This window comes from Tardiphaga sp. GW821-FHT12E02 (assembly GCF_058807155.1).
The window spans coordinates 2,335,957-2,393,627 of the sequence record NZ_JBXAQK010000001.1; the positions used below are offsets into that span (position 1 = coordinate 2,335,957).

Sequence of the window (57,671 nt, forward strand, 5' to 3'; positions counted from 1 at the left end):
TGATGACTGGTGCAGCAAGATCGCCGATCGTCTCGATCAGGCCGGCAAACGCGTGGTGCGCATCTCGGTCGAACATCCACTCGCAGACGGACTCACGGTCGATGGCAGCAAGATCGTTGAGAATGCCGGCGGCGCGCAGAGTGTGGTCGCCGATCTCGCCGATATCGGCTCGCTGCGCGGCCTGCACAATGCGCAGAACGCCGCCGCGGCGTCCGCCGCCGTGCGCGCGCTCGGCGTCAGCCTCGATGTGCTGCAAAAGGGACTGCGCTCGTTTCCCGGTCTCGCCCATCGCATGGAGCAGGTCGGGCACCTCGGCACCACGCTGTTCGTCAATGACAGCAAGGGCACCAATGCCGATGCTGCCGCGAAGGCGCTGTCGTCCTTCACCGACATCTTCTGGATTGCAGGGGGCAAGGCGAAGGAGGGCGGCATCGCCCCGCTCACCGAATTCTTCCCGCGCGTGAAGAAAGCCTATCTGATCGGTGAAGCCGCCAATGACTTTTCGCGCACGCTGGATGGAAAGGTGCCTTACGACATCAGCGTGACGCTCGATGCAGCTGTCGCTAATGCCGCGCGCGATGCGGCTGAAGCCGGGCTCGCAGCGCCCGTCGTGCTGCTGTCACCGGCCTGCGCGTCTTTCGACCAGTTCCGCAATTTCGAGATCCGCGGTGACCGGTTCCGGGAGCTGGTGCTTGCGCTGGATGGGGTGCGTAGGATGGGTTGAGCGACGGCGCGAAGCGCCGGAGCGATAACCCATCGGCCGAGCCCGCCGCATCGACTGAATGATGGGTTTTCGCTTCGCTCAACCCATCCTACGGAATCGCGTTTGATCGCATTTTTCACGATCCCTTAACCCTCTGGCAACCGTAATGCCGCATCGATAGGGGCTTATCGATCCGCAGGACGCGCCCATGATCACTCGCGAACAACGCACCCCGCTCAGCGAATGGTGGTGGACCGTGGACCGCCTCCTGCTGGCGGCGATCGTCGCGCTGATGCTGGCCGGCGTGATCCTGTCGCTCGCGGCGTCGCCCCCGGTCGCGACCCGCATCGGCCTTGATCCGTTTCACTTCTTCAATCGCCACATCCTGTTCCTGGTCCCGTCGATCATCGTGCTGATCGGCGTCTCCTTCATGTCGCCGCGGCAGATCCGGCGCTCGGCGCTGATCGTGTTTGCGTTGTCGGTCGTGTTGATCCTCGCAACGCTGGCGATCGGGCCGGAGGTGAAGGGCGCAAAACGCTGGATCACCATTCTCGGCATCAACATTCAGGCGTCGGAAGCGGCAAAGCCTTCGTTCATCGTTGTCGCTGCATGGCTGTTCTCTGAGTCGATCCGCAAGCCCGGCATGCCCGCGACATCCATGGCGGTGGTGATGCTCATGATGCTGGTGTCGCTGCTCGTTCTACAGCCGGACTTCGGCCAGACGATGCTGGTCCTGATGGCCTGGGGCTCGCTGTTCTTCATCGCCGGCATGCGCATGGTGTGGGTGGCCGGTCTCGCCGGCGCGGCCGCGGGCGGCTTGTTCCTCGCTTACTTCATGGTCCCGCACGTGGCCGGTCGTATCAAGCGCTTCATGGATCCGGCGTCCGGCGATACGTTCCAGGTCGATACCGCGATGGAGGCTTTTTCCAATGGCGGCTGGTATGGTCTTGGGCCGGGCGAGGGCATCGCCAAGCGCAGCCTGCCGGACAGCCACACCGACTTCGTCTTCGCCGTAGGCGCCGAGGAGTTTGGCATTCTGTTGTGTCTCGCATTGCTCGCCCTGTTCGCGTTCATCGTGATCCGCGCGCTGTCGCGGGCCTATGCGACGGAAGACCTGTTCTCACGCTTCGCAGCCTCCGGCCTCGCAATCCTGTTCGGCGTGCAGGCAGCCATCAACATGGCCGTGAACCTGCATCTCATCCCGGCCAAGGGCATGACGCTGCCGTTCATTTCCTATGGCGGCTCCTCCATGATTTCGCTCGCTTACAGTGTCGGCATGCTGCTCGCGCTCACGCGCATGCGGCCGCGCACTGAGGTCGAAGCCATCGATGCGCATGTCGCGCGCACTTACGCGTGATGAGCACCGCACCTCTCATCCTGCTCGCTGCAGGTGGCACCGGTGGTCATCTGTTTCCGGCTGAAGCGCTCGGTGTCGCGTTGATGAAACGCGGGCTGCGCGTCCGCCTCGTCACCGACGCGCGTGCTCTGAAATATAGCGGGTTATTTTCGCGCGACATGATCGATGTGGTGCCGAGCGAGACAGTGCGCTCGCGCAATCCGCTGTCGCTGGCGCGCACCGGCGTGATGCTGGCGGCCGGTACGGCCATGGCCGTGAATCTGATGCTGCGCCAGAAACCGGCAGCGGTGATCGGCTTCGGTGGCTATCCGACACTGCCGCCGCTCTTTGCTGCGCGCCTGTTCGGGATCCCCAGCATCATTCACGATTCCAACGCGGTGATGGGGCGGGCCAATCGTCTGCTGTCGAAAAAGGTCGATGCCATCGCGACCTCGCTGCCGGGTGTGCTCGATCGCGTGCCCGAACTCGCGAAGAAGACGACGACCACGGGCACGCCGATGCGCCCGGCGATCCTCGCCGCGGCGGCTGTGCCCTACAGCGCGCCAGATCTCACCGCGCCATTCCGCATGCTCGTCGTCGGCGGCAGCCAGGGCGCGCGCATCATGGCGGATATCATACCGCCGGCCATCGAAAAGCTCGAACCGTCGCTCTGGAGCCGTCTGATCCTCACGCAGCAGGTGCGTGAAGAAGACATGCCGCGCGTGCGCGCGATCTATGATCAGTTCAAGATCAAGACCGAGCTTGCGCCGTTCTTCTCCGATCTGCCGGCCAGGCTTGCGTCGAGCCATCTCGTCATCTCGCGGTCCGGCGCCGGCACTGTCGCCGAACTCGGTGCGATCGGCCGTCCGTCGATTCTGGTCCCGCTACCCGGCGCCATCGATCAGGACCAGCACGCCAATGCTGGCGTGCTGGCAGACGCTGGCGGCGCCATCCGCATTCCACAAAGCGAGTTTACACCGCTGCGTCTGGCGTCCGAAATCTCCGCACTCGCAGGCGAGCCCGCGCGTCTGAATGAGATGGCACGTGATGCGCAGAAGGTCGGCAGGCTCGATGCTGCGGATCGGCTGGCGGATCTGGTGATGCAGGTCGCGAAGATTTAGTGACAAAGCTAAATCCTCACATTCTCCGCCATGTAATCCAGAAAAGCCCGTACGCGTGCCGGCAACTGTCCACCATGTCCGACGAACACCGCATGGATCGGCTCGATATCGCCGGGATTGAAGTCGTCAAGCACGGGCACGAGGCGACCTGCGACGATGTCCGCTTCCACATGAAAGCGCGCCAGCCGTCCGAGGCCCATGCCGGCCAGGGCGATCTGGTGCATGGCTTCGCCATCGCTGACCAGCGCATTGCCTGATGGCAGCACGGTAATCGTCTCGCCGCTCGCCAGTTTGAACGGCCAGCCGCTCTTCCATTTGCCGAAGCTGAAATCCAGCAGATTGTGTCCGGCCAGATCGTCCGGCGTGTTCGGCGTGCCGCGCTCGGCGAGATAGCTGGGGGAGGCGACGATGACCATCCGGCTCTCACCCAGCTTGCGCGCCAGCAAGCGCGACTCGCGCATCAGCCCGACGCGGATCGCCACATCGGCGCGTTGCTCCAGCAGGTCGACCACCAGGTCCGTCAGCGTCACATCGACCTTGATGTCGGGATAGCGCTTCGCGAAATCCGGCAGCAGCGGCAGCAAGTGATGCAGCCCGAACGGCACGCTCGTGTTGATGCGCAGCAGGCCCGTCGGCGTCGCCCCCACCGCGGCTTCGCGCTCGGCGGCGGTGATCTCGTCGAGGATTTGCACCGCGCGCTCGTAGAAGGCTGTGCCTTCCGGCGTCAGTTGCAGTTTTCGCGTCGAGCGGTTGATCAGCCGCACGCCAAGCCTGGCCTCCAGCCGCGCCACCAGCTTGCTCACGGCCGATGGCGTCATCTGGAAGGCGCGGGCGGCCATGGAGAAACCGCCAAGTTCGACCACCCGCGTGAACACGTCCATTTCGCCGGAGCGGTTGATGTCGAGGCGCGACATGATTTTCAAAGCCTTTGTGATTTCAATTCACAAATCTTGTTCCGAATGGATGTCTATCTCATCTATACCGGGCGGTCCATATCCGAGGGCATCAACCTCACGTACGGACTTTGTCATGCCCCTCGCACTTTACGCGCTTACCGCCGGCGCTTTCGGAATCGGCGTCACCGAATTCGTCATCATGGGCATCCTGATCGAGGTCGGACGTGACCTCGGCGTGTCCATCCCGGCTGCCGGCCTTCTGATCTCCGGCTATGCGCTCGGCGTCGTGGTCGGCGCGCCGATCATGACCGTCGCCACCGGCCGTTGGCCGCGCAAGACGGTTCTCCTGGTGCTGATGGGCATCTTCACCATCGGCAATCTCGCTTGCGCCGTGGCGCCGGATTACTGGAGCCTGATGGCAGCACGCGTGCTGACGGCTTTTGCTCATGGCACCTTCTTCGGCGTCGGCTCTGTTGTCGCCACCACGCTGGTGCCGGCCAACAAGAAGGCGTCCGCGATCGCCGTGATGTTCACCGGCCTCACCGTCGCGAACATTCTCGGCGTGCCGTTCGGCACATGGCTCGGCCAGCATTTCGGCTGGCGCGCGACCTTCTATGCCGTGACGCTGGTGGGCCTGCTCGCCCTTGCAATCATCGCTGTGTTCGTGCCGAAGGATCGCGAGAAGCCCGCTCCGTCGAACCTGAAGCAGGATCTGGCCGTATTGGCGCGGCCGCAGGTGTTGATGGGCCTGTTGACCACGGTCCTGAGCTGGGTCGGCGTGTTTGCCGTGTTCACCTACATCGCGCCGATCCTGACGCGATTGGCTGGCTTTTCGGACGCCGCTGTGTCGCCGATCCTGCTCGTCTTTGGTGGCGGTCTGGTGATCGGCAATCTGGTCGGCGGCCGCCTGGCGGATCGCTGGTTGCTGCCGACGGTGCTCGGCAGCCTGCTGGCATTGACCGTGGTGCTCGCGCTGATGAGCTTCGCCACCCACAATCAGATCGCCATCGTGGCCTTCGTCGCACTGCTCGGAGCCGTCGGCTTTGCCACCGTGCCACCGCTGCAGATGTGGGTGCTGGACAAGGCCCATGGCGCCGGCCAAAGCTTGGCATCGAGCTTCAACATCGCCGCCTTCAACCTCGGCAACGCCATCGGTGCCTGGCTTGGCGGCGCGGTGATCGACTACGGTGGGCTTGCCTCGGTGCCTTGGGTCGCGGCGCTGGTGCCGCTTGCGGCGTTCGGTGTGGCGCTCTGCGCAATCCGCTTCGACCGGATGCGGGCGCCGGTTCCGGCCGCGGCGGAGTAGGGCGATTCGGCAGAACCTGCCGCATTTGCAAGCCAAATATCGTTCACTTTCGTCATGGCCGGGCTTGTCCTGGCCATCCACGTCTGTTTGAAGGAGTCATGTGCCCGGTGCTGCGTCGGGCGTGACGAACGACAGAGATTGCCCCATGAGACTGCCGCGCGAGATCGGACCCATTCATTTTGTCGGCATCGGCGGCATCGGCATGAGCGGCATCGCCGAAGTGCTGTGCAATCTCGGCTACACCGTGCAGGGCTCGGACGCGTCGGAAAACGCCAATGTGAATCGTTTGCGCGAGAAGGGCATCACGATCCATGTCGGCCACACCGCGGAGAACGTCGCCGGCGCCGATGTGCTGGTCGTCTCGACCGCGATCAAGCGCGACAATCCCGAATTGATGGCCGCGCGCGCGCAGCGTATTCCCGTCGTCCGTCGCGCTGAAATGCTTGCCGAACTGATGCGCCTGAAAAGCTGCGTTGCCATCGGCGGCACCCATGGCAAGACCACCACGACATCGATGGTCGCGGCATTGCTCGATGCCGGTGAATTCGATCCCACCGTCATCAATGGCGGCATCATCAACGCCTATGGCACCAATGCACGCCTCGGTGCCGGTGAGTGGATGGTGGTCGAAGCCGACGAGAGCGACGGCACCTTCCTGAAGCTCCCCACCGATGTCGCCATCGTCACCAATGTCGATCCCGAACATCTCGATCACTTCAAGACGTTTGACGCTGTGCAGGACGCCTTCCGCAATTTCGTCGAGAACGTCCCGTTCTACGGTTTTGCGGTGATGTGCATTGATCATCCCGTGGTGCAGACCATCGTCGGCAAGATCGAGGATCGCCGCATCATTACTTACGGGCAGAACCCGCAGGCCGATGCGCGCTTGGTTGATCTCAAGCCAGCGAATGGTGGCTCGTCCTTCAAGGTCGCGTTCCGTGATCGCAAGGCCGGAACTACCCATGAGATCGACAATCTCCTGCTGCCGATGCCCGGCCGTCACAACGCGCTCAATGCAACGGCGGCCATCGCCGTCGCACATGAGCTCGGCATTTCCGATGCGCAGATCCGCAAGGCGATCTCGTCCTTCGGCGGCGTCAAGCGCCGCTTCACCAAGACCGGCGAATGGAATGGCGTCACCATCATCGACGATTACGGTCACCATCCCGTCGAGATCGCGGCCGTGCTGCGCGCTGCGCGCGAAAGCACCGCAGGCAAGGTCATCGCCGTGGTGCAGCCGCATCGCTATACGCGCCTACAGTCGCTGTTCGAGGAATTCTGCACCTGCTTCAACGATGCCGATACGGTCATCGTCGCTGAAGTCTATGCCGCCGGCGAAGCGCCGATCGCCGGCATCGACCGGGATAATTTTGTCCTCGGCTTGCGCGCGCACGGCCATCGCGAAGTGATCCCGCTGGCGGAATCGGCCGCGCTTGCTGGCCTCGTTGCGGGTGTGGCGAAGAGCGGCGATACTGTCGTGTGCCTCGGCGCCGGCAACATCACGCAATGGGCTTATGCGCTGCCCGCTGAATTGAAGGCGCTCGGATAACATCGTGAGCGGTTTTCCCGACATCACCCCCGATCTCAAAGCCGCGATGCCCGAGCTGCGCGGGCGTCTGCTCGCGAATGAGTCGCTCGCGCCGCTGACATGGTTTCGCGTCGGCGGTCCCGCGCAGGTGCTGTTCACGCCGGCGGAGGAAGACGATCTCGGTTACTTCCTGTCGAAGCTGCCGTCCGACATTCCCGTTACCGTCGTTGGCGTTGGCTCTAACTTGATCGTGCGGGACGGCGGCATCGAAGGCGTTGTTATTCGGCTCAGCCCGCGTGGTTTCGGTCAGGTCGCGGTGGATGGCGATATTGTCACCGCAGGGACCGCAGCTCTCGACAAGCGCGTCGCGGAAACGGCCGCCGCTGCGAATATTGGCGGTCTCGAATTCTATTTCGGCATTCCCGGTTCGATCGGCGGCGCACTGCGCATGAATGCGGGCGCCAATGGCGGCGAGACCAAGGATGTGCTGATCGAAGCTGTTGGCATCGGCCGGGATGGCCAGAAGCATGTGTTCGACAATGCCGGCATGCAGTTCGTCTATCGCAATTGCGGTGTCGATCCGTCGATCATCTTCACCTCAGCAAAGTTTCGCGGGCCGATCACCGATCCCGCCGCAATCCGTATCCGCATGAATGAAGTGCAGGCGCATCGCGAGATGGCGCAGCCGATCCGTGAGAAGACCGGCGGCTCGACGTTCAAGAATCCGCCCGGTCATTCCGCCTGGAAGCTGGTCGATGCTGCAGGTTGCCGCGGACTGCGCGTCGGTGGCGCGCAGGTGTCGGAGATGCACTGCAATTTCCTGATCAACACCGGCGACGCCACGGCGCATGACATCGAGACGCTGGGTGATACCGTGCGCGCCCGCGTGCTGGCGCAGTCCGGCATCGATCTGCATTGGGAGATCAAGCGGATCGGTGTGGCGCTTTAATCCGTTGGCTTCGGTGGCTGCGGCAGGGCCGCACCCGGTCCGAGTTCCGGCAGAGTGAGCAGATGCTGCAGCGGCGCCTTCGAGACGCGGAATGCGCCTTCATACGGATGTTCCTGCAATGCGATCAGGCCCAGCGCCACGATGGCGGCGCTGCCGAATACCGTGAGCGCCGTCAGCATCGCGCGTGGCCGGTCCATATGCACCAAAGCGAGACCGACCTGGGTGAGCAGGCCGAGGATCAATACCGAAACCCATTTCAGGTCATTGGTCTGGTCCGCAGCGATGCTGAGCCGCTCGCTGCGCGCGGTGCCGGCGCGGATCACGGCGCTGAGCAGTGCCACCTGCACGGGCGTTCCGGACTCGCGTCCGACGCTGAGATCGCTGACCTCGCGCAGCACGTCATCATAGGCCACCTCGGTGCGCGGTGACGGCTCGTCACGGATCATCGCCGGCCACTCATCGGTCAATACCGAATTGACATAGACCTTCAGCGCCTTTCGGATGTCGGTCATGTCCGATACCGCGGCTATGCTCAGTGCGTAGACATTGCGGATTTCGCTCGCCTCGGCCTGCATGGCGCGCACCGCGTGGCGGCCGCGCTCGCCGACATCATTCGCCAGAAAGCCGGTGAGCAGGCCGAACAGGATGGCGACCGACGAGAAGAACGGCGCCACGATGCCGTTGAGCTTCTGGATCTGTTTACGCAGCGGGGAGCCGAAGCAGAGAAAGACCAGGACAAGCGCCGCGCCGTAATACAACACGCACAGGGTGGCGAAGATGCCGAAAGTGTTCAGGTCGAGCCAGGCTCTGGTCATCGCATCTCGTCCATTGATTCCGGGCGCGCAGTTGCACCATATCCGCTGCGCTCTCGCGCATCGACGTCGTACAAGGCATTATATGACTCGCGCCCAGCCGTGCCATTGCCTTGCCGCTATGGTTACGATGCGGTGATTCGCATGGAGATCCGACAATGACTGCCTCGATCGCCCCAAACCTGATCACCATCGTGTTCGGGGGGCTGAACAAGGAGCGGCTGGTATCTGTCGCTTCGGCGCAGGCACTTCATTCGGCGCTGCCGGAAGCGGCTTTGTGGTTCTGGGACGCCGACGATCAGGTCTACGAGACCTCGGGCGCAACGCTGTTGGGCCATGAGCGTCCGTTCGAAAATCCGTTCAGAGCCGACGGCAAGTCGCTCGGTTCGCTGCCGCAGGCGCTCGATATCGCAAAGGGCGAGAAACGCGTGCTGGTGCTCGGCATGCATGGTGGCGCTGCCGAGAATGGCGAAGTGCAGGCCATGTGCGAAGTCCGCGGCGTTGCCTTCACCGGCTCCGGTTCTGCATCGTCCAACCTGGCCTTCGACAAGGTGGCAGCCAAGCGTTTTGCCGCGATTTCCGGCGTTCCGATCGCCGCCGGCATCGCGCTCGGCGACATGGAAGCGGCGCTTGATACGTACGGCAAGCTGATCGCCAAGCCGGCGCGCGATGGCTCCAGCTATGGCTTGATGTTCGTGAATGCCAAGCAGGATCTGGTCGCCGTCCGCAATGCCGCGAAGACGGAAGACTACGTGATCGAGCCATTCGTCGCCGGCATCGAGGCGACCTGTGCGGTGCTGGAGCAGGGCGATGGTTCGGTGATCGCGCTGCCGCCCATCGAGATCGTCCCGGCCGGCGGTGGCTTCGACTACGAGGCGAAATATCTCGCCAAGTCCACGCAGGAAATCTGCCCTGGCCGTTTCACGCAGGAGGTCACAGCGCAGTTGCAGGATTTCGCTGTCCGCGCCCACAAGGCGATGTCCTGCACCGGCTATTCGCGCTCGGATTTCATCGTGTCGGCCAATGGCCTGGTTTATCTTGAAACCAACACGCTCCCGGGCCTGACCAAGGCGTCGCTCTACCCCAAGGCGCTGAATGCGCAGGGGATCGGGTTTGTGGAGTTTTTGAACGGACAGATTGAGTTGGGGCTCAAACGCTCGGTGCGGTGAAGAAACTGCGACCCAACGCCGCCCGTCTGCGCTCGCCACGGTTCCTTAACACCCGGCTGCAACACTCCCGCTAAAGTCTTCAGAATCCGGGGTAAAATGCCCCCTGAATCCTTCCCCTTTACGTTTTGTTTACCAGGACAGCCGAAGGTTAACGCTGGCGGCGCATGTTGCGCTTGGCTGCCGAGGCGTGAGCTGTGCGGGTGTTCCGTATCGTCGCGTAACGATGGAAATGCTGTCTTTTCAGACACTTGGTCCGTTCCGGTCTGCCGAGAGGTCATCAGCGCTTTTGACCCGCGAAAATGCGGGCACAACTTGTGACGAGCTCGTGGAATGGATGGTGGAGGACGCCTCTCTCGGTCGGTCGGATCGCTGAGGCCCCAAGCTGACCTCAAGATGGCGGCCCGGGGGGCAGGCATCCTGCTGCGTGAGCGGCTGGCGCCGCTCGAGCGTTCCGTCTCGGCCCTGAAGAACCGCAAGGCACCCGAGCGCGAGCCGAGCACCAGCAAACTCGTCATCTTCATCGAGCGCTATGTCCCGCGCCGCGTCGGTATCGCAGCGACGCTGCTGATGCTTGCCGGCAGCGTCGGTTTCGGCGTCGTCAAAGGCGAACATGTCGACGAAGTGGTCGAGGCCTTCAAGGACACCCGCAATGCTGCGGCCAATGCGGCCGGGTTCCGCATTTCCTCGGTCATCCTCAACGGCCGCAAGCAGCTGACCCAGGACGAGATCCTAGCCATCGGCGGCATCAATGGCCGATCGTCGCTGCTGTTCGTCGATGCCGCTGCCGTGCGCGACAAGCTCAAGGCCAATCCGTGGATTGCCGACGCCAATGTGCTGAAGCTGTATCCGGATCGCCTGCAGATCGATGTCACCGAGCGCACCGCTTTCGCGCTTTGGCAGGAAGAGGGCAAGCTGGCCGTTATCGCCGATGATGGCGCCGTGCTCGAAAACTACGTGCCGAGCCGCTTCGTCAAACTGCCGCTGGTGGTGGGCAAGGGCGCGGACGCCGCGGCCAAGGATTTCATCGCGCTGCTCGATCGTTATCCGCAAGTCCGCGCCGTCACCAAGGCTGCGATCTATGTGGGCGAGCGCCGCTGGAATCTGCGCCTCAACGATAATCTCGATATTCGCCTGCCCGAAAACGATGTCGGCAATGCGCTGGCGATGCTGAGCAAGCTCGACCGCGATGATCGCCTGTTTTCGCGCGACATCGTCGCCATCGACATGCGCTTGCCGGATCGCCTGACCGTGCGTCTGTCGGAAGAGGCCGCGAAGGCTCGCGAAGAGCAGTTCAAGGCGCAAGATAAAGCCAAGAAGAAAGCAGGCGCAGCATGAGCGGGCTGGATCGCAACCAGGCGCCGAAGACGCGCCAGATGGCGGCCAACCGCACCGCGTTGGTGGCGTCGCTCGACGTCGGCACCAGCAAGATCGCGTGCATGATCGCGCGTCTGCGTCCGTGTGCGCCGAACGAGGCGCTGCGTGGGCGTACCCATGCGGTCGAGCTGATCGGCTACAGCCAGATCCAGTCGCGCGGCGTGAAGTCCGGTGCGGTGGTCGATATGGGCGAAGCCGAGCAATCGGTGCGCCAGGCCGTCGGACTCGCCGAGCGCATGGCCAAGGTCCGCGTCGAATCCGTTTTGCTGTCGGTCTCCGCCGGTCGCCTGCAGGGCCAGCTCATCGAAGCCTCCGCCGATATCAAGGGTGGTGCCGTCACCGCTGCCGATATGGCGCGCGTCACCTCCACAGGCATGCGTCATGCGACGCCGCCGGGCCGCACCGTGCTGCACGCGCTGCCGGTGAGCTATTCGCTCGATGGCGTGAAGGGCATTCGCGATCCCAAGGGCATGGTCGCGTCGCAATTCGGCGTCGATATGAATGTCATCACCGCGGACGCTACCGTCGCGCGCAATCTGATGCTCGTGGTCGAGCGCTGCCATCTTAATGTCGAAGCGATGGCGGCAGCGCCTTATGTCGCCGGACTCTCCGTGCTCACCGATGACGAGACCGATCTCGGTGCCGCCGTCGTCGAGATGGGGGCGGGGACCACGACGATTGCTACTTATTCAGGTGGCCGCATCGTTCACGCCTCCGGATTTGCGGTAGGCGGGCAACACATCACCATGGATCTCGCGCGCGGACTCGGCTGCTGCATTGCGGATGCCGAGCGAATCAAGACGTTATATGGCACCGTGCTGACAGGTGGCTCCGACGCGCGTGAAATGATGAACGTGCCGACGGCAGGCGATAACGACCGCGATTATCCGCAGGCCGTGTCACGCGCCACGATTGCAAACATTGTGCGCCAGCGTGCCGAGGAGATTTTCGAAATGATCCGGGATCGGCTTGCGGATTCGCCTTTCGCTGCAGAACCGCGCGCACGCGTGGTGCTGTCGGGCGGCGCCTCCCAGCTCACCGGCCTGGTCGAACTCGGCTCGCAGATTCTTGGTCGCTCGGTGCGCGTCGCGCGCCCGCTCGGCTTCGGCCGCCTGCCCAACGAGGCGAAGAGTGCATCCTTCGCCGTGCCGTCGGGCCTGCTGGTGTATCCGCAATTCGCCCACCTCGAACATGTCGAGCCGCGCCATACGCGGCAACTCAAGACCGGCACCGACGGCGGCGGATACTTCGGAAAGGTCGGCCGATGGCTACGCGAGGGCTTCTGATGAGATTTTTCCAGACAACGCACATTCCGTCATCGACGCCACCGGCTTCAAGCCACCGGCAAGACCACACAATTCGCGCTTAATACGAGAGGCAAACTCATGACCATCAATCTCAACGTTCCTGATATCAGCGAGCTGAAGCCCCGTATTACCGTGTTCGGTGTCGGTGGCGCCGGCGGCAACGCCGTCAACAACATGATCACCGCCGGTCTGCAGGGCGTCGACTTCGTCGTCGCCAATACGGACGCGCAGGCGCTGACCATGTCGAAGGCGCAGCGCATCGTGCAGATGGGCACCCAGGTGACCCAGGGTCTCGGCGCCGGTTCGCAGCCGGATGTCGGCGCTGCCGCCGCCCAGGAAGTGATCGACGAACTGCGTGATCACCTCACGGGCGCCAACATGGTGTTCGTCACCGCCGGCATGGGCGGCGGCACCGGCACCGGTGCCGCTCCGGTCATCGCCAAGGCCGCCCGCGACATGGGTATCCTGACCGTCGGCGTCATCACCAAGCCGTTCCACTTTGAAGGTCAGCGCCGCATGCGCACCGCCGAAGCTGGTATCAACGAGCTGCACAAGGTGGTCGATACCCTTCTGATCATCCCGAACCAGAACCTGTTCCGGGTTGCCAACGAGAAGACCACGTTTGCCGACGCCTTCGCGATGGCCGACCAGGTGCTCTACTCGGGCGTCGCCTGCATCACCGACCTGATGGTGAAGGAAGGCCTCATCAATCTCGACTTCGCCGACGTGCGCGCAGTCATGAAGGAGATGGGCAAGGCGATGATGGGCACCGGCGAAGCCACCGGTGAGAAGCGCGCATTGACCGCCGCTGAAGCCGCCATTGCCAACCCGCTGATCGACGATTCGTCCATGAAGGGCGCGAAGGGCCTCCTGATCTCGATCACCGGCGGCAAGGACCTGACCCTGTTCGAAGTCGACGAAGCCGCAACCCGCATCCGCGAGGAAGTAGATTCGGACGCCAACATCATCGTCGGCGCCACCTTCGACGAGAGCCTCGACGGCGTGATCCGCGTCTCTGTTGTCGCGACCGGCATCGAGCAGGCCCAGCTGGCCCGCGCGCCGGCCCCGGTGTCGGCTCCGGCCGCAGCCGTCGCCGCGCAGCCGGACACCCGTCTCGCTGATCTGACTGCCCGCCTGCGCGCCGACAACCAGCGCATCGCCGCTGCTGCTGCCGCCAAGGGTGCTCCGGCGCCTGCCGCCGCGCCCGCTCCGCGCGCGCCGTCCAACAATCACGAACGCGCCGCTCTCGCCGCCATCGCTGCTGCCGTTGCGCCAGAAGCGCAGAGCAACACCTATGGCGACGTGACCGTTCGCCCGATTGCGCAGAAGCCGTCGCTGTTCCCGGAAGCTCCGCGCCAGGAAGCCCCGATGGAAGCGCCGCTTCCGGAGCAGTTCATTCCGCCAGCGGCTCATCTGGCTCCGGTTCGCGCCCCGCGCATGCCGAAGTTCGAGGAACTGCCGATGCCGGCCCAGGCCGAGATCCGCCAGGCGCGCGGTGAAGCCGATGAGGAACCGCAGAAGCAGCGCCTGTCGCTGCTGCAGCGCCTCGCCAATGTCGGCCTCGGCCGTCGCGACGAGGAATCGGAAGCTCCGGTGTCCGGCCGTTCGCAGGCTCCCGCCATGGCCCCGATGCCGCCGCTGCCGGAACGCAAGCCGCAGCGTTCGGTTGCCCAGCAGATGGGCAATGAGCCGCCGGTGTCCGAATATGCTCGCCGTCCGGCCCCGCAGGGTCTCGACCTCCATGGTCGTCCGGCACCTGTGGCTCCCGCGCCACAAGGCGATGATCATCTCGATATCCCGGCTTTCCTGCGCCGCCAGTCGAACTGATCGCCTGTAACAATTGCCATCAAGATTAAGCCCCGGTCATGTGACCGGGGCTTTTTCGTGGGCATGCTGCTAAAGGCGTCATGATTCATTAATCTATTGATTTTATTTACTTAATTTCAGTGTGCGTCGCCGCTCTCGCATCTTGTCGGTGCGGAAACCGCCAGAAACCTTGGTTAACAACCGGCCGGATTACGGCAGAGGTTGGGTAACAATCGGTTAGAAAGCGTGAGTTGGCGCACTTTGTGGCAAGGGTTAATGTGACTGCGACTCGGGGGCTCGGATAGCCGCAAGGTTGGTTCGAGTGAGTCCCTCTCATGACGAGAGGTCTATTTGGGTGGGTAACATATGACTTTCAGCCGACAGACCACGCTTGGAGCGCAGGCCACCGTCACTGGTGTCGGCGTCCATTCCGGAAAACCTGTCAGCCTGACCCTTGGACCTGCTCCCGTCGATGCCGGTTATATCTTCGTCCGCACCGGGCTTGAAGGTCCGGATCGTGAAGTTCAGGCCACCGCCAAATCCGTCATCGCCACTGAATTTGCCACCGTGCTCGGCGATCGTGAAGGCCCCATCGTTTCCACCGCCGAACATGTCCTTGCAGCCCTTCGCGGCATGGGCATCGATAATGCCACCATCGAGGTCGACGGCCCGGAAGTGCCGATCATGGATGGTTCGGCCGCCGCTTTCGTTGCCGCCATCGATCAGGCTGGCGTAGTGGAGCAGGGCGCCCGCCGCCGCTTCATCCAGGTGCTGAAACCGGTGCAGGTTGCCATCGGCGATAGTTTCGGTGAATTCCGCCCCCATGCGTCCGGCTTTCGTGCCGAAATCGAAATCAACTTCAACAATCCCGCCATCGGCCGTCAGAGCTATGTGCTCGACCTCAATCCCGAATCCTTCCGCCGTGACGTCGCCCGCGCCCGTACCTTTGGCTGCATGAACGACGTGGCCCGCCTCTGGAGCGCCGGTTTCGCGCTCGGCGCCTCCTTCGAAAACTCTGTCGTGTTCGACGACACCAAGCTCCTCAACACCGAAGGCCTCCGCTACGCCGACGAATGCGCCCGTCACAAGGTCCTGGACGCGATCGGCGATCTCGCACTGGCCGGCCTGCCGATTCTCGGTGCCTATCGCTCGGTGCGCGGCGGCCACAAGCTCAACAACGAAGTCCTCAAGGCGCTGATGGCCGATCGTTCGGCCTGGAAGATCGTCGAGGCCGATGCGGTGTCCGTTCAGGCACCCGCCCGCCGCGGCCGTGCCACGGCTGACGTCACCTCGGGCGTGCTCGGCGGCCTGAGCCCGGCTTTCGGGCCGGACGTGTCCTGATCCGGTACGCCGTTTTGGACGCGTTCCAGCGTCCGACACCCTCAGTAACCATAACTACCTGTCTCCACACCTCTTTCGCCACAATCCCGGCGAAATGCGTCCGTATCCGGTTGGTTAACGAACGGCCTTCAGATAAACAGGCGCGCGGTCGGGGATCATGACCACGGGCTTGTTTCGGCTGGTTCGTATCGGGGCGCGGTTGGCGCGCAGAGCACCGCATTCAGGGCGTCGTTGAGGCGCCCGCACACAGACGTCAGGCAAGAATAGATGTCGGCACAGCGTTTCGCGCTTTCCTTTCGTGATGAACTCCAGCGCCTGAAGCGTCCGCTTCGGCTTGCTGTCGGCCTGATCGTGCTGGCCGTGCCGCTGGCCGGCTGTGGCACCGGCGCGCTGTGGGAGAAGTTCAGCAAGAAGGATGACCAGTTCGTCGATGAGCCCGCCGACAAGCTCTATAATGAGGGTCTGTACCTCATGAACCAGAGCAAGGATCCCAAGGCGGCCTCGAAGAAGTTCGAGGAAGTCGATCGCCAGCATCCGTATTCGGAATGGGCGCGCAAATCGCTGCTGATGTCTGCTTACGCCGCCTATCAGACCGGCGACTACGACACCTGCATCGGCTCGGCCACGCGCTATGTGACGCTGCATCCCGGCAGCCCTGATGCTGCCTATGCGCAATATCTGATCGCCGCCTCGCATTACGACCAGATCCCGGACATCTCGCGCGATCAGGGCCGTACTGAAAAGGCCATGGCTGCGCTCGAGGAGGTCGTCCGCAAATATCCGACCTCTGAATACGCCACCTCCGCCAAGCAGAAGCTGGAAGGCGCGCGCGACCAGATCGCCGGCAAGGAAATGGATATCGGCCGCTACTACATGAAGAAGCGCGACTACACCGCCGCCATCAACCGCTTCAAGACCGTGGTCACCCAGTACCAGACCACCCGCCATGTCGAGGAGGCGCTGATGCGCCTGACCGAGGCCTATATGACTGTCGGCGTGGTCGGCGAGGCGCAGACGGCCGCCGCCGTGCTTGGCCACAATTTTCCTGACAGCCGCTGGTACAAAGACGCCTACAATATTGTAAAGTCGGGCGGTCTCGAACCGAGCGAGAACAAGGGCTCCTATATTTCAAGGGCCTTCAAGCGAATCGGCCTCGGCTAGGAATCGTCCTCCCATGCTCGCTCGTCTGTCGATCCGTGACATCGTCCTGATCGAGCGGCTCGATATCGAATTCGCACGAGGTCTCGCGGTGCTCACCGGCGAGACCGGCGCCGGCAAATCGATTCTCCTCGACGCCTTCGCTCTGGCCCTCGGCGGTCGCGGCGATGCGGGCCTGGTCCGCCATGGCGCGGAGCAGGGGCAGGTGACTGCCGCTTTCGATCTTGCCCCAGACCATCCCGCCCTCAGCCTGCTCAAGGACAACGGTTTCGACGACGACACCGGCGAGATGATTCTCCGCCGCGTGCAGTTCGGCGATGGCCGCACCCGCGCTTACATCAACGACCAGACCGTCAGCGTGCAGACGCTGAAAACGATCGGTGCCGCCCTGGTCGAAATTCACGGCCAGCATGACGACCGGGCGCTTGTGGACGCCGCCAGCCATCGCCGGCTGCTTGACGCCTTCGCCGGGCTGGACAAGGACGTCGTCGCGCTGGAAGCGCTGTGGGATGCCCGCAAGGCTGCCTATACGGCTCTTGAGACGCATCGCGCCAATATGGAGCGCGCCGCCCGCGACGCCGATTATCTCCGCCATTCCGCCGATGAGCTGAAGAAGCTCAATCCGAAGGACGGCGAGGAGACCGCGCTCGCCGAGCGCCGCACCGGCATGATGCAGGGCGAGAAGATCGCCTCCGATCTGCGCGAGGCGCAGGAGGCCGTTTCCGGCCCGCATTCGCCGATCTCCGCATTGGCCGCCGCCGTGCGCCGACTGGAGCGCCGGGCCGGCTCGTCGCCGACGCTGGTCGAGCCTGCGGTAAAGGCCATCGACGTCGCCATCAATGCGCTGGAGGAGGCTGACCAGCATCTCAGCGCAGCCCTCATCGCCGCCGATTTCGATCCCGCCGAGCTGGAGCGCATCGAGGAGCGCTTGTTCGCGCTGCGCGCTGCCGCCCGCAAATTCTCGACGCCGGTGGATGGCCTGGCCGCGCTGGCTGCAAAATTCTACGCCGATGTCGCCACCATTGATGCCGGCGCCGGCCAGTTGCAGAAGCTGGAAAAGGCGGCGATCGAAACCGACGCGAAATATGCTGCCGCTGCTGCCAAGCTTTCGGCTGCACGGATCAAGTCGGCCGAGAAGCTGAACAAGGCCGTCATCGCCGAGCTCGCGCCACTCAAGCTGGAGCGCGCCAAATTCATCACCCAGGTCGATACCGACGCGGCCACGCCCGGCCCGCAGGGTATCGACCGTGTCGAATTCTGGGTGCAGACCAATCCCGGCACGCGACCGGGTCCGATGATGAAAGTCGCCTCCGGCGGCGAACTCTCGCGCTTCCTGCTGGCGCTGAAAGTGGTGCTGTCCGACAAGGGGTCGGCGCCCACGCTGGTGTTCGATGAAATCGATACCGGTGTCGGTGGCGCGGTGGCTGATGCCATCGGTGCGCGGTTGGGCCGTCTGGCTGGCAAGGTGCAGGTGATGGCGGTGACGCACGCACCACAGGTGGCCGCACGCGCCGACCAGCACCTGCTGATCTCCAAGGCCGCCCTTGATAAGGGCAAGCGCGTGGCGACCAATGTGAACACGCTCGCCGACGACCACCGCCGCGAGGAAATCGCGCGCATGCTGGCGGGGGCTGAGATTACCGCGGAAGCAAGGGCTGCGGCGGACCGGCTGCTGAAGGGCGCGGCGTAACCCCACGGTGTCATTCCGGGGCGCGCCGAAGGCGCGAACCCGGAACCTCGGAATGTTGCACTCTGTTGCCGCGGGCTACGATGCTGAGATTCCGAGTTCGCGCTGCGCGCGCCCCCGGAATGACTGTCTGTGTCGAAATCCCATTGTGTTTCGCACCATCCTGCCAAACACTTCAGCCCATGTCGTATTACGTCTACATGCTCGCCTCGAAGAAGAATGGTGTGCTGTATATCGGCATCACCAATGATCTCATTCGGCGTGTCTACGAACATAAGACGAATGCGGTGAAAAGCTTCACCTCGCGCTACAACGTGCATCTGCTGGTCTGGTTCGAGATCTACGATGATCCGCTGATCGCCATCACACGTGAGAAGGAATTGAAGAAATGGCGACGCGACTGGAAGGTCGCGCTGATCGAGGCGAACAATCCCGAATGGCATGATTTGTATGCCTCGATCCTGTAAGAGCAAAACATCATGAGATTCCGGGTTCGCGCTGCGCGCGCCCCGGAATGACGAAAGCGGTGCGCATGGCCAAATCCCCCAAAACCCCCACTGACATCTCCACGCTCACCAAGCCGAAAGCCAAGATCGAGCTGATGCGGCTGTCGCTGGAGATGGAGGCGCATAACAAGCGCTACTATCAGGACGATGCGCCAACAATCTCTGACGCCGACTATGATGCGCTGCGTCGCCGCGTCGAAGACATCGAAGCGAAGTTTCCCGAGCTCGTGGCAACGGATTCGCCAACCCAGACCGTGGGGGCCGCTCCCGCGCGCGGCTTCGCCAAAATCCAGCACGCTGTTCCAATGCTCTCGCTCGGCAATGCCTTCAGCGACGACGACGTCACCGAATTCGTGGAGCGCATTCAACGCTTCCTCAAGCTGGACGAAATCCCCGCGCTCGTCGCCGAGCCAAAGATCGACGGCCTCTCGCTGTCGCTGCGCTACGAGAATGGCGAGCTGATTCATGCCGCCACCCGCGGCGATGGCTTTACCGGCGAGGATGTCACCGCCAATGTCCGCACGATCAAGGACATTCCGAACACGCTGAAAGGTAAGCACATCCCCGCCGCCTGCGAGTTGCGTGGCGAGGTCTATATGCTCAAGAGCGATTTCCTCGCGCTCAACAGGAAGCAGGAAGAAGCCGGCGACACCGTCTTCGCCAATCCGCGCAATTCCGCCGCCGGCTCGTTGCGCCAGAAGGACGTGGCGATCACCGCGTCGCGGCCGCTGAAATTCTTCGCCTATGCCTGGGGCGAGATGTCGGACTATCCGATGCCCGAACCGACCCAGCACGCGATGATCGCCTGGCTGGACAAGGCCGGCTTCACCGTCAATCCCGAGATCACACTGTGCAAGAGCGTCGATGGCGCGCTCGCCTTCTATCGCCGTATCGGCGAGATCCGGGCGACACTCGGCTATGACATCGACGGGGTCGTCTACAAGGTCGATCGCATCGATTGGCAGGCGCGCCTCGGCTTTGCCGGCCGCGCGCCGCGCTGGGCCATCGCGCATAAATTCGCGGCCGAACAGGCGACCACCGTGCTCGAAAAGATCGACATCCAGGTCGGCCGCACCGGCGCACTGACTCCGGTGGCACGGCTGACGCCGATCACGGTCGGTGGCGTCGTGGTCTCGAATGCGACGCTGCACAATGCGGATTATATTGCCGGCATCGGCAATGACGGCCAGCAGCTGCGCGATGGCATCGACATTCGCGAGGGCGACACGGTGATCGTCCAGCGTGCTGGTGACGTCATCCCGCAGGTCGTGAATGTCATCCTTGAGAAGCGCCCGACAACCGCGAAGCGGTATGCATTCCCTGACAAATGTCCGGTCTGCGGCAGCCATGCGATCCGCGAGAACGACGAAGTCGTCACGCGTTGTACGGGTGCGCTGGTGTGTCCGGCGCAGGCCGTCGAGAAGCTCAAGCATTTCGTGTCGCGGCTTGCTTTCGATATCGACGGCCTCGGCGACAAGCAGATCCAGGAATTTTATGACGAGGGCATCATCATGCATCCCGTCGACATCTTCACGCTGGCAAAACGCGACGAGCGCAACAGCAAGAAGCTGCGCGACCGCGAAGGCTATGGCGAGGTCTCGGTGCGCAATCTGTTCGCCGCCATCGACGAGCGACGAAAGATCGAGCTCAATCGCCTGATCTTTGCGCTCGGCATTCGCCATATCGGCGAAGGCAATGCCAAGCTGCTGGCACGACATTACGGCTCCTTCACCGTGTTTCGCGAGGCGATGCTGGCTGCGGCGGCCGGACAAAGCGAGGAGGGCAATACGTCGGAGGCGTATCAGGATCTGAACAATATCGGCGGGGTCGGCGAGATCGTGGCCGATGCCGTGGTCGAGTTCTTCGCCGAGAAACGCAACGTCAAGGCGCTCGACGAATTGCTCGATGAGATCGAGGTACTCGATGTCGCGCAGGCCAAGACCGACACGCCGGTGGCTGGAAAGACAGTGGTGTTCACGGGATCGCTGACGAAATTTACGCGCGACGAAGCGAAGGCTTCGGCTGAGCGTTTGGGCGCGAAGGTCGCGGGTTCGGTGTCGAAGAAAACCGACTACGTCGTCGCAGGTGAAGATGCCGGCTCGAAGCTTGCCAAGGCGCGCGATCTGGGTGTGGCGGTGCTGACCGAGGACGAGTGGCTGGCGTTGATTGGCGGATGATGCCATTGACCTCCCTCCCCGGAGCGAAGCGAATGGGGAGGGTCCGCCGATAGGCGGGGGCGGGGTCTATCCCCACGTGACATCGGAGCTTGCTGAAGCACCCCACCCGTCTCGAAGCGCGCTGAACGCTCTCTTCGATCCACCCTCCCCACGGCGCCGCTACGCGGCTTGGGGGAGGGAGAAGGCGCCTACATCAATCCGCTCTCTTCGCTCTCCGCCTTCTCCATCATCTTCTCGGTCACCACCACGTTCCGTCGCGGCACCAGAAAGATCATCGCTGCCGCGCAGCCGCAGGACAGCACGACCAGTGAAAGATTGAGCGCCACGGGCGTCGCAAAATGTCCGCCGAGCCAGGCGCCACCCTGCGAGCACAGCGAGCCAAAACCCATCTGCATGAAGCCCATCATGCCCGACGCAGCCCCCGCGGCCTGCGGCCGGATGCTGAGCGCGCCGGCAGCGCCGTTCGACATCACGAAGGCGTTGCCGAACATCACGATCATATGGGTGAGGAACAGCCAGGACGGGTTCTGGTTCAGCCCGGTCAGTCCCCACACCACATTGAGCAGGGCGCCGGCGAATTGCAGCGCAAGGCCGAACCAGATCAACTGCTCGATGGTCCGCCGTGGCGCGAAACGCACGCAGGCGAGATTGCCGAGCAGATAAGCGAGGCCCGAGGTCGCAAACCAGGCGCCATACTCAGCCGACGTGCGGCCCATCTGGTTGACGACCACATAGGGGCCGCCGCCGGCGAAAGTGAAGATGATCCACGATGCCATTACATAGCAGAACAGATAGCCGATAAAGGCGCGGCTGCCGAACAGGACTTTCGAGTCGGCGATGAACCCGCCGCCGCCCGCATCGCTGGTTGCGCGCTTGCGCGTCTCCGGCAGCAGCAACGCGATCGCCAGCGTCACGACGAGCGAAGCGGCGGTGACCGTGTAGAAGATCGCGCGCCAGCCGAAGCCGGTCTCGATCAGGCCGCCGGCCAGAGGTGAGAGCATCTGCGCGATCATCATCACGGCGATGACGAGGCTGATCATCGGTCCGACCCGCTCGCGCGGATAGAGGTCGCGGATGATGGCGCGGCTCATCACCATCCCCGTGGCGCCGCCGAGCGCCTGGAAGAAGCGGGCGGCGATCAATTGCGGCAGCGTGGTCGCAAAACTCGATCCGATGCCGGCGATCACCATCAGGCTGAGCCCGGCGAGCAGCACCGGCTTGCGGCCGAAGCGATCGGACAGCGGCCCCATGATCAGCTGCGAGAAGGCGAGCCCGACCATATAGAGCGATACCGTCATCTGCGCGATGGAGATGTCGGCCTCGAAGGTGCGGGCGAGCTCGGGCAGTGCCGGCACCAGCATATAGAGCGAGATCGGCGCGATGCCGGTCATCACGACCAGCAGGAGCAGCATCACGCGGGAGCGGGTGAGGTCGATGGATTTGAGTTCAGTCATCATTGACCGTCATTGCGAGGAGCGTAGCGACGAAGCGATCCAGTTGTTCCCTTGCGTGGCCTTCTGGATTGCTTCGTCGCCTTCGGGTCTTCGCAATGACGTGGGATGGGCCGACGGATCATTCGGAGACGACCAGCGGCTCGGTCGCCGCATGCAACCAGTTCCGCGTCTCGGCGTCGTCGATCAATGGTGTGATCTCGCGGCGGACGCGGGCGTGGTAGTCATTGATCCAGGTGAGTTCGCGCTTGCTGATGCGATGGGCGTTGATCAGCCGGCGATCGATCGGCGCCAATGTCAGCGTCTGGAATTCGTTCATCGGCTGCTCGGCGCCGTCGATCTTTGCTTCCACCACCAATTCGAGGTTCTCGATGCGGATGCCGAAGGCGTCGGTCTTGTAGTAGCCGGGTTCGTTGGAGAGGATCATGCCGCGCTTCAGCGGCGTGGTACCGAGCTTGGAGATGCGCGCCGGCCCTTCATGCACCGACAGATAGGAGCCGACGCCGTGGCCCGTGCCATGGGCGAAATCGAGCCCGGCATGCCAAAGGAACTGGCGCGCGAAAGAGTCGATCTGCGCGCCGGTCGTGCCGTCCGGAAACACGGCGCGCGCGATGGCGATGTGTCCGCGCAGCACGCGGGTGAAACGGTCGCGCATTTCGTCGGTGGGCTCGCCGATGGCGATGGTGCGGGTCACGTCGGTGGTGCCGTCTTCATATTGTGCGCCGGAATCGATCAGCAGCAGATCGCCCGGCGCGATGCGGCGGTTGCTCTTGCGGGTGACGCGGTAATGCACGATGGCGCCATTCGGTCCGGTGCCGGCGATGGTCGGGAACGACACATCCTTCAGCGCCCCCGTATTGCGGCGGAAGGTCTCCAGTGCTTCCACGGTGTCGATCTCGGTCAGGCCACCCTTTGGGGCCTCGCGATCGATCCAGGCAAGAAACTTTGCCAGCGCCACGGCATCGCGACGATGCGCGGTCATGGTGCCCTTGATCTCGACCGGGTTCTTCATCGCCTTGAGCATGGCAATGGGGTCGCTGCCACGCACCGGCCTGCCGCCGGCCGTCGTGATCAACTGGCTCAGCGCATCGGCCGCCGTCGCGCTGTCGAGTGCGATCGATGCGCCGGTTGCGGCGAGGTCGCGCAGCGCGGTCATCAGGGCATCCGGCTCCTGCACATCGGCCGAGGCTTCGAGATGATTGCGTGAACTGTTAGACAGCTTGCGATGGTCGATGAAGACCAGTGGCCGCCCATCCTTCGGCACCAGCGCATAGGACAGCGGCAACGGCGTGTGCGACACGTCGGCGCCGCGGATATTGAAGGTCCAGGCCACCGCATGGGAGTCGGACAGCACGATGGCGTCGACGCCAAGCCGCGTGATCTCGGCGCGAATGCGCGCGAGCTTGTCGACCTCGCTTTCGCCGGCATATTCCATCGGATGGATTGTCACCGCCCCGAGCGGCGCAGTGGGCCGCTCATGCCAGACGGCATCGACCGGGTTGGTCTCGACGGCCACGAGCTCCGCGCCGGCCTTGGCGCAGGCGGCCTTCAGGCGCTCCGCTGCTGCTGTTGTGTGCAGCCACGGATCAAATCCGAGGCGGTCGTCCGCTTTCAGATGATCCGTGAGCCAGCTTTCCGGCGGTGGCTCGACCAGCGACTGGACGCTCCAGGCGCTGGTATCGACCTGTTTGGGTGCCTGCACCGTGTAGCGGCCATCAACAAATATCGCGGCGTCCTGCAACAGCACCACGGCCATGCCGGCCGAGCCGGTGAAACCGGTAAGCCAGGCCAGCCGCTCATCCGCTGGCGGCACATATTCGTTCTGCTGTTGGTCTGCGCGGGGAATCACGAAGCCGGTCAGCTTCCTGCGCAACAATTCCTCACGAAACGCAGCCAACCGCGCCGCCAGCGCGACGCCGCCCTCGGGCTCTTCAAAGGTCTGGAAATGGGCTTCAAACATGGTGCCGATATCCTATTGGTGCGTTCTGGCGCCGGCAATCGAGGAGCAGGGTTGCGAAAAGCTGGCACAGGTTATGCTTGAATTTCGGCAACGGTTACAAATGCGGAACCATCCGGTGCCGCGATTTGTTGCCCTTGCGGAGACCGTTAGGTCTTTGTGTTCAACTCAACGAAGAGGGAAGACACCATGCCCGCTTTTACGTTCGAGAAGATTTCCCCGCCGCGCCAATCCGCACAGTCGCAGCCTCAGTCGCGAGGTGTCGCCACGCCGCAGCCCAGAGAAAACGTTATCCAGGTTCTTGGTCGTTTCGTCATCGCGCGCGTCCGCGAGGAACAACCGTCGTCGGATCAACAGTCTTCGAACTGATCATCCCGCCCGCTGCATCAGCAGGCTGCTCCAGCCTTCGATGATTTGCTGCTTCAGCAGCACCAGCCCGCGTGCACGATAGGCCACGATCACGCTCGTCGCCTGATGCGGCAGAAGACCCGACAGGATGATCATGCCATTGCTCGCCATGTGCCGCTCCATATCGGTGGCCATGGCGCGCAATGGATTGGCGAGAATGTTGGCCAGGATCAGATCGAACGGAGCATGCTTGGCAATCGTCGGCGATGAGAAGCCGGTCGCGCAGACCGTCTCGACGAGATTGCCGACGCCGTTCAGTTTCATATTTTCATGCGCCACCTTCACGGACATCGCATCGATATCCGTGGCAAGCACATGCTTCTTGGTGGCCTTGGCCGCCGCGATGGCCAGCACGCCGGTGCCGGTGCCGAGATCGAGAATGCGCTTCGGCGCCTTCGAGCGCAGCACGTAATCGAGATAGATCAGGCAGCCGCGCGTGGTGCCGTGATGGCCGGTGCCGAAAGCCAGCGCGGCTTCGATCTCGATGCCGAGCTGGTTGTCGCGCACCTTGTCGCGATCATGGCTGCCATGGACGATGAAACGTCCGGCGCGCACCGGCACGAGGCCTTCGAGGCTTTCCTTCACCCAGTCCTTGGCCTCGATCGTATCGAACACGATGCTGCCGGCCACCGTGTCGTCGGACGCGAGGGAAACCAGATTGCGGATGGAGGCTTCGTCCGGCGGATCGGCGAAATGCACGGTGACGTCCCAGCGGCCCTGCGGATTCTCGAAGGCCGCGATCGCTGCTTCGCCTTCCTCAAAACTCTCGGTGAGCAGATCGACGATGCGCTTGGCGCTGAATTCATCGCCGACGGCGAAGGTGGCGCGGCTGGTGCCTTGTGGGGTCATCGCGGATCCGTCGTGAACAGGACATGCAAGGGTTTATCCGCGTTTCGTACAGGGTTTATCCCGTCGATGATACCCGGCTGATGCACCGGAATTGCGCCGCTTTATACCGGAGCCGTGCACCGTTTATCCCGGACTTGCCGACAGGCTTTTCCCGTCAAAAATCACAGACTGTGCACGGACTTATCCACAGTCTGCGCACAGGCTTATCCAAACAGCGCCCGGTGATCCCGCAGCACCGTCTTCGCCGCATTATGGCCGGGCGCGCCGGTCACGCCGCCGCCGGGATGGGCCCCGGAACCGCAGTGATAGAGCCCCTTCAGCGGCCCGCGATAATCGGCATGGCCCAGCATCGGCCGCGCCGAGAACAGCTGGTTCAGGCTGAGCGCCCCGTGAAAAATATCCCCGCCGATCAGGCCGAAATCACGCTCGAGATCGAGCGGTGACAGCGTCTGCCGGCCGATCACGCTGGCTTTGAAGCCGGGGGCGTAGTCATCCACCGTCTTGATCATCAGATCGGCCACCGTGTCGCGGTGATCGTCCCATGACATGCCGTTCGGCAGTTCGGGCGCCACATGCTGGCAGAACAGGCTGGCGACGTGCTGGCCCGGAGGCGCAAGGCTGTCATCGAGGGTGGAAGGGATCAGCACCTCGACGATCGGCTGCTTGCTCCAGCCGTCCTGTTTGGCGTCCAGCCAGGCGCGCTCCATGTAGCTGAGGCTGGGAGCGATGATGATGCCGGCAGTGAGATGATCGCCAGTGCCGGGTAGCGCGGTGAATGAGGGCAGGGCACTCAGCGCTACATTCATGCGAAAAGTGCCGGAGCCACCGCGCCAGTTGGCCATGCGTTCGCGAAACGGCTTTGGCAGTGCATCCGCCGGCGTCAGCCGCGTATACAGAAGCTTCGGGTTGACGTTGGAGATGACATATTTCGCGCGAATGGTCTCGCCATTCTCTAGCACCACGCCGACAGCGCGATCGCGCTCCACAAGCACTTCGCGCACGCCATTGCCGAGTGTGATGTCGACGCCATGGCTGCGCGCGGCGGCGGCCATCGCCTGGGTAATCGCACCCATGCCGCCGATTGCGTGGCCCCAGACGCCCTTCTTGCCATTCACCTCGCCAAAGGCGTGATGCAGCATCACATAGGCGGAGCCGGCCGCATAAGGGCTCGCATAATTGCCGACCACTGCATCGAAGCCGAACAGCGCCTTGACCAGGTCATGTTCGAACACGTCGTCGAGCATCTCGCCGGCAGAGCAGGTAAAGAGGTCGAGCAGGATACGCTGCTGCTCGATGCTGAGTTCGTTCAGGATCTTCGCGGTGCCGAGCGCATTGATCGCTTCGGAAATGGTGCCGAGCCCGAAGCCCTGCACCACATTCGGCGGTGCACGCAGCACGAAGGCGCGCAGCACGTCGGCGATCACCTCGAGCTGTTGCGAGAAGGCGCCGATCCGTTCGGCGTCATGGGCGCTGAGCCTTGCCACGGACGCTTGGGTGCGGCCTTCGCCTGTCAGCAGATAGGAGCCATCGGGCGCGGGCAGAAAATTCTGTGCCTTGCGCTCCACGATCTTCAGCCCGTGCTGATGCAATTTGAGGTCGGCAATGATCTGCGGATTGAGCAGGCTGACAGTGTAGGACGCCACGGAGTTGCGGAAGCCGGGGTGAAACTCCTCGGTCACCGCGGCACCACCGACCACGCTGCGGCGATCGACCATTTTCACGCGCAGTCCCGCCATCGCGAGATAGGCCGCGCAAGTCAGGCCGTTATGGCCGGCGCCAATGATCACAACGTCGTGGTCTGACATGTCCGGTTCAACACCATCTGATAGAGCGCCCTTTATCGAAGAGGCGGCCCTGCGGCACAAGGCCATGGAGACGCCAATCCGGTTCCATGGTTAGCCCGGATTGCCCGAATGGGTACTCTATGCTCCATTCGCCCACCCCGTCATTGCGAGGCGCCTTTGGCGCCGGAGCAATCCAGAAGCCACAGGGATGATCTGGATTACTTGGTCGCAAGGGCTCCTCGCAATGACGGGATTTGCCGTCACGATTCGTCTCCGGAGAGTTCATGAGTTCGTCGCAGCCGTCCGCCGCCCCAAACTCGGCCTCCCGCAATCGCCTGCTACTGACGGTCTATACGGCCGCGATCTTCGTCAGTGCACTGCTGCTGTTCTCGGTGCAGCCGCTCTTCACCAAGATGGTGCTGCCGCGGCTCGGTGGCTCGCCCGCCGTCTGGTCGGTGGCGATGGTCTTCTTCCAGTCGCTGCTGCTCGGCGGTTATGCCTATGCGCATTACCTGATGCAGCTGCGCAGCCGCGTGCTTCCGGTCGTCATTCATGTGCTGCTGCTGGTGGCCGCGCTGCTGACGCTGCCGCTGGCCATCGCAACAGGGTGGGGCGAGCCGCCGGACAGCGGCTATGCGTTCTGGCTGCTCGGCCTGTTCGCGGTTTCCATCGGCCTGCCGTTCTTTGCGCTCGCGGCCAATAATCCGATGCTGCAGGCCTGGTTCGTGCGCACCGGGCATCCCGATGGCGGCGATCCGTATTTCCTCTATGCCTCGTCAAATATCGGCAGCTTTCTCGCGCTGCTGTCCTATCCGGTGCTGCTGGAGCCGATGTTCTCGCTGCGCACGCAGAACCTGATCTGGACCTCCGGTTACGGCCTGCTCATCGTGTTGATCGCCGGCTGCGGTTTCCTGCTGATGCGCTCGCCCGCCATTGCTGTCGCCTCGCCTGAGGCTGAAGAAGCCGCTGCACCGGCGCCGAGCTGGATGCAGAGGCTGCGCTGGATCTTCCTCGCCGCCGTGCCGTCGGGCCTCTTGATCGCCGTCACCGCGCACATCTCGACGGACGTCGCCGCGGCGCCGCTGCTCTGGGTGCTGCCGCTGTCGCTCTATCTCCTGACCTGGGTGCTGGTGTTCCAGTCGCGCCCGCTGCTGCCGCACTGGCTGATGCTGATGGCGATGCCGCTGGCCATTGCCGGCGTGATCGTGTTGCTGGCCGTGGGCGGCGAGCAGAACCTGTTGCTGACCTTGGGCGGTCATCAGCTGGCTTTCTTCATCATCGCCATGGGATGCCATGGCGAACTGGCGCAGAGCCGTCCGGCCGCGCGCTATCTCACCGGCTTCTATGTCTCGCTGTCCTTCGGCGGCATGGTCGGCGGCCTGTTTGCCGGACTGATTGCACCCTATACCTTCTCGTGGATTGCCGAATATCCGATCCTGGTCGCATTGGCGGTGCTGTGCCTCCCGGCGCGGGTCGGGCGCTATGCCGGCTGGCGCGGTCTGTACTGGCTGTTGCTGCTGATCGCGGCTGTCGCCTTGATCGCGCCGAGCTACACGACCGGCAAGCTGTTCAACTGGCTCGATACCCAGCGCGTCTATGTGATTGCCGCGGTTGCGATGATCGCGATGATCGTGTCGCGTTTGCGCGCCAGCCGCCTCGAATATCTCGGCATCACCGTGCTCGCGCTGGCGCTGCTGCGCATCTATCCCGCCGATGATGGCCGCGTCGAGACGGTGCGGAGCTTCTTCGGCGTGCACAAGATCCAGGTCACCGCCAATGGCCAATATCATGTGCTGCTACATGGCACGACCATTCATGGCGCCGAGAAATATCTCAACGATGACGGCACGCCGGTGACGGGTCGCCCGGAGCCGATCTCCTATTATTACAAGGATGGCGGCATGGGGCAGGCGATCGCCGCCATGCGGGCGCGCAAGGGCGCGCCGCTGCGCGTGGCGGTCATCGGTCTCGGTTCGGGCTCGCTGGTCTGTGCGCAGGCGCCGGGAGAGAACTGGAAGTTCTTCGAAATCGACCAGACCATGGTCGATACCGCGCGCGATCCGAAATATTTCAGCTACATCTCGAAATGCCAGCCCGACATCAAGCCTGTGATCGGCGATGCACGGCTCACTTTCACGAAGGAAGCGGACGGCGCCTACGACCTCATCATCGTCGATGCGTATTCGTCGGATGCGATCCCGATCCATCTGGCGACCCAGGAGGCGATGGCGATCTACAAGGCCAAGCTGGCGCCCGATGGCGCCGTGGTGATGCATGTCTCCAACCGCCACCTTGAGCTGGCGAGCGTGGTGACAGGCATTGCCGATGCAAACGGACTGAAGAGCTGGGTGTTCAACGAGGATACCGGCCGCGATGCCGAATATATCTTTTCAACCAATGTCGTGATTTCCGCGCGTAATGATGCGGATGTCGGCACGATAGCCCAGCCGTCCTCCTCATGGACGCTGACACCGGCCAAGCCGGATCAGCGCGTGTGGACCGATGACTATTCCAACATCCTCGGCGCTGTCTGGCGCCGGTTGCGGGATGGCGATACGTAAGTGGTGTTTGTAGGGCGGATTAGCGTAGCGTCATCCGCCGGCCGACTTCATGATTGAAGCTCCGCGGCGGATTACGGCTTCGCCTCATCCGCCCTACGGACCGCATTTCAATAATCGCCGAAGAAGCCGCGCTGGCGCGGGGCGTAATAGACCTGCGGCTGGGGCTGGCGGTTGTAGTTGGAGTAGCCGCGGTTCGCATAATATTGCTGCGTCTCGGCCTCGGTCATGCGGCGATAGCCGGGAGGGGCCGGATACTGGCGGCCGTCATTGCCATCAGCCGGATAGATGTAGCGGTCGTCATCGGTGGGCTGCGGCGCCTGGCGAACGATGCGGCGATTGTTCGGCACCACCTGCGGCGCGATCTCCATGGGATTGCCATAGGCGTCATAGGATGGCTCTGCGGTGGCGACCTCGCGGCGCGCCGGAGCGGCGGCCGTCTTGGTGCCGCGTGGGTTGCGGGCGAGGGCGACCTGCGATGAACCGGTGAGACTGACGGTGGTGTTCAGCACGCCGTCGGCCTTCACCATCGCAAACAGCGTCGCCGCGTTGGCGCGCGAGAGGCGCACGCAGCCATGGGAAGCTGGCGAGCCGAGGCGATTGACCGAGTCGGTACCGTGGATGGCGTGGCCGCGTTTGGTGAAGAAGATCGCATTGGGCATCGGCGCTTCGTCGAATTCCTTGGAGTAATGATCCTCCTCCATGCGGAATGTCTGGAAGCTGCCATTCGGCGTCTCATAGGACGGCAGGCCCGAGGACACCGGCCAGCGATATTTTTCGACGCCGTCCTGCACGACGGTCATCGTCTGGCTGTCCTTGTCCACGGTGATGTTGATCTTGGCTTCGGCAGTGCCGCCGACGGCGAGGGCGGAAAGACCCACCAGGGTCATGACAAACGCACGCATGTTACCTTTTCGCCTCCGGGCTTCGCCCATTTGTCTGCTCGCCGTCCCGGTTTCAATATGCATCCGGGTCCGGCGCCTCGCCAGTGACAGTTTCGTGCATCCTTAACCAGTCAAGGTTCACGGCCATGCCGGTATACTGGCGGTATCCGGCCTGTTGCAGTGCGGAATGCGCAATTTAACACCTTCAAATGGAACCGGTTCCCCTCCTGCGACGTTGCCATGACACAAGTTGTTGCGACCAAAGCGCGCGAGGCGCGGGGGATGACCGTGAAACTGAACACAGCCGCACTGCCCACCAATTCGTCCATCAAGGCCCGTCTGACGCTCGCTGCGGCCACGCTGGCGCTGGTCGCCATGCCACATTTCGCCCATGCCCAGGGCGTGTTCCGGGGCGGCGAGCAGGGCGCCAACCAGGGCTATCGTGACGGCAACCGTGCGGCCGGGCCGGTCGGCGGTGTGGTCGGAGGCGCGCTTGGTCTCGGCGTCGGCGCAGCCGTCGGCGGCGTGAAGGGCGTGCTCGGCATTCCTGAGGGCCGCCGCACCCAGTGCCGTGGCTATTACAACAAGCACGGCAAGTTCCGCTGCTATCGCTAAGCGGATCGCCTCACAACAAAACGGCCCGGACATGTCCGGGCCGTTTTTCGTTTCTGCATCACTTCTTCAGCTTGTAGCCGGTCTTGAAGATCCACCAGACGATGACCATGCAGATTATGAGGAACGTCAGTGTCATGAATACGCTGAGTTCGATGCTGACGTCGGAAATCTCATAGAAGCTCCAGCGGAAGCCCGAGATCAGATAGACGATCGGATTGAGCAGCGTCACCGTGCGCCAGCCCGACGGCAGCATGTTCACCGAATAGAAGCTACCGCCCAGGAAGGTCAGCGGCGTCACCACCAGCAGCGGGATCGCCTGCAATTTTTCAAAACTGTCAGCCCAGATGCCGATGATGAAGCCGAACAGGCTGAAGGTCACCGCCGTCAGCACCAGGAAGGTCAACATCCAGACGGGGTGCATGATGTGCAGCGGCACGAACAGGCCGGCGGTGCCGAGAATGATCAGGCCGAGAATGATCGACTTGGTGGCCGCCGCGCCGACATAGCCGATCACCACTTCAAGCGCTGACACCGGCGCGGACAGTAGCTCATAGATCGTGCCGATGAACTTCGGGAAGTAGATGCCGAAGGATGCGTTGGCGATGCTCTGTGTCAGCACCGACAACATCACCAAACCAGGCACGATGAAGGTGCCGTAACTGACACCTTCCACATTGGCGATGCGCGAGCCGATGGCGGCGCCGAACACCACGAAATACAGCGAGGTGGAGATCACCGGCGAGACGATGCTCTGCAGCAGCGTGCGCCAGGTGCGCGCCATCTCGAACAGATAGATGGCCTGGATGGCTCGGAAGTTCATCTTACTTCCTCACCAGGTTGACGAAGATTTCTTCCAGCGAATTCTGCACCGTGTCGAGATCGGCAAAGCGAATGCCGTTTTCACGCAGGTCGCTGAGCAGGCTGGTGATGCCGGTGCGCTCGCTCTTGGTGTCGTATGTATAGATCAGTTGCATGCCGTCATTGCCGAGTTCGAGATTGTAAGGCGCGAGCGAGACCGGCACTGCATCGATCTTGCTCTGCAGATGTAGCTTCAGGCGCTTCTTGCCGAACTGCTGCATCAGCTTGGCTTTGTCCTCGAGCAAGATGATCTCGCCCTTGTTGATGACGCCGACCCGGTCGGCCATCTCCTCGGCTTCCTCGATGTAATGCGTGGTCAGCAGCACGGTGACGCCCTTGGCGCGCAACTCGCGCACCACTTCCCACATGCCCTTGCGCAGCTCCACATCGACGCCCGCGGTCGGCTCGTCGAGGAACAGCACCTGTGGCTCATGCGACAGCGCCTTGGCGATCATCACGCGCCGCTTCATGCCGCCGGACAGTTCGATGATCTTGCTGTCTTTCTTCTCCCACAGCGAGAGATCCTTCAGGATCTTCTCGATCAGCGCGGGATTCTTCGGCTTGCCGAACAACCCGCGACTGAAGCTGACGGTGGCCCAGACGGTCTCGAAGGAATCCGTATGCAGCTCCTGCGGCACCAGCCCGATCAGCGAGCGCGCGGCGCGATAGGCCGTCCGCGTGTCATGGCCATCCACCGAGACGGTGCCGGACGTGGCATTGACGATGCCGCAGATGATGGAAATCAGCGTCGTCTTGCCGGCGCCATTGGGGCCAAGCAGCGCGAAGATTTCGCCGCGATTGATGTCGAGATCGATGCCTTTGAGCGCGGTAAAACCGGAGGCATAGCTCTTGGTGAGGCCGGAGACGGAAATGATGGGTGACATGCAGGCAATCAGCGCTGTGGCAGTGGGAACTGTGCGGCGGGATGACACAGATAGGAACGCGCCTGCTCCCGCGCAATCGTCGCAGAGAAGATTTTGCTGCTATTCGGCCGCGTGAGCGTGCGCACCAAGCTCGACGAGAGCCACCTTCCGCGGCGACACCTGCCGCATAGAATTGCAGAGCTTCGGGGGCATTTCGCAGGGCTTCGTCAGTATCGCCGCCGGCCGATATGCAGTCTGGGAGATCCGGAAACCAGATGCCAACGGCGAGAGCGGGTCCTGCTTCTTCGATAAAAGCGACATAGTGGGGCACAGCGAACCTCGATCAGGCGCCCAGCCTGCTCCCTTATAAATGGCACGAGCCATAGATCGGGAGAGCGCTCGGCCTGCATGGTTCGAGACGCCCGCTTCGCCGGCTCCTCACCATGAGGGTTTTCTACCCGCTGCACTCCTCCCTCATCCTGAGGAGCGCGCTCTTGCGCGCGTCTTGAAGGATGGCCACAAGCTGCTTTCAGCGATCATATGCGACTGGCTTCTCTCCAACCCCGAAGAATCCGATCGCAAAACTTGTAGTTCGGCGAGCTAGCCCGCCGGCTCGTATTCGATCTCCGCGATCGTCGCCCCATCGGCCGCGTCTGCGAATGCCGGATCGGCGCTCAGCTCGTCGATGGTCCGCGGCTTCGGCAGCGTCGTCGAGCCGTCGGCATTGACCCAGTTCTCGGCCACGTCCTCCAACGTTTCGACGGCTTCGTCGATGGCTTCGTCGAGTGTATCGCCGGAGGTGGCGAGGCCGGGAAGGTCAGGGAAGCTGACGCGGAAGCTGCCATCGTCATGCTTGCGGATGACTGCGAGATAGACCGGCATGATCAGGCCCGCTCCACGAAACTGTCCACGACCTTCTTCTCGCCGGCCTTGTCGAATTCGATGGTGAGCTTGTTGCCATCGACTTTCGTGACATGGCCGTAGCCGAATTTCTGATGGAAGACGCGGTCATCCAGCGAGAAGTCGGAATCTGCGCCGGTGGATTTCGCCACCAGCTCGCCTTCGATCACCATCGGCCGCTTTTTCGCTGCGCCGCCGCCGAAAGTCTCGCCGAAGCCACCGCCGCTGCTGCGGCCGCGCTGCTGCTGCGCGCGCTGCCAGCCGGGCGTCGCATAGGTCGAGCCGAAGGCTTCGAGATTGTCGAAGCGCGACGAGCCGTAGCCGCCGGCGCCGCCCCAGCCGGAGCCGCCCTTGGATTCCGTGATCTCCACATTCGCCGCCGGCAATTCGTCCAGGAAGCGCGACGGCATCGTCGTGTTCCAGGTGCCGTGAATGCGGCGATTGGTGGCGAAGTAGAGCTTTGCGCGCTTGCGGGCGCGGGTGATGCCGACATGGGCGAGGCGGCGCTCTTCCTCGAGGCCCGCGCGGCCCTGCTCGTCGAGCGCGCGCTGATGCGGGAACAGGCCTTCCTCCCAGCCGGGCAGGAACACATTGTCGAATTCGAGCCCCTTGGCCGAATGCAGTGTCATGACGGACACCGCGTCCTCGTCGGCTGCGCCTTCCCGGTCCATCACCAGCGAGATGTGTTCGAGGAAGCCCTGCAGGTTCTCGAACTCCTCCATGGAGCGCACCAGTTCCTTGAGGTTTTCGAGCCGGCCGGCGGCATCGGCCGAGCGGTCCTTCTGCCACATCTCGGTATAGCCGCTCTCGTCGAGCACGACCTCGGCCAGCTCCGTATGCGACACGACTTCCATCTGCTTGCGCCAGCGCTCGAAGCTCAGCATCAGGTCGCGCAAGCTGCTGCGCGCCTTCGGCTTCATCTCGTCGGTCTCGACCACCTGCCTTGCCGCTTCCGAAAGCGGAATGCGGCGGCGGCGCGCGTGATCATGCAGCATCTGCACGGTGGCATCGCCGAGGCCGCGCTTCGGCACATTGACGATGCGCTCGAAAGCGAGGTCGTCGGCCGGCGAATTGATCACGCGTAGATAGGCCAGCGCATCGCGGATCTCCGCGCGCTCGTAGAAGCGGGGGCCGCCAATGACGCGATAGGGCAGGCCGAGGGTGACGAAGCGATCTTCGAATTCGCGCATCTGGAACGAGGCACGCACGAGGATGGCGATATCGTTGAGCTTGTGGCCCTCGCGCTGCAGCTGTTCGATCTCCTCGCCGACGCCGCGGGCTTCCTCCTCGGAATCCCAGGCGCCGGTGACGGTGACCTTTTCGCCGTCGATGTCTTCGGTGCGCAGCGTCTTGCCGAGTCGGCCCTCGTTATGCGCGATCAGATGCGAGGCCGCGGCGAGGATATGCCCGGTGGAGCGATAGTTGCGCTCCAGCCGGATCACTTTTGCGCCGGGGAAATCGTGTTCGAAGCGGAGGATGTTATCGACCTCGGCGCCGCGCCAGCCATAGATCGACTGGTCGTCATCGCCGACGCAGCAGATGTTTCGTTTCTCCCTCGCCCCGCTTGCGGGGAGAGGGTCGGGGTGAGGGGCAGCCACAGGCTCCGGCGCCTGCGGAGAGTCCACCTCACCCGGATTGCTTCGCAATCCGACCTCTCCCCGCGAGCGGGGAGAGGTTAGAGGGGGCGCACCGCCTGTGCTTTGCGACAGCAGCCGCAGCCACAGATACTGCGCGACATTCGTGTCCTGATACTCGTCCACCAGGATGAACTTGAAGCGTGCCTGATACGACCGCAGAACATCCGGATGTTCGCGGAACAGACGGATACATTCCAGCAGCAGGTCGCCGAAGTCGGCGGCGTTGAGCGTCTTCAGCCGCTCCTGATAGTCCTTGTAGAGCTTGCCGCCCTTGCCGTTGCCGAACACTGCGGCTTCGCCGGATGGCACCTGCGCTGGCGTCAGGCCACGATTCTTCCAGCCGTCGATCAGCCCGGCCAGCATGCGCGCTGGCCAGCGCTTGTCGTCGATATTCTCGGCCGACAGCAGCTGCTTGAGCAGGCGGATCTGGTCGTCGGTGTCGAGCACCGTGAAATTCGATTTGAGCTGCACGAGCTCCGCATGGTGGCGCAGGATGCGGCCGCCGATGGAGTGGAAGGTGCCAAGCCATGGCATGCCCTCGACCGCCTGGCCGAGCATGGTGCCGAGACGATGCTTCATCTCGCGCGCGGCCTTGTTGGTGAAGGTCACCGACAGGATCTCGCTCGGCCGGGCGCGGCCGGTGGAGAGGATATGCGCGATGCGCGAGGTCAGTACCTTGGTCTTGCCGGTGCCAGCACCAGCCAGCACCAGCACGGGCCCGTCGAGGGTCTCGACGGCGTCGCGCTGTTCCGGATTGAGATTGTCGAGATAGGGCGCAGGCGCTGCAGCGGCGCGAGCGCGCGCAGCAATGCCGCCCGCCACGGGCTGATAGGCGGGGAGGTCGTTGGCGGGCATTTTGCGGGCGTCGGTCATGCGAATCGAATTCCGCCCACACTGGCATTGTGGGGCCTCAGAGGGGAGCTTCTTAACAGGGATTGGGAGGCATATAGGGGCAGACCGGCCGCGGCGATAGACTTATCCCCGCATGGGCGTGCCCCGACGTATCTCGGGCGGCCGCAAGCGCTCTCTTTTCGTTGATCGGCGACGGTATTTCGTCCGGAACTTTCACTTGACACACGGCTTGTCTTGACATCGAGCGCGACGTGAAAAGTCGGCTCAAACAAGACTAATCGAGCAACCGTAAACTGAGGTACGTGTCATGCTGAGCTGGGTCGTAACGTTTCTTGTCGTCGCTTTGATCGCCGGTGTTCTCGGCTTCGGTGGTGTCGCTGGCGCGTCCATCGAAATCGCCAAGGCGATCTTCTTCATCGCCATCGTGCTGTTCCTGATCTCGGCCGTTGTTGGCCTTGTCCGCGGCCGCGGTAACAGTCTCTAACGCGATCAGTGATCGTCGTTAATCCGTCAGGGCGGAGTGATCCAGTGATGAGCTGGACCACTCCGCCCTTTGGCGTTTCAAGACCTCTCACGCTTCTGCACGCAGCCACGCCATCACGATCTCGATGGCTGTATGCGGCGCGCGGTCAGCCTGCCTCACGAGATCATAGGTATGGCCGGGAATGATCGGGCCGAAAGGCTGCACCAGTTGGCCTGCGGCGAGTTCGTCCCTCAGTAGCGCCAGACTCAGCAGTGCGATGCCTTGGCCAGCAACAGCCGCTTGGATTGCATGGCTTTCATCGGAGAAACGCAACTGCGGATGTGAGGGCGACCACGGCAGTCCCGATGCCGCGAACCAGCTTTCCCATGTCGGATTCAGCGGATCGACGCGCCGCCATTGGAAATGGATCAGTGGCGTCTTGGACAAATCCTGCTGTGTCACGACGCCCAGCCGCGGATTGACCACGGGGGCAAAGTTGTCTGCAAACATCACCTCCGCCGCCAGTCCCGGATAGGGGCCGCGCCCGTAGCGAATGGCGAGATCGACGCCGTTTTCGGTGAGATCGACCGCGCTGTCCGATGCGTGGAGCTGCAGGTCGATATCCGGATGCTGCGTCTGAAAGCCGGACACACGCGGCACCAGCCATTTCGCCGTGAACGCCGTGGTCGCAGAGATCGTTACCTGCGGGCGCTTGGTCTTCGGCATCAGGCGGTCGAGCGCGCTCTCGAAGGCATCAAGACCGTTGCGCAGCACCGGATAGAGCTGAGCGCCTGCTGCCGTCAGCACAACCTTGCGGACCTGCCGTTCGAACACGGGCAGCCCGACATGCTCCTCAAGCGATCGGATCTGATGGCTGATCGCGGTCGGGGTCACGGCGAGTTCGCTCGCAGCGTGTTTGAAACTGCCATGCCGCGCGGCCGCTTCGAATGCGCGAAGGGCAGATAAGGGCGGTAACCGGCGCATATGAATCTCAGATGAATTAATCTCATCTAATGGCTGATAATTCGGAGTTTGTCGAGTTTCCGCGGCGTCGATACCTCTCCCTCATCGATGAGATGAACTCATTCATCCATCGCCGACAGGAGATTTCCGATGCTGGAACGCGTGGTCACCCATCCCGACAATTATGAGCCCTATCTGCTGTCGCAGGGGATCAAGTTCGGCAATCTGCTCTTCATTTCCGGCCAAGCCGGCGCCGGCGATGACGGCAGGATCGTCAGCGGCGGCTTCCGGGCGCAAGGCCTGCAGGCCTTCGCCAATCTTCGCAGGGCGCTGGAGGCCGGCGGTTCGAGTCTGAAGGACGTCATCAAGGTGACGATCTTCGTCACGGATATGGGCCATTTCGCCGAGGTCGTGGAGCTGCGCCGCCAGTTCTTCGCGGCGCCGTATCCAGCCGACACTATCGCCGAAATCAAGGCGCTTTATGACCCCGCAGCCATGATCGAGATCGAAGCGATCGCGGCCGTCTGTGCAGACGGGGAGAACTGAGGTGACCGCGCATCCCGCATTTCCAAAGCTGTTCTCGCCTTTTGCGATCGGTGGGATGAAGCTTCCGAACCGACTGGCCGTTGCCCCCATAACCCGCGTCAGCGCCGAGGCTGATGGTCGTCCGACCCCGCGGATGGTGGATTACTATTCCTCCTTCGCGGCCGGCGGCTTCGGCCTCGTCGTCACCGAAGGCATCTATACGGATAAAGCTTTCGCCCAAGGCTATCTGTTTCAGCCAGGTCTCACCGATACGCTCCAGCGCGACGCGTGGCATGTTGTCGTGGATGCCGTGCATGCCCGTGGAGGGCGCATCATCGCGCAGCTGATGCATGCGGGCGCGCTGTCGCAAGGCAATCCGCATCGCAATGGCAGCGTCGGGCCGTCCGCGGTGCGTCCCAAGGGACAGCAGATGGCGTTCTATCGCGGCAGCGGCGATTATGCCGTCCCGTCGGCGATGTCCGCGTCGGATATCACCTACGCCCGGGAAGGGTTTGTGCGGGCGGCCTTCTATGCCCGCGAGGCTGGCTTCGACGGTGTCGAGATTCACGGTGCGAATGGCTATCTGCTCGATCAGTTCCTGAGCGAGGGGATCAATCATCGCGATGATCTTTACGGCGGCGCAGTCGAGAACAGGCTGCGCTTGACGCAGGAAGTGGTGCTGGCCGTGCGCGCGGCTGTCGGTTCAGATATGGTGGTTGGCGTCCGTGCCTCGCAAGGCAAGGTCAATGACTTCCTGCACAAATGGCGTGGCGCAGAAGAGGCCGCAGCGATTTTCACAATGCTCGGCCACTTGCCGGTCGATTATATCCACACCACCGAATTCGAGGCGTGGAAGCCTGCCTTCGCCGAAGGCGAAAGTCTCGCGGCCTTTGCAAAGCGATATTCCGGTCGTCCGGTGATCGCCAATGGCTCGCTGCATGATCCGCAAGCGGCCGCAGGCATGGTCGCGCGCGGCGAGGCCGATATCGTTTCGATCGGGCGCGGCGCACTCGCCCACGCCGATTGGCCGCTGCGTGTTCTCAGCAATGCTGAGATCGGCGAGTTCGACCGAAATATCCTGTCACCGCTCGCTGATCTGGCCAATCAGGATCGTGTGCAGGGGCGATAATCGCCGTCATTGCAAAGAGCGAAGCGACGAAGCAATCCAGTCTTTGACCAAGAACTGGATTGCTTCGCTGCGCTCGCAATGACGGCTGACAAGGTGGCGAGCTACTTCTTCGCCGGCATCGCGATCTTGCGTCCGATGCCCTCGGGCCGCTCCAGCCCGGCATGAGCTTGCGCCAGCGCCTGCACATTGGCGTTGATGTCCGGCGGGAAGGCCGCCACCTTGCGCGCCGTCATATCCATGTGCAGCGACATGTTCTCGGATGTCGCGGAAAGCCAGCCCTCGGTGGCGTGGCGCAGTTCCTGGAATGTGTGAATGCGCTTCTCGTCGGCGGCGACGACGAGAACGGACACCTGCACGGGATCGCCGAGATGGATCTCCCTGATATAGCGAACGTGGCATTCGGCGGCGAAGGACGAGTTGTTCCGCTCCTTCAGGTAGCCCGGTCCGATGCCGATATGGACCCAGAGTTCGTCCACGGCCCGGTCGAACATGACGTGGTAATAGGCCATGTTGAGGTGGCCGTTATAGTCGATCCATTGCGGCTCGATCTGCATGATCGAGGATTTGAACACGGCCGGGCGGCGCAGCAAGTCGTTGATCTCGGTCATTCCCATCCCATTTCCACGTCACGTCTCTTGACCGCTTATACAAGCTTTGCGACGGTCGCGCCCCGTTGAAAGGGACAACCGTGGGTAACATCGAATCGAATCTGACCCGCCCCGAGCCGAAGGCTCTGGCGGCTGCACTCGAGGCGCTCGCCGCGCGCTTTGGCAACAAGCTCGTGACCTCGCAGGCCGTGCGCGAGCAGCATGGCCACACCACCACGTGGCTCGCGAACCAGCCGCCGGATGGCGTGGTGTTCGCGCAGGAGACGGCGGACATCCAGGACGTCGTGCGCATCTGCGCCGCCAACAAGGTCCCGGTGATCGCCTTCGGCACCGGCACCTCGCTGGAAGGGCAGGTCAACGCGCCGGCCGGCGGCATCTGCATCGACCTGCGCGACATGAACAAGATTCTCGCGGTGCACCCCGAGGATCTCGATTGCGTCATCCAGCCCGGCGTGACCCGCAAGGCGCTCAACGAGCATCTGCGCGACCAGGGCCTGTTCTTCCCCATCGATCCCGGCGCCGATGCCTCGCTCGGCGGCATGGCTTCGACCCGCGCCTCCGGCACCAATGCGGTGCGCTACGGCACCATGCGCGAAAACGTGCTGGCGCTGAAGGTCGTGCGCGCCGATGGCGAGATCATCACCACCGGCACCCGCGCGAAGAAGTCGTCGGCAGGCTATGACCTGACGCACTTGTTTGTCGGCGCCGAAGGCACGCTCGGCATCATCAGCGAACTCACCATCAAGCTGCGCGGCATTCCGGATACGATTGCTGCAGCTTCATGTTCGTTTGAAACCGTGCAGGGCGCCTGTCAGGCCACCATCCTTGCGATCCAGACCGGCATTCCGGTTGCACGTATCGAGCTTCTGAATGAAGCACAGGTGCGTGCCTGCAACATCTATTCGAAGCTCACGCTCCCCGAGACGCCGCTGCTGCTTTTGGAATTCCATGGTAGCGAAGCCGATGTCGCCGAGCAGTCAAAGAATTTTCGCGATATCGCCCTTGAATGCGGCGGCGGTGATTTCTCCTGGACCACCAAGCCGGAAGACCGCACCAAACTCTGGCAGGCCCGTCACGATGCCTATTGGTCGGTGAAGAGCCTGCGTCCCGGCTCCGACGTCGCGGCCACCGACGTCTGCGTGCCGATCTCGAAACTCGCCGAATGCGTCGGCGAGACCGAAGAGGACCTCAAGCGCTTCAATCTGCTCTCGCCCATCGTCGGCCATGTCGGCGATGGCAATTTCCACTGCTCGCTGGTTTGCGATCGCAATGACCCCGCGGAGATCGCCCGCGCGGAAGAATTCATGCACCGCCTCGTGCAGCGCGCCCAGGCCATGGGCGGCACCTGCACGGGCGAACATGGCATCGGCCAGGGCAAGCAAAAGTATCTGAAGGCGGAACTCGGCCCCGAAGCACTCGACGCCATGCGGGCGATCAAGCGCGCGCTCGACCCTGACAACATCCTCAACCCCGGCAAGATCTTGCCGCAAGTCTGACACCGCCGGCCGCAGCGTTTCGCATGATGTCGTGCGCGAAACGCTGCTTTCGTCGTATGGACGAGCGGTTTCTAAACACCTACAAGCTGCAGTTGGATAAAATTGCCTGCAAAAAGTGTGTCTGTGGCTTGGCTTCGGACATTTGGAATTCGGCGCTGCGGCGTCCAAGAAAAGGCATCAGCCGATGCGGCTGCCGTTCTTCTATGGCTGGGTGATCGTTGCCGTCACGTTCGTGACGATGGCGATCGGGGTGAATGCCCGCACGTCGTTCTCATTGCTCTTCCCGCCCATCATCTCCGAATTCGGCTGGGATCGCGGCGTCACGGCCGGCGCCTTCTCGTTCGGCTTTCTCGTCTCCGCCATCATGAGTCCGCTGATGGGCAAGCTGATGGATCGCGGCGGCCCGCGTGCGGTGATGGAGCTTGGCACCGTGCTGATGGGCGCGGGGCTTCTGCTCGCGCCGCTGACGAGCGAGCCATGGCATCTCTATCTCACCATCGGTGTTCTCGTCGGCGCCGGCAGCATCTGCCTTGGCTATGCCGGCCAATCGCTGTTCCTGCCCAACTGGTTCAGCCGCAAACGCGGCCTCGCCATCGGTCTCGCTTTTGCCGGCGTCGGTATCGGCTCGGTGACGATACTGCCCTGGGTGCAGTTGATGATCGAGCAGACCGGCTGGCGCACGGCATGCACCGCGATGGGCCTCGTGGTGTTGATCGTGCTGGTGCCGATCAATCTCCTGCTGCGCAAGCGCCCGCAAGACATGGGGCTGTTGCCGGATGGCGATGCGGCGCCGCATCCCTCCACCAAGCCGATCTCCAACATCGTCGATCCCGCCTGGGCCAGCATCGACTGGACCCTTGGCCGTGCGATCCGCACCGCGCGTTTCTGGTGGCTGGCGCTAGGACTTTTTGGTGGCCTTTATGCCTGGTACGCGGTCCAGGTGCATCAAACCAAATATCTGCTCGATGTCGGCTTCTCGCCGCATACGGCCGCCTGGGCGCTCGCGATGGTCAGCCTGTTCGGCGTGCCCGGCCAGATCTTCCTCGGCCATCTGTCGGATCGTATCGGTCGCGAATGGATCTGGACCGTCAGCGGCTTTGGCTTCGCCATCTGTTTCACCGCGTTGATCGCCCTCGAATATGTGCCGAGCATCGCTCTGGTCTATGTGATGGTGATTTCACAGGGGCTGCTCGGCTATGGCGTCACCTCCGTGATGGGCGCGGTGGTGCTGGAAATTTTCCATGGCGAGCATTTTGGCAGCATTTTTGGCACGCTCACTCTGGCCGGCTTGGCAGGCGGTGCTGCTGGGCCACTGGTGACCGGCGTGCTGCACGATCACTACGGCACTTACACGCTCGCGTTTGCGCTGGGGATCGTCGTCTGCCTCGTCGCGACTTTGGCGATCTGGATGGCGGCGCCGCGCAAGGTACGGGTTGTGGCTGGCCGGTTGCACCACGCTCAGGCGGCGCGCGATGCGCTGGAACAGGCTTCGCGCAGCTGATTGCGGGCGATTTGCCGCAACACGTCCGCGCCATCGCGCCTGCGGGTTATGCTGTGACTTCGCCACAGTTCCTTCTATAGATAGAGTGAATTCCGGCGCCTCCGAGATGGCGCCGACGCCAGCAGGCGCGATGCCGCTGGACCGCTGAAGGGGAGATTCCTTGCAGACCACGCTGCTCGGCCTGGCGATCGCATTCATCCTGGCGCTGGTGGCTGCTCTGGTCGGGCCGTTCTTCATCGACTGGAGCCAGTTCCGCCCGCAGTTTGAAGCGGAGGCGACGCGCATTGTTGGCGCGCCCGTGCGAGTGGTCGGCGCGCTCGATGCGCGGCTGCTGCCGGCGCCCTCGCTGCAGTTGCACGGCGTCACCATCGGCGGCGCCAATGACCTCGGCCGCTTCCGTGCCGACAAGCTGGATGTGGAGTTCAGCCTCGGTTCGCTGCTGCGCGGCGAATGGCGCGCCACCGAACTCACGGTTGGCGGTGCTGCCGTCGATCTCGGCTTGAATGCGCAGGGCCGTCTCGATCTGCCGGCATCGACTGGTCCGTTCAATCTCGGCGCGCTCGCCATCGATCGGCTGAATGTCACCGGCCGCCTCAATCTGCATGACGCAGCGAGCCGCTCCACGATCGAACTCAGCGACATCGCCTTCAGTGGTGATGTTCGTTCATTGGCGGCTGGCGCCATGCGCGGAGACGGCAATTTCACCCGCGTTGGTACGCGCACCCCATTCCGCATTTCGTCGGGCCAGACCAGCGATGGGAATGGCACGCGGCTCCGCCTTGTCATCGATGGCAATGAGAAGGCACCGGGCATCGATCTCGACGGCATCCTGAGTTTCGACAATCGTGCCCCGAGCTTCGATGGCGCCATGACGATTGCCCGCGGGGCAAGCGGCAAGGCCGATGTCGGTCTTGCGAGTGCGCCGTGGCGCATCGTCAGCAAGGTGAAGGCCGACCCGTCACAGGCTTTGATTGAAAGCGTGGATGTGAGTTACGGCACCGACGATGGCGGGCTGAAACTGTCGGGCGTCGCCGATCTCCGTTTCGGTGCATCGCCGTTGTTGCATGCGGTACTGTCAGCCAAACAGCTCGATGCGGATCGGCTATTGGCGAAGCAGGACGCTGGCGGCGACAGTGCCACCCCGATCGCCGCGCTGCGGAGGCTGACGGCGATTGTCCCTCAACTCCCGCTGCGGACGCAGATCGAAATCGGTGCCGAGCAGATCATGCTTGGCGGCCGGCCGGTACTGAATATCGGTGCCGACCTCCATGGCGATGCCAAATCATGGGTTGTCGAACGGCTCGAATTCCGCGCGCCTGGGGCGACGCGCGTCGTCGCGAGCGGCGCGCCGCAAAACGGCGCCGCCGGCGGCTTTGCGGGCGCATTCAGTATCGACTCTGCCGATCCCGATCTCCTCGCCGGCTGGCTGAAAGGGCGCAGCGATGTCCGTCTCGGCGATCAGAAGCCACTGCGCATTCGTGGCAATTTCATCTCGAATGCGGACCGTGTGTCGCTCGACGGCTTGAAGGCGGACATCGATGGCGGAACGCTGGAGGGCCGGGTGTCGTTCGCCTATCCGTCCGGCTCCGCTGGATCGCGGATCGAAGCCGAACTCAAGGCCGATCGTCTGGATCTCGATGCAGGCACCGCGCTCGTGCGCTCACTCGGCGGATCGCAGACCGAATGGCCCGAGGCCGGAAAGTTATCTCTCGATATCGGTCGCGCGACGTCGTCCGGTCAGGAGATGCGTCCTTTTGCGGCGCAACTCGCTTATGGCCCCCGAACGATTGCCATTGAGCGGCTCAGGATCGGCGAGGCCACTGGCGTCATGCTCGACGGCAGCGGCGCCTTCGATCGCAACGAGGCGACCGGTCAATTCGCCTTGAATGCGAGCGCGCCGTCCCTTGCTCAGATCGGCAGGATCGTTGCGCCCTTCGCGCCAGCGGTGGCGAACAGGATCGGCGCCCTGCCGGCCACGCCTGGCGCCGCAAAATTGAAGCTCGCGCTGGATCTCAGCCGGCCGCAGGTGAATTCGGATCGCGGTGACGCACGTATCGCGCTCGATATCGATGCGCCGCAGGTCAAGGCTGCGCTGACCGTCGCCACATCGCCGACGGTTGCTGCGTTGCGTGGAATCGATGCCGATGTGCTGTCACGCAGCGAGCTGTCGCTGCAGGCCAAAGCGACAGGGCAGGGAACGACACTGCTTGCACTGCTCGGCCTGAACGGCATGCTCGCCGCTGGCGATGCGGCCTTGTCCCTCGAGGCCGATGCCAGCGGAGCATGGCGTGCGCCGATGCAGATCAAGGCGAAACTCTCCGGCAATGATGTCGATGCTGATGTGCAAGGAAGTGCCGAGCTCTGGGCACCCACGCCGAAGGCCGCGCTGACATTGTCGGTCCGCAAGGCTAATGCTGCGCCGCTGTTGAATCTCAAGCCGACCGATGCATCCGCAAAAGCAAGCCTGTCGTCGCGATTGTCGCTGAATGGCGACAAGCTCGCGCTCGACGATATCGACGGCATCGTCGCCGGCTCGCGGATGCGTGGGCGTCTGGCACTGACGCTCGGAACGGAAAAGTCTATCGATGGTCAGCTCGGCACCGATAATATCGAACTGGCTCCCGCGTTCGGCTGGATCATCGGCGCGCGCGGGCATGAGGCGGGCGAGCCGCTCGGCAGCGGCCTTCTGCAGGGCTGGCGCGGCCAGCTCGCCTTTCAAGCCTTGAGCGCGACGCTGCCCGGAGGCTCCGAATTGCGGCCGGTGAGCGGCACGATCAAAAGCGATGGCCGCTCTCTGACCGTGGATGCCATCAAGGGCAAGCTCGGCGGCGGCGATGTCGTGGCCGATATCGATCTCAAACCCACTGCCGTCAGCGGTTACGCGTTGAGTGCACGCGTCGACGTGTCCGGTGCAGACGGCACGGCGCTGCGTTATCGCGGATTGTCGATGCCGGCCGGAAAGACGTCGCTGAAACTTGGCGTCGCGTCGCAAGGCCGCAGCGCATCGGCGCTGGAAGGGGCGGTGTCGGGCAATGGGCTTGTGACCGTGGATGGCCTGCGCATCGCCGGTCTCGATCCGCGCGTCTTCGACGCTGCGATCCGTGCCAGCGATTCTGGCCAGGCGACCGATGATGCAAAGCTGAAGCAGATCATCGAGCCGGTGCTGGCGAAGGGCGAATTCGCGATGTCCTCGGCGCAGATTCCGTTCGATATCAAGGATGGCCGTCTCCGCGTCAGTGCCACCACGCTGGAGGCCGAAGGCGCGCGGGCCATCGTATCCGGTGGCTACGACATCGTCGCCGATCAGGCTGATATCCGTGCGAGTCTGTCGGGAGCCGTCGCGGGCGGCTCCAGCGCGCGCCCGGAAATCCAGCTGTTTCTGGTAGGACCACCCGACAGGCTGGATCGCAGCATCGACATCGCGTCGTTGTCGTCATGGCTTGCGGTGCGGGCCATCGATCGCGAGACGCGTCGGCTCGATTTGCTGGAGCGCGGCGCTTCACAATCGCCTGCGCCACTTCCGGCAGCCATCCCGCCGCCAAGTGCGGTCCAGCCGCGCGAGGCGCCGTCAGGCGATATGCCGACGTCATCGTCGCCGACATCGCCGGATATTCCGTTGCCGCGACGATCCCCGCCACGCGCAACAGCTCCGCGGCAGGTGATCGCGCCGCCGGCGATGCCACCTGTCGTCAGCGTCGCGCCGTTGCCGGCGCCGATCGAAGTGCGCCCCGCGCCGGGTTCCACGCGTGTGCAACCCAAGCCACGGCTATCGCCGCCGATGGTGCTCACGCCACCTGCAGCAATGCCGCCGGTCAGGCCGGCATTTTGACGATTGGGAAACGGTGCCTGCGGCGTGATCCGCCCGAGCGGACATGCGATCGACAGCAGTGACACGCACCACTGTCGATTTAAGGGTCAGGCAGAGAGATTCGGGGTGCTTTCGGAACCACGCTGCGGCGGTGCAGCACGAGTCCGGAAATAATCGAGCACGAACAGCCGAATCGCCGATGACAGGTTGCCCTGCTGACGATTGGTGTCGATTTCGCCCACGAGTTCCGAAAGCGTCATGTCGCGGAGATTGGAGATCTCCTTCATGCCGTTCCAGAACGCCTCTTCGAGGCTCACGCTGGTTTTATGTCCAGCAACGACGATCGATCTCTTAACTACGGGCGACTTCATGATGCGCTCTCGCCATCGATTTTGTGCTGGTCAAGCATGGTGTTCGCACGGGCAGTGCGCTGCTCCTCTAAAATACGGTCGGATTTAGTGCGCCCGAAACTGGCGCGGTTGATTTCTGCTTGTCTGGAAGCTTCTTCGCGCACTGCGCGCTTTCTGAAGCGATTCAGATTGATCAGGTCACCCATGATCGCTCCCGTCGTTCAATGAAATGATGGAGCGTGAAACGCGGACGTCACCGTCGTGCAGAGATACGTGGCGAGAACGAAATCGGTTTCGCGATCCATCCAAAAAATTCACTCCAATCGCCAAACAGAAAAAGAAACAATTCAATTCGGACAATCCAACTTAGACAATCGAACTCAATTGCGGTCGAAAATTCGGCCGGACTTACCAATCCGACTTGATGAGCTCACTCGCCGAGTTGACTCATCAAGTCGCCTTCGCAGTATCGCAGCACTGGCCAGAAACGAAAGTCAGCTCGTTCTAACCAAATAGGCGGTATGAACTATAACTATTTCGTCTTTGAGATATTCTCAACAAGCTGTGAGTAAAAAAAATTGACCCAACAGCGAGGATCTTATCCGGGCTGTATCATTTTGACCGGCTGAACGAGACGATCGAACTCATTCGTATCAATAAGACCCAGTCGCACGGCTTCTTCTTTCAGGGTCGTGCCATTCTTATGAGCGGCTTTCGCAACATTGGCGGCGTTGTCATAGCCGATCTTCGGTGCGAGCGCGGTCACCAGCATCAGCGAGCGTTCCATCAACTCGCGGATACGCTTCTCATCAGCGCGAATGCCATCGACACAGTGCTCTGTGAAGGATCGCGCAACGTCTGCGATCAATTGGATGGACTGCATCATACAATGCGCCATCACAGGCTTATACACGTTGAGCTCGAAATGACCTTGGCTGCCGGCAACCGTGATGGCGGTGTGGTTACCAAATACCTGACAGCATACCATTGTCATTGCTTCACATTGTGTCGGATTCACCTTGCCCGGCATGATCGATGAGCCCGGCTCGTTTTCGGGCAGAATGAGCTCGCCGAGTCCCGAACGCGGGCCGGAGCCGAGCAGCCTGATGTCGTTTGCAATCTTGAATAGCCCTGTTGCGACGGAGTTTATCGATCCGTGTACTGAGACGTAAGCGTCATTCGAGGCGAGTGCCTCGAATTTGTTAGCTGCGCTGGTGAAGGGCAACTTTGTGATCTTCTGCACATTCTTCGCGAAGAGTTTGGCGAAGCCCGGCTTCGAGTTGAGGCCGGTGCCGACCGCCGTTCCGCCCTGAGCGAGCGGATGAAGCTCCTTCACGCCGTGACGAAGCCGCGCGATCCCGCTTTCGACCTGCGATGCATAGCCCGAAAATTCCTGACCGAGCGTCAGCGGCGTCGCGTCCTGCGTATGCGTGCGTCCGATCTTCACGATCTTTGCGAAGGCTTTCTCTTTCTTGCGCAGCGCAACAAGCAATTCACTCAGGGCCGGGATGAGGTCGTGGGTGATTCCCTGAGTGGCTGCGATGTGCATCGCAGTCGGAAACGAGTCGTTTGACGACTGGCTCATATTGACGTGATCGTTCGGATGCACCGGCTTCTTCGCACCGCGCTCGCCGCCAAGCAGTTCGTTGGCGCGGTTGGCGATCACCTCATTGAGGTTCATGTTGGTTTGCGTGCCGGATCCGGTCTGCCAGACCACGAGCGGGAAATGATCGTCGAGCTTGCCGTCGATCACCTCGCCTGCGGCCTGGACGATGGCCTTGGCGAGTTTCGGCGGCAGCAGGCCGAGCTCGCGATTGGTCTCCGCCGCGGCAAGCTTGACCAGGGCAAGGGCATGCACGATCGGCATCGGCATGCGGTCATGGCCGATGCGAAAATTCTGCCGCGAGCGCTCCGTCTGCGCGCCCCAATAGCGGTCGGCGGCGACCTCGATGGGCCCGAAGCTGTCGGTTTCGGTGCGGGTGGATGCGGCGGAGGTTTTCTTCGACGATTTTGCCATGATGGATGTCCTGCATTGCTGCATCAGCGGACGCAGCGCAAAAAGAAAAGGGCCGCATTGCTGCGGCCCTTTCACTGTACACGCTCTCGCGCTTATTTCTTTCGGAAGCGGTCTAAACGGACGACCTCTGCACCTTCGCCGGGCTTCGGCGCTTCACCCTCGGCAGGCGCTTCAGGCGGCGCAGGCGGGGAGGCGAGCGCTTCGGCCGGCGTCGTTGCCGGTGGCGTGCCTGCGGCCGGCGTTTCGGCGGCAGCCTCGGTTTCGAAGCTCAGGCCGAACTGCACGGACGGGTCATAGAAGCTCTTGATCGACGCGAACGGCACGACCAGGCGCTCGGGAATTCCGTTGAACGACAAGCCGACTTCGAACCGGTCTTCGGTGACCGTGAGATCCCAGAACTGGTGCTGCAGGATCACCGTCATCTCTTCCGGATATTGCGCCAAGAGGCGCGGCGACAGCTTCACGCCGTCCGCCTTGGAGATGAAGGTGATGAAGAAATGATGCTCGCCCGGCAGGCCGTGCTCGGCTGCATCGATCAGCACCTTGCGCAGCACGCCGCGGAGGGCGTCACGGGCCAGCACGTCGTATCGAATATGATCGGTCGGCATCGTTCGGCCCCGTCGCTTTCGTCTAGGTAGAGGATGTATCGGCAATTGTGGCGATGTCGGGAAGCCGACTCGCGCCATCTTTCCCACTTCATACGCCGGCATGCACCCGAGGTCAGCAATCTTCAAGGCCGACAGCCGGGCGGACGACTGCACTCTATATAGAAGAGTGGTGGGTCGCGAAACAGAGCGGAGGCCTCATGGCCGCATATCGGCGCAAAAAACCACGTAAAATCGTTTGGCGCAGCCGTCTCTGCGGCTTAAACCGGCGCCATGCCCGCCTCGCCGCCGCCACTCATGGCTGAAAGCACCGGATCTGCAACCCAGGCGCCCGTCGGGCTGGGCGTGCTGTTCGTTGCCTTTGCGAAAATGTCACTGGCCGGCTTTGGCGGTGTGCTGGTCTGGGCACGCCGGGCGATCGTCGAGCAGCACCACTGGATGACGGCGGAGGAATTCAATGAAACCTTCGCGCTTTGCCATTTCCTGCCCGGACCCAACATCGTCAATCTCTCGGTCGTGTTCGGAGCCCGCATCCGTGGCATCCCCGGTGCTGTCGCTGCATTCGCCGGGCTGCTCGGGCCGCCGGTCCTGATCGTCACGATCCTTGCCATTCTATATGGACGCTATGGCGATATGGAATCGCTGCGCCGCACACTTGCTGGCGTCTCCTGCGTTGCAGTCGGATTGTTGTTCGCGGTTATCGCGCGGATGATGTTGCCGATCCTGAAAAAACGCGAGCCACTCAGCCTGTTGATGATGCTGGCTGTGTTTGTCGCCGTTGGCTTGATGCGTTGGCCGTTGCCGACGGTGCTACTGGTCTCCATTCCGGTCAGCATTCTGCTCACCATAATGATGCGACGCTGGAGCAGGGCGTGAACCAGACTGGTATCGGTACGCTCTGGACAATCGCCTGGACCTTCGGGCTGATGTCCTTATTCGCTGTCGGCGGCGCAAATTCAGCGATTCCGGAGATTCACCGCATTGCGGTAGACGTCAATCACTGGCTCACGGACAAGCAGTTCGCCGATGTCTTTGCGATCTCGCAGCTCTCGCCGGGCCCCAATGTTCTGATCGTTACGCTGATCGGATACCAGGTTGCCGGTGTTCTCGGGGCTTTAGTTGCGACCCTATCCATGTGCGGGCCGACTGCAGTTGTCGCCTATTATATAAGCCGTTTACTCGCACGCTCGACGCACGCGACATGGCCAGGAATTGTGCAGGCGGCACTTGTCCCATTATCCATTGGTCTAATGTGCGCGAGTGGCCTCATCGTCATGAATTCCGCAGACACTTCTATAGTAGCGTATTCCGTCACCGCGGTTGCAGCCGTTCTGGCCTTTGCAACGCGGCTCAACCCGCTATGGTTGTTAGTTGGCGGCGGATTACTTGGTTTCGCTGGCATTCTCTGACGAAAATGGCTAGGCAAGTTCGACCACGGGGCCTGGGCGGGCTCTGAACGACGTTGGGCTATGATAAGCTCGTGACTAGAGGGACGTACAATGAGTGATGCGCCGAGCCACGCGCCGGAGAAATCAATCTTGCCAAGCTGGGTCAAAGGCCCGCAGGACTTTATCGGCGGCCTCGCCCTGGTGGCGATTGCTGCATTTGCGTTGTGGGCATCGAGTGATCTGCAAGGCATGCATGGCTTCTCGTTCGGTGCAGGTACCGCGCCACGGATGTTCGGCATTCTGTTGCTCGGTCTCGGCGCTGCCGTGATGTTCGTCGGCGTCTTCACCGAAGGCCCCGGACTTCAGAAATTTCACTGGCGCGGTCCGGTCTTCGTCATGATCGCGATCGTCTCGTTCGCGCTCTGCATTCGCCCGATGGGCATGATCTTCTCGGCGATGTCGAGCTTCCTGATCGCAGCGCTCGGTTCGACAGAGACGAAGTGGGTTGAGACGGCCATCGTCGGCGCCTGCCTGACGACGTTCTGCGCCTTGCTATTCCCGTACGCGCTGGGTCTGCCGCTGCAGATGTGGCCGACTTTCCTGATGCGTTGAGGACGAGGGCGTTATGGGCGATCTTTTTTCCAATCTCGGTCTCGGCTTCGCGACTGTCTTCCAATTCGTACAGTGGTCTCCCGCATGGCTTGGCGGTTTGAGCATCCCGCTGCCGATGAACATTCTGCTGTGTCTGATCGGTGCGCTGGTCGGCACGCTGGTCGGTGTTCTGCCGGGCATCGGCACCATTGCCACCGTGGCAATGCTGCTGCCGATCACCTTCGGTCTGCCGCCGGTCGGCGCGCTGATCATGCTCGCCGGCATCTATTACGGTGCGCAATATGGTGGCTCGACCACGTCGATCCTGGTCAACATTCCCGGTGAAGCCGGCTCGGTCGTCACCGCGCTCGACGGCTTCCAGATGGCAAAGCAGGGCCGTGCAGGTCCGGCCCTCGCGATTGCGGCCATCGGCTCGTTCTTCGCGGGCTGCGTTGCCACCGTTCTGATCGCCGTGCTCGGCGCGCCGCTCACCAAGCTGGCGCTCGCCTTCGGTCCAGCCGAATACTTCTCGCTGATGGTGCTCGGCCTGATCTTTGCCGTCGTGCTTGCCAAAGGCTCGGTGCTGAAGGCGATCGCGATGATCGTGTTCGGTCTGCTGCTGTCGATGGTCGGCTCGGACATCGAGACCGGTGCGTCGCGCATGTCGTTCAACATCCCCGAACTCGCTGACGGCCTCGGCTTTGCCACTGTCGCGATGGGTCTGTTCGGCTTTGCGGAAATCATCCGCAACCTCGATGCGGGCAGCGAAGAAGACCGCCAGCTGGTCCAGAACAAGGTCACTGGCTTGATGCCGACCAAGAAGGACTTGCAGGACTCGTCGATGCCGATCCTGCGTGGCACCGTGCTTGGTTCGATCCTCGGCATTCTGCCGGGCGGCGGCGCGGTCATCGCGTCGTTTGCGGCCTACACGCTCGAAAAGAAGCTCTCGAAGAACCCGAAGAAGTTCGGCCGTGGTGCGATCGAAGGCGTTGCGGCGCCGGAAAGCGCCAACAATGCTGCGGCGCAAACTTCGTTCATCCCGCTGCTCACCCTCGGCATTCCGCCGAATGCGGTGATGGCGCTGATGGTCGGCGCGATGACCATTCACGGCATCGTGCCCGGTCCGCAGGTGATGCAGAAGCAACCCGAACTCGTCTGGGGCATGATTGCCTCGATGTGGGTCGGCAACCTGATGCTGCTTGTCATCAATCTGCCGATGGTCGGCATCTGGGTGCGTCTGCTCCGCGTGCCGTATCGCCTGATGTTCCCCTCGATCGTGGTGTTCTGCAGCATCGGCATCTATTCGGTGAACAACGCGCCGATGGACGTCGTGCTTGCCGGCATCTTCGGTCTGATCGGCTACTGGCTGATCAAGCACGACTTCGAGCCGGCCCCGCTGCTGCTCGGCATGGTGCTCGGCCCGCTGATGGAAGAGAACCTGCGTCGCGCACTGCTGATCTCGCGCGGTGATGCGACGGTGTTCTTCACCCGTCCGCTGTCGGCCACCTTGATGGCGATCTCGGCCTTCCTGCTGATCCTCGCGGTGCTTCCGTCATTGCGAAAGAAGCGCGACGAGGTCTTCGTCGAGTCCGAGAGCTAGCGGTCTTAACTACAATACTGCGTCACTCCGCCGCGGCCCGAAGTCGAATGGACTTCGGGCCGTTGCTTTGTATGAGTGCCGCATGACACGTCATAATGGCGCAAAAACTTTGGTCTGGGAGGCAATAAGATGAAGTCATTTAAGAACATGCTTGCGATAGGTGGCCTGGCGACGCTCGCCAGCATCGGCACCATTTCGACGAAGGCGCAGGCACAGGACTATCCCACCCGTCCCATCACCATGATCGTGCCGTTCGCGGCCGGTGGCCCGACCGACGTCATCGCACGCATCGTCGCGTCCGACATGTCGAAGACGCTAGGCCAGCAGATCATCATCGAGAACGTGGTCGGCGCCGGCGGCACCACGGGCGCGACCCGCGCTGCCAAGGCCGCCAATGACGGCTACACCATCATCACCGGTCACATGGGCACCCATGCCGCCGCCGTGCCGCTGTATCCGAAGCTTGCCTATCATCCGGAGAAGGATTTCGAGCCGGTTGCGTTGCTCGCCGGCACGCCGATCCTCATCCTGTCCAAGAAGGATTTTGCGCCGAAGGATCTCAAGGAATTCGTCACCTATGTGAAGGCGAATAACGAGAAGCTGAACATGGCCCATGCCGGCGTCGGCTCGGTGTCCTATTCGTCGTGCGAATTGCTCTCGTCGGTGCTCGACATCAAGCCGATCGGCGTGCCGTTCAACGGCACCGGTCCTGCGATGAACGCGCTGGTCGGCGGCCAGGTCGATTACATGTGCGACCAGATCGTCAATGCCGTTCCGCAGATCAAGGGCGGCACCATCAAGGCCTATGCCATCGCGACCCCGGAGCGTAATCCGTCGCTGCCGGACGTCCCGACCACCAACGAAGCCGGTCTGCCGAAGTACCAGGCCTCGGCCTGGAACGCGATCTTCGCGCCCAAGGGCACGCCCGCCGCGATCACCGCCAAGCTGAACGCCGCCGCCGCCAAGGCGCTCGACGACGAGAACGTTAAGAAGCGCCTGCTCGATCTCGGCTCCGACATTCCGAAGCCGGAAGGCCGGACCCAGGCCGCCCTCGGCAAGCTGGTGAAGGACGAAGTCGTCAAATGGTCGGCGGTGCTGAAGCCCGCCCAGTAAGCGGGAACCGGCGGAACCTGTAGGGTGGGCAAAGCGGAGCGTGCCCACCATCAAAGATCTGGGGTGCGAGGTGATGGGCACGGCGCAAGAGCGCCTTTGCCCATCCTACAGACCGATTGCAGGGCCGGATCCGCGAGGATCCGGCCTTGTCGTTTGCGGGGAGGGATCCCAGATTTCCGGGTATAATCCGGGAATCGGCATGTCCCGGTTGCGACCGGAGCGATAAGTTCGCCGGCTCACAGCCACAAGATCGATCATGAACCAGTATCACGACCTGCTCGAACGCATCCTCAGCCATGGTGTGGAGAAACACGACCGCACCGGCACCGGCACGCTGTCCGTGTTCGGCCACCAGACGCGCTTCAAGCTCAGCGACGGCTTCCCCGTCCTGACCACCAAGAAGCTGTCGCTGAAGGCGATCATCCACGAGCTGCTCTGGTTCCTGGCGGGCGACACCAACATCAAATATCTCAAGGATCACGGCGTCTCGATCTGGGACGAATGGGCAGACGAGAATGGCGACCTCGGTCCGGTCTATGGATCGCAATGGCGCTCATGGCCGGCGCCGGATGGCCGCAGCATCGATCAGATCGCCAATGTGATCGACATGATCAAGCGCAACCCGGACTCGCGCCGGCTGATCGTGTCGGCCTGGAATCCGGCCGAGATCGAGAAGATGGCGCTGCCGCCGTGCCACTGCCTGTTTCAGTTCTATGTCGCCAATGGCAAGCTATCGTGCCAGTTGTATCAGCGGTCCGCGGACGTCTTTCTGGGCGTGCCTTTCAATATCGCGTCCTACGCGCTGCTCACCATGATGATCGCGCAAGTGACGGGCCTCAAGCCCGGCGATTTCGTGCACACGCTCGGCGACGCGCATCTCTACTCCAATCATCTGGAGCAGGCGCGCCTGCAGCTGACGCGCGAGACGCGCAAGCTGCCGGTGATGAAGATCAATCCGGACGTGACGGACATCTTCGCGTTCCGGTATGAGGACTTCACGCTCGAAGGCTACGATCCGCATCCGCATATCAAGGCCGAGGTCGCGGTGTAACCGTGAAGGTCCTTCCTGAGATCGTCCTCGTCTACGCCGTCGCCGAGAACGGTGTCATCGGTCACGACAACACCATTCCGTGGCGGCTGAAATCGGACATGCAGCGCTTCAAGGCGCTGACCATCGGCAAGCCCATCGTCATGGGCCGTAAAACCTTCGAGTCCTTTCCGCGGAGGCCTCTGCCGGGCCGCACCAATATCGTGATCACGCGCAATGCCGGTTACACGGCGGATGGCGCCGTTGTCGCGACATCGCTCGACGCGGCGCGTGCGATCGCCATCGGCGATGCCCTGCGGCGTTCCGTCGGCGAGATCGCCATCATCGGCGGTGCCGAAATCTATGCCCAATGGATGCCTTTTGCGGATCGCCTCGAAGTCACCGAGGTCCATGCAAGCCCCGCGGGCGATACCACTCTGCCGCCGGTCGATCTCACCGCATGGGAAGAAACGGCGCGCGTCCGGCACCCTGCGGCGGGCGAGGACAGCGTCGATTTCTCCTATGTGACATATTGCCGGATCGCGCCGCGTTAACCGTCTTTTCCGCCCGTTAACATTGAAAAACAGGGCGTTGCGCTTAGCTCCCAAGGTCTAGCGCCCCGCGTTGTAAGAGCAGGGGCCGTCCCCTATAAAGCCATGCAGAGATGGCGAGACCGGTATGTCCGGCCGCGCAGAGGAGAGTTTGAATGTCGTGGAAGAATCAAGGCGGAGGCCCCTGGGGTCCCGGCCCGAAAGGACCCTGGGGATCGGGTCCGCAATCGTCCGGACCGAGGCCGCCTGATCTTGAGGATCTTCTGCGCAAAGGGCAGGACCGCTTGCAGTCGATGTTGCCTGGCGGCTTCGTCAGCGGCATGGGTATCTTCCTCATCCTCGTGGTGGCCATCGCCATCTGGGGCCTGTCCGGCTTCTTCCGCGTGCAGTCCGAAGAGCTCGGCGTCGTGCTGCGGTTCGGCAAGCATGTCCGCACCGTTCAGCCTGGTCTGAACTATCACCTGCCTTATCCGATCGAGACCGTGCTGCTGCCGAAGGCGCTGCGCGTGTCGACGCTGTCGGTCGGCATGTCGATCCTCGAAGACACCGGTCGCCGTGGCCGCACCATGCGCGACGTGCCGGAAGAGAGCCTGATGCTCACCGGCGACGAGAACATCGTCGATGTGGATTTCACCGTGCTCTGGCGCATCAAGCCGGATGGCGTGGGCAACTTCCTGTTCAACATCCAGAATCCGGAAGGCACCGTGAAGGCTGTCGCCGAGAGCGTGATGCGTGAAGTGGTGGGTCGCGCCAATATCCAGCCGATCCTCACCGGCGCACGCACCGTGACCGAAACCCAGGTGCAGGAACTGATGCAGAAGACGCTCGACGGCTATGGCGCCGGCGTGCTGATCCAGCAGGTGCAGCTGCAGAAGGTCGATCCGCCTGCCCAGGTCATCGACGCCTTCCGCGACGTGCAGGCGGCGCAGGCCGACGCCCAGCGTCTGCAGAACGAAGCCCAGACCTATACCAACCGCGTCGTGCCGGATTCACGCGGTCGTGCCGCGCAGATCCTGCAGGTCGCCGAAGGTTATCGCGAACAGGCGATCGCCGAGGCCAAGGGCCAGAGCGCGCGCTTCCTGAAGGTCTATGAAGAGTACAAGAAGGCACCGGACGTGACCCGTCAGCGTCTCTATCTCGAAAC

48 protein-coding genes and 1 pseudogene (2 of these 49 only partly in view) are annotated in these 57,671 nt (G+C 62.7%); 31 read left to right on the forward strand and 18 right to left on the reverse strand.

Features of this window, described 5'->3' with window-relative positions; translation table 11 throughout:
* From murD to murG, 3 genes are all read left to right on the forward strand, one after another.
* Positions 1-724, forward strand: the 3' portion of a protein-coding gene (gene murD / locus AC1RQ5_RS11065) for a UDP-N-acetylmuramoyl-L-alanine--D-glutamate ligase (RefSeq protein ID WP_493198914.1). The gene continues 677 nt to the left of window position 1, outside the view; only the last 724 of its 1,401 coding nucleotides appear in the window; its start codon lies off the left edge, out of view; it ends in the stop codon at positions 722-724.
* A gap of 187 nt (positions 725-911) precedes the next feature.
* A complete protein-coding gene (ftsW, locus tag AC1RQ5_RS11070; protein WP_398480370.1) occupies positions 912-2,060 on the forward strand; it encodes a putative lipid II flippase FtsW in 1,149 nt (382 codons plus the stop codon).
* On the forward strand, positions 2,060-3,160 hold the full coding sequence (murG, locus tag AC1RQ5_RS11075; protein ID WP_493198916.1) for an undecaprenyldiphospho-muramoylpentapeptide beta-N-acetylglucosaminyltransferase: 1,101 nt from the start codon (positions 2,060-2,062) through the stop codon (positions 3,158-3,160). Before ftsW ends, murG begins: the two co-directional genes overlap by 1 nt.
* Before the next feature lie 8 nt (positions 3,161-3,168).
* Here the strand turns inward: murG and AC1RQ5_RS11080 are convergent, their stop codons facing one another.
* Complete coding sequence (locus tag AC1RQ5_RS11080; protein WP_493198918.1) at positions 3,169-4,074, reverse strand: LysR family transcriptional regulator; 906 nt, start codon at positions 4,072-4,074, stop codon at positions 3,169-3,171.
* Positions 4,075-4,189: 115 nt separating this feature from the next.
* Here AC1RQ5_RS11080 and AC1RQ5_RS11085 point away from each other — a divergent pair, with 115 nt between their 5' ends.
* The 3 genes from AC1RQ5_RS11085 to murB all read left to right on the forward strand — a co-directional run bounded on the left by AC1RQ5_RS11085 (position 4,190) and on the right by murB (position 7,839).
* On the forward strand, positions 4,190-5,362 hold the full coding sequence (locus AC1RQ5_RS11085; protein ID WP_493198920.1) for an MFS transporter: 1,173 nt from the start codon (positions 4,190-4,192) through the stop codon (positions 5,360-5,362).
* 145 nt (positions 5,363-5,507) lie between these two features.
* The gene (gene murC / locus AC1RQ5_RS11090; protein ID WP_398480362.1) at positions 5,508-6,911 is read left to right on the forward strand and encodes a UDP-N-acetylmuramate--L-alanine ligase; all 1,404 of its coding nucleotides are present in this window, start codon (positions 5,508-5,510) and stop codon (positions 6,909-6,911) included.
* Between the two features lie 46 nt (positions 6,912-6,957).
* Positions 6,958-7,839, forward strand: coding sequence for a UDP-N-acetylmuramate dehydrogenase (murB, locus tag AC1RQ5_RS11095; RefSeq protein WP_493203385.1), 882 nt, complete (start codon positions 6,958-6,960; stop codon positions 7,837-7,839).
* On the opposite strand, the gene AC1RQ5_RS11100 is transcribed toward murB, so the two are convergent.
* On the reverse strand, positions 7,836-8,654 hold the full coding sequence (locus AC1RQ5_RS11100) for a bestrophin-like domain (RefSeq protein WP_493198922.1): 819 nt from the start codon (positions 8,652-8,654) through the stop codon (positions 7,836-7,838). The two genes, murB and AC1RQ5_RS11100, sit on opposite strands and share 4 nt — an antisense overlap.
* Before the next feature lie 155 nt (positions 8,655-8,809).
* Here AC1RQ5_RS11100 and AC1RQ5_RS11105 point away from each other — a divergent pair, with 155 nt between their 5' ends.
* The 9 genes from AC1RQ5_RS11105 to ligA all read left to right on the forward strand — a co-directional run bounded on the left by AC1RQ5_RS11105 (position 8,810) and on the right by ligA (position 21,176).
* Entirely contained in the window at positions 8,810-9,820 is a 1,011-nt protein-coding gene (locus AC1RQ5_RS11105; RefSeq protein ID WP_493198924.1) for a D-alanine--D-alanine ligase family protein, read from the forward strand.
* Positions 9,821-10,150: 330 nt separating this feature from the next.
* The gene (locus AC1RQ5_RS11110) at positions 10,151-11,155 is read left to right on the forward strand and encodes a cell division protein FtsQ/DivIB (RefSeq protein WP_493198926.1); all 1,005 of its coding nucleotides are present in this window, start codon (positions 10,151-10,153) and stop codon (positions 11,153-11,155) included.
* On the forward strand, positions 11,152-12,480 hold the full coding sequence (gene ftsA / locus AC1RQ5_RS11115; RefSeq protein ID WP_398480353.1) for a cell division protein FtsA: 1,329 nt from the start codon (positions 11,152-11,154) through the stop codon (positions 12,478-12,480). The genes AC1RQ5_RS11110 and ftsA overlap by 4 nt, the downstream gene beginning before the upstream one ends.
* Before the next feature lie 99 nt (positions 12,481-12,579).
* The gene (gene ftsZ / locus AC1RQ5_RS11120; protein ID WP_493198927.1) at positions 12,580-14,328 is read left to right on the forward strand and encodes a cell division protein FtsZ; all 1,749 of its coding nucleotides are present in this window, start codon (positions 12,580-12,582) and stop codon (positions 14,326-14,328) included.
* 345 nt (positions 14,329-14,673) lie between these two features.
* Positions 14,674-15,648: a UDP-3-O-acyl-N-acetylglucosamine deacetylase gene (gene lpxC / locus AC1RQ5_RS11125; protein ID WP_398480349.1), complete on the forward strand. Its 975-nt coding sequence runs from the start codon at positions 14,674-14,676 to the stop codon at positions 15,646-15,648.
* Between the two features lie 267 nt (positions 15,649-15,915).
* Entirely contained in the window at positions 15,916-16,809 is an 894-nt protein-coding gene (locus AC1RQ5_RS11130) for an outer membrane protein assembly factor BamD (RefSeq protein ID WP_398480347.1), read from the forward strand.
* A gap of 13 nt (positions 16,810-16,822) precedes the next feature.
* A complete protein-coding gene (gene recN / locus AC1RQ5_RS11135) occupies positions 16,823-18,496 on the forward strand; it encodes a DNA repair protein RecN (protein ID WP_493198930.1) in 1,674 nt (557 codons plus the stop codon).
* A gap of 179 nt (positions 18,497-18,675) precedes the next feature.
* The gene (locus AC1RQ5_RS11140) at positions 18,676-18,960 is read left to right on the forward strand and encodes a GIY-YIG nuclease family protein (RefSeq protein ID WP_493198932.1); all 285 of its coding nucleotides are present in this window, start codon (positions 18,676-18,678) and stop codon (positions 18,958-18,960) included.
* Positions 18,961-19,025: 65 nt separating this feature from the next.
* Positions 19,026-21,176 (forward strand): NAD-dependent DNA ligase LigA, encoded by a 2,151-nt coding sequence (ligA, locus tag AC1RQ5_RS11145; protein WP_493198934.1) that lies wholly within the window; start codon positions 19,026-19,028, stop codon positions 21,174-21,176.
* Positions 21,177-21,364: 188 nt separating this feature from the next.
* On the opposite strand, the gene AC1RQ5_RS11150 is transcribed toward ligA, so the two are convergent.
* The 4 genes from AC1RQ5_RS11150 to AC1RQ5_RS11165 form a co-directional block, all read right to left on the reverse strand.
* Positions 21,365-22,630: a multidrug effflux MFS transporter gene (locus AC1RQ5_RS11150; RefSeq protein WP_493198936.1), complete on the reverse strand. Its 1,266-nt coding sequence runs from the start codon at positions 22,628-22,630 to the stop codon at positions 21,365-21,367.
* A gap of 118 nt (positions 22,631-22,748) precedes the next feature.
* Entirely contained in the window at positions 22,749-24,587 is a 1,839-nt protein-coding gene (locus AC1RQ5_RS11155; protein ID WP_493198938.1) for an aminopeptidase P family protein, read from the reverse strand.
* 366 nt (positions 24,588-24,953) lie between these two features.
* Entirely contained in the window at positions 24,954-25,841 is an 888-nt protein-coding gene (locus AC1RQ5_RS11160; protein WP_493198939.1) for a 50S ribosomal protein L11 methyltransferase, read from the reverse strand.
* A gap of 203 nt (positions 25,842-26,044) precedes the next feature.
* On the reverse strand, positions 26,045-27,646 hold the full coding sequence (locus AC1RQ5_RS11165; protein ID WP_493198941.1) for a phytoene desaturase family protein: 1,602 nt from the start codon (positions 27,644-27,646) through the stop codon (positions 26,045-26,047).
* Between the two features lie 263 nt (positions 27,647-27,909).
* Between AC1RQ5_RS11165 and AC1RQ5_RS11170 the strand changes: the two genes are divergently transcribed.
* Complete coding sequence (locus AC1RQ5_RS11170; RefSeq protein ID WP_493198943.1) at positions 27,910-30,186, forward strand: fused MFS/spermidine synthase; 2,277 nt, start codon at positions 27,910-27,912, stop codon at positions 30,184-30,186.
* A gap of 107 nt (positions 30,187-30,293) precedes the next feature.
* Here the strand turns inward: AC1RQ5_RS11170 and AC1RQ5_RS11175 are convergent, their stop codons facing one another.
* The gene (locus tag AC1RQ5_RS11175; protein WP_493198945.1) at positions 30,294-31,088 is read right to left on the reverse strand and encodes a L,D-transpeptidase; all 795 of its coding nucleotides are present in this window, start codon (positions 31,086-31,088) and stop codon (positions 30,294-30,296) included.
* Between the two features lie 261 nt (positions 31,089-31,349).
* Here AC1RQ5_RS11175 and AC1RQ5_RS11180 point away from each other — a divergent pair, with 261 nt between their 5' ends.
* Positions 31,350-31,682 carry a hypothetical protein gene (locus AC1RQ5_RS11180; protein WP_493198947.1) on the forward strand — a complete coding sequence of 111 codons (333 nt, stop codon included), beginning with the start codon at positions 31,350-31,352 and terminating at the stop codon, positions 31,680-31,682.
* Between the two features lie 58 nt (positions 31,683-31,740).
* Here AC1RQ5_RS11180 and AC1RQ5_RS11185 read toward each other — a convergent pair whose 3' ends face one another.
* The 5 genes and pseudogenes from AC1RQ5_RS11185 to AC1RQ5_RS11205 all read right to left on the reverse strand — a co-directional run bounded on the left by AC1RQ5_RS11185 (position 31,741) and on the right by AC1RQ5_RS11205 (position 36,813).
* A complete protein-coding gene (locus AC1RQ5_RS11185; protein WP_398484767.1) occupies positions 31,741-32,502 on the reverse strand; it encodes an ABC transporter permease in 762 nt (253 codons plus the stop codon).
* A 1-nt stretch (position 32,503) separates the two neighbouring features.
* Positions 32,504-33,424: an ABC transporter ATP-binding protein gene (locus AC1RQ5_RS11190; protein WP_398484765.1), complete on the reverse strand. Its 921-nt coding sequence runs from the start codon at positions 33,422-33,424 to the stop codon at positions 32,504-32,506.
* 151 nt (positions 33,425-33,575) lie between these two features.
* Positions 33,576-33,734: pseudogene (locus AC1RQ5_RS11195) on the reverse strand (type II toxin-antitoxin system HicB family antitoxin); the annotation flags it as partial.
* A 269-nt stretch (positions 33,735-34,003) separates the two neighbouring features.
* Positions 34,004-34,285 (reverse strand): type II toxin-antitoxin system HicB family antitoxin, encoded by a 282-nt coding sequence (locus tag AC1RQ5_RS11200; RefSeq protein WP_398484763.1) that lies wholly within the window; start codon positions 34,283-34,285, stop codon positions 34,004-34,006.
* Between the two features lie 2 nt (positions 34,286-34,287).
* Positions 34,288-36,813, reverse strand: coding sequence for an ATP-dependent helicase (locus AC1RQ5_RS11205; RefSeq protein ID WP_493198950.1), 2,526 nt, complete (start codon positions 36,811-36,813; stop codon positions 34,288-34,290).
* A gap of 286 nt (positions 36,814-37,099) precedes the next feature.
* Here AC1RQ5_RS11205 and AC1RQ5_RS11210 point away from each other — a divergent pair, with 286 nt between their 5' ends.
* A complete protein-coding gene (locus AC1RQ5_RS11210; protein ID WP_211912543.1) occupies positions 37,100-37,276 on the forward strand; it encodes a DUF1328 domain-containing protein in 177 nt (58 codons plus the stop codon).
* Between the two features lie 87 nt (positions 37,277-37,363).
* Here the strand turns inward: AC1RQ5_RS11210 and AC1RQ5_RS11215 are convergent, their stop codons facing one another.
* Positions 37,364-38,239, reverse strand: a complete 876-nt coding sequence (locus AC1RQ5_RS11215; RefSeq protein WP_493198952.1) for a LysR substrate-binding domain-containing protein — start codon at positions 38,237-38,239, stop codon at positions 37,364-37,366.
* A 129-nt stretch (positions 38,240-38,368) separates the two neighbouring features.
* Here AC1RQ5_RS11215 and AC1RQ5_RS11220 point away from each other — a divergent pair, with 129 nt between their 5' ends.
* The gene (locus AC1RQ5_RS11220) at positions 38,369-38,764 is read left to right on the forward strand and encodes a RidA family protein (protein ID WP_493198954.1); all 396 of its coding nucleotides are present in this window, start codon (positions 38,369-38,371) and stop codon (positions 38,762-38,764) included.
* A gap of 1 nt (position 38,765) precedes the next feature.
* Positions 38,766-39,872 carry an oxidoreductase gene (locus AC1RQ5_RS11225; protein ID WP_493198956.1) on the forward strand — a complete coding sequence of 369 codons (1,107 nt, stop codon included), beginning with the start codon at positions 38,766-38,768 and terminating at the stop codon, positions 39,870-39,872.
* A 101-nt stretch (positions 39,873-39,973) separates the two neighbouring features.
* Here the strand turns inward: AC1RQ5_RS11225 and AC1RQ5_RS11230 are convergent, their stop codons facing one another.
* Positions 39,974-40,480 carry a thioesterase family protein gene (locus AC1RQ5_RS11230; RefSeq protein ID WP_493198958.1) on the reverse strand — a complete coding sequence of 169 codons (507 nt, stop codon included), beginning with the start codon at positions 40,478-40,480 and terminating at the stop codon, positions 39,974-39,976.
* 80 nt (positions 40,481-40,560) lie between these two features.
* Between AC1RQ5_RS11230 and AC1RQ5_RS11235 the strand changes: the two genes are divergently transcribed.
* The 3 genes from AC1RQ5_RS11235 to AC1RQ5_RS11245 all read left to right on the forward strand — a co-directional run bounded on the left by AC1RQ5_RS11235 (position 40,561) and on the right by AC1RQ5_RS11245 (position 47,306).
* Positions 40,561-41,976, forward strand: a complete 1,416-nt coding sequence (locus tag AC1RQ5_RS11235; RefSeq protein ID WP_493198959.1) for an FAD-binding oxidoreductase — start codon at positions 40,561-40,563, stop codon at positions 41,974-41,976.
* A 184-nt stretch (positions 41,977-42,160) separates the two neighbouring features.
* Positions 42,161-43,477, forward strand: a complete 1,317-nt coding sequence (locus tag AC1RQ5_RS11240; RefSeq protein ID WP_493198961.1) for an MFS transporter — start codon at positions 42,161-42,163, stop codon at positions 43,475-43,477.
* Between the two features lie 160 nt (positions 43,478-43,637).
* Positions 43,638-47,306, forward strand: coding sequence for an AsmA family protein (locus AC1RQ5_RS11245; protein ID WP_493198963.1), 3,669 nt, complete (start codon positions 43,638-43,640; stop codon positions 47,304-47,306).
* Between the two features lie 86 nt (positions 47,307-47,392).
* On the opposite strand, the gene AC1RQ5_RS11250 is transcribed toward AC1RQ5_RS11245, so the two are convergent.
* The 4 genes from AC1RQ5_RS11250 to AC1RQ5_RS11265 form a co-directional block, all read right to left on the reverse strand.
* A complete protein-coding gene (locus AC1RQ5_RS11250) occupies positions 47,393-47,656 on the reverse strand; it encodes a ribbon-helix-helix domain-containing protein (protein WP_398483179.1) in 264 nt (87 codons plus the stop codon).
* Positions 47,653-47,841 carry a DUF4169 family protein gene (locus tag AC1RQ5_RS11255; protein ID WP_398483177.1) on the reverse strand — a complete coding sequence of 63 codons (189 nt, stop codon included), beginning with the start codon at positions 47,839-47,841 and terminating at the stop codon, positions 47,653-47,655. The genes AC1RQ5_RS11250 and AC1RQ5_RS11255 overlap by 4 nt, the downstream gene beginning before the upstream one ends.
* Positions 47,842-48,233: 392 nt before the next feature.
* Positions 48,234-49,652, reverse strand: coding sequence for a class II fumarate hydratase (fumC, locus tag AC1RQ5_RS11260; RefSeq protein WP_493198965.1), 1,419 nt, complete (start codon positions 49,650-49,652; stop codon positions 48,234-48,236).
* Positions 49,653-49,744: 92 nt separating this feature from the next.
* Entirely contained in the window at positions 49,745-50,260 is a 516-nt protein-coding gene (locus AC1RQ5_RS11265) for an SspB family protein (RefSeq protein WP_398483173.1), read from the reverse strand.
* A gap of 270 nt (positions 50,261-50,530) precedes the next feature.
* On the opposite strand from AC1RQ5_RS11265, the gene AC1RQ5_RS11270 reads away from it, so the two are divergent.
* The 8 genes from AC1RQ5_RS11270 to hflK form a co-directional block, all read left to right on the forward strand.
* Complete coding sequence (locus tag AC1RQ5_RS11270; protein WP_493198967.1) at positions 50,531-51,133, forward strand: chromate transporter; 603 nt, start codon at positions 50,531-50,533, stop codon at positions 51,131-51,133.
* Positions 51,130-51,666 carry a chromate transporter gene (locus tag AC1RQ5_RS11275; RefSeq protein ID WP_398483169.1) on the forward strand — a complete coding sequence of 179 codons (537 nt, stop codon included), beginning with the start codon at positions 51,130-51,132 and terminating at the stop codon, positions 51,664-51,666. Before AC1RQ5_RS11270 ends, AC1RQ5_RS11275 begins: the two co-directional genes overlap by 4 nt.
* A gap of 90 nt (positions 51,667-51,756) precedes the next feature.
* A complete protein-coding gene (locus tag AC1RQ5_RS11280; RefSeq protein ID WP_398483167.1) occupies positions 51,757-52,257 on the forward strand; it encodes a tripartite tricarboxylate transporter TctB family protein in 501 nt (166 codons plus the stop codon).
* Positions 52,258-52,270: 13 nt separating this feature from the next.
* Positions 52,271-53,836, forward strand: a complete 1,566-nt coding sequence (locus tag AC1RQ5_RS11285; protein WP_398483165.1) for a tripartite tricarboxylate transporter permease — start codon at positions 52,271-52,273, stop codon at positions 53,834-53,836.
* A gap of 147 nt (positions 53,837-53,983) precedes the next feature.
* Positions 53,984-54,949, forward strand: a complete 966-nt coding sequence (locus AC1RQ5_RS11290; RefSeq protein ID WP_493203386.1) for a tripartite tricarboxylate transporter substrate binding protein BugD — start codon at positions 53,984-53,986, stop codon at positions 54,947-54,949.
* A 256-nt stretch (positions 54,950-55,205) separates the two neighbouring features.
* A complete protein-coding gene (locus tag AC1RQ5_RS11295; RefSeq protein WP_493198970.1) occupies positions 55,206-56,000 on the forward strand; it encodes a thymidylate synthase in 795 nt (264 codons plus the stop codon).
* Between the two features lie 2 nt (positions 56,001-56,002).
* Entirely contained in the window at positions 56,003-56,530 is a 528-nt protein-coding gene (locus tag AC1RQ5_RS11300; protein ID WP_493198972.1) for a dihydrofolate reductase, read from the forward strand.
* Positions 56,531-56,682: 152 nt separating this feature from the next.
* Positions 56,683-57,671, forward strand: partial view of an FtsH protease activity modulator HflK gene (gene hflK / locus AC1RQ5_RS11305; protein WP_398484234.1) — the 5' portion only. The gene runs 163 nt beyond the window's last position; only the first 989 of its 1,152 coding nucleotides appear in the window; it begins with the start codon at positions 56,683-56,685; its stop codon lies off the right edge, out of view.

Excerpts from the sequence above, each read along its gene's own strand:
- fumC (WP_493198965.1), bottom strand. The coding sequence starts at position 49,652 with ATGGCAAAATCGTCGAAGAAAACCTCCGCCGCATCCACCCGCACCGAA.
- murB (WP_493203385.1), top strand. The coding sequence starts at position 6,958 with ATGCCCGAGCTGCGCGGGCGTCTGCTCGCGAATGAGTCGCTCGCGCCG.
- AC1RQ5_RS11155 (WP_493198938.1), bottom strand. The coding sequence starts at position 24,587 with ATGTTTGAAGCCCATTTCCAGACCTTTGAAGAGCCCGAGGGCGGCGTC.
- AC1RQ5_RS11265 (WP_398483173.1), bottom strand. The coding sequence starts at position 50,260 with ATGCCGACCGATCATATTCGATACGACGTGCTGGCCCGTGACGCCCTC.
- murC (WP_398480362.1), top strand. The coding sequence starts at position 5,508 with ATGAGACTGCCGCGCGAGATCGGACCCATTCATTTTGTCGGCATCGGC.
- AC1RQ5_RS11175 (WP_493198945.1), bottom strand. The coding sequence starts at position 31,088 with ATGCGTGCGTTTGTCATGACCCTGGTGGGTCTTTCCGCCCTCGCCGTC.
- murG (WP_493198916.1), top strand. The coding sequence starts at position 2,060 with ATGAGCACCGCACCTCTCATCCTGCTCGCTGCAGGTGGCACCGGTGGT.
- AC1RQ5_RS11080 (WP_493198918.1), bottom strand. The coding sequence starts at position 4,074 with ATGTCGCGCCTCGACATCAACCGCTCCGGCGAAATGGACGTGTTCACG.
- AC1RQ5_RS11200 (WP_398484763.1), bottom strand. The coding sequence starts at position 34,285 with ATGCCGGTCTATCTCGCAGTCATCCGCAAGCATGACGATGGCAGCTTC.
- AC1RQ5_RS11110 (WP_493198926.1), top strand. The coding sequence starts at position 10,151 with ATGGATGGTGGAGGACGCCTCTCTCGGTCGGTCGGATCGCTGAGGCCC.
- AC1RQ5_RS11295 (WP_493198970.1), top strand. The coding sequence starts at position 55,206 with ATGAACCAGTATCACGACCTGCTCGAACGCATCCTCAGCCATGGTGTG.
- recN (WP_493198930.1), top strand. The coding sequence starts at position 16,823 with ATGCTCGCTCGTCTGTCGATCCGTGACATCGTCCTGATCGAGCGGCTC.
- ftsW (WP_398480370.1), top strand. The coding sequence starts at position 912 with ATGATCACTCGCGAACAACGCACCCCGCTCAGCGAATGGTGGTGGACC.
- AC1RQ5_RS11170 (WP_493198943.1), top strand. The coding sequence starts at position 27,910 with ATGAGTTCGTCGCAGCCGTCCGCCGCCCCAAACTCGGCCTCCCGCAAT.
- AC1RQ5_RS11290 (WP_493203386.1), top strand. The coding sequence starts at position 53,984 with ATGCTTGCGATAGGTGGCCTGGCGACGCTCGCCAGCATCGGCACCATT.
- AC1RQ5_RS11150 (WP_493198936.1), bottom strand. The coding sequence starts at position 22,630 with ATGACTGAACTCAAATCCATCGACCTCACCCGCTCCCGCGTGATGCTG.
- AC1RQ5_RS11140 (WP_493198932.1), top strand. The coding sequence starts at position 18,676 with ATGTCGTATTACGTCTACATGCTCGCCTCGAAGAAGAATGGTGTGCTG.
- ftsA (WP_398480353.1), top strand. The coding sequence starts at position 11,152 with ATGAGCGGGCTGGATCGCAACCAGGCGCCGAAGACGCGCCAGATGGCG.
- AC1RQ5_RS11160 (WP_493198939.1), bottom strand. The coding sequence starts at position 25,841 with ATGACCCCACAAGGCACCAGCCGCGCCACCTTCGCCGTCGGCGATGAA.
- AC1RQ5_RS11220 (WP_493198954.1), top strand. The coding sequence starts at position 38,369 with ATGCTGGAACGCGTGGTCACCCATCCCGACAATTATGAGCCCTATCTG.
- ftsZ (WP_493198927.1), top strand. The coding sequence starts at position 12,580 with ATGACCATCAATCTCAACGTTCCTGATATCAGCGAGCTGAAGCCCCGT.
- AC1RQ5_RS11205 (WP_493198950.1), bottom strand. The coding sequence starts at position 36,813 with ATGACCGACGCCCGCAAAATGCCCGCCAACGACCTCCCCGCCTATCAG.
- AC1RQ5_RS11165 (WP_493198941.1), bottom strand. The coding sequence starts at position 27,646 with ATGTCAGACCACGACGTTGTGATCATTGGCGCCGGCCATAACGGCCTG.
- AC1RQ5_RS11280 (WP_398483167.1), top strand. The coding sequence starts at position 51,757 with ATGAGTGATGCGCCGAGCCACGCGCCGGAGAAATCAATCTTGCCAAGC.
- AC1RQ5_RS11105 (WP_493198924.1), top strand. The coding sequence starts at position 8,810 with ATGACTGCCTCGATCGCCCCAAACCTGATCACCATCGTGTTCGGGGGG.
- lpxC (WP_398480349.1), top strand. The coding sequence starts at position 14,674 with ATGACTTTCAGCCGACAGACCACGCTTGGAGCGCAGGCCACCGTCACT.
- AC1RQ5_RS11270 (WP_493198967.1), top strand. The coding sequence starts at position 50,531 with ATGCCCGCCTCGCCGCCGCCACTCATGGCTGAAAGCACCGGATCTGCA.
- AC1RQ5_RS11255 (WP_398483177.1), bottom strand. The coding sequence starts at position 47,841 with ATGGGTGACCTGATCAATCTGAATCGCTTCAGAAAGCGCGCAGTGCGC.
- AC1RQ5_RS11250 (WP_398483179.1), bottom strand. The coding sequence starts at position 47,656 with ATGAAGTCGCCCGTAGTTAAGAGATCGATCGTCGTTGCTGGACATAAA.
- AC1RQ5_RS11230 (WP_493198958.1), bottom strand. The coding sequence starts at position 40,480 with ATGACCGAGATCAACGACTTGCTGCGCCGCCCGGCCGTGTTCAAATCC.
- AC1RQ5_RS11215 (WP_493198952.1), bottom strand. The coding sequence starts at position 38,239 with ATGCGCCGGTTACCGCCCTTATCTGCCCTTCGCGCATTCGAAGCGGCC.
- AC1RQ5_RS11185 (WP_398484767.1), bottom strand. The coding sequence starts at position 32,502 with ATGAACTTCCGAGCCATCCAGGCCATCTATCTGTTCGAGATGGCGCGC.
- AC1RQ5_RS11100 (WP_493198922.1), bottom strand. The coding sequence starts at position 8,654 with ATGACCAGAGCCTGGCTCGACCTGAACACTTTCGGCATCTTCGCCACC.
- AC1RQ5_RS11085 (WP_493198920.1), top strand. The coding sequence starts at position 4,190 with ATGCCCCTCGCACTTTACGCGCTTACCGCCGGCGCTTTCGGAATCGGC.
- AC1RQ5_RS11210 (WP_211912543.1), top strand. The coding sequence starts at position 37,100 with ATGCTGAGCTGGGTCGTAACGTTTCTTGTCGTCGCTTTGATCGCCGGT.
- AC1RQ5_RS11130 (WP_398480347.1), top strand. The coding sequence starts at position 15,916 with ATGTCGGCACAGCGTTTCGCGCTTTCCTTTCGTGATGAACTCCAGCGC.
- AC1RQ5_RS11180 (WP_493198947.1), top strand. The coding sequence starts at position 31,350 with ATGACCGTGAAACTGAACACAGCCGCACTGCCCACCAATTCGTCCATC.
- AC1RQ5_RS11285 (WP_398483165.1), top strand. The coding sequence starts at position 52,271 with ATGGGCGATCTTTTTTCCAATCTCGGTCTCGGCTTCGCGACTGTCTTC.
- AC1RQ5_RS11190 (WP_398484765.1), bottom strand. The coding sequence starts at position 33,424 with ATGTCACCCATCATTTCCGTCTCCGGCCTCACCAAGAGCTATGCCTCC.
- AC1RQ5_RS11240 (WP_493198961.1), top strand. The coding sequence starts at position 42,161 with ATGCGGCTGCCGTTCTTCTATGGCTGGGTGATCGTTGCCGTCACGTTC.
- ligA (WP_493198934.1), top strand. The coding sequence starts at position 19,026 with ATGGCCAAATCCCCCAAAACCCCCACTGACATCTCCACGCTCACCAAG.